Annotated in this window: 45 protein-coding genes and 2 pseudogenes; 25 read left to right on the forward strand and 22 right to left on the reverse strand. The window is 69.2% G+C overall.

The window, feature by feature from the left end; translation table 11 throughout:
• Window positions 1-14: 14 nt before the first annotated feature.
• The 4 genes from ACIGDI_RS28185 (at window position 15) to ACIGDI_RS28200 (ending at window position 2,677) form a co-directional block, all read left to right on the forward strand.
• Window positions 15-1,826, forward strand: a complete 1,812-nt coding sequence (locus ACIGDI_RS28185; RefSeq protein WP_399902102.1) for a serine/threonine-protein kinase — start codon at window positions 15-17, stop codon at window positions 1,824-1,826.
• A gap of 154 nt (window positions 1,827-1,980) precedes the next feature.
• Window positions 1,981-2,193 carry an ATP-binding protein gene (locus tag ACIGDI_RS28190; RefSeq protein WP_399902105.1) on the forward strand — a complete coding sequence of 71 codons (213 nt, stop codon included), beginning with the start codon at window positions 1,981-1,983 and terminating at the stop codon, window positions 2,191-2,193.
• Window positions 2,194-2,227: 34 nt separating this feature from the next.
• Window positions 2,228-2,377 (forward strand): hypothetical protein, encoded by a 150-nt coding sequence (locus ACIGDI_RS28195; RefSeq protein ID WP_399902108.1) that lies wholly within the window; start codon window positions 2,228-2,230, stop codon window positions 2,375-2,377.
• A 36-nt stretch (window positions 2,378-2,413) separates the two neighbouring features.
• On the forward strand, window positions 2,414-2,677 hold the full coding sequence (locus tag ACIGDI_RS28200; protein WP_399902111.1) for a hypothetical protein: 264 nt from the start codon (window positions 2,414-2,416) through the stop codon (window positions 2,675-2,677).
• Between the two features lie 437 nt (window positions 2,678-3,114).
• Here ACIGDI_RS28200 and ACIGDI_RS28205 read toward each other — a convergent pair whose 3' ends face one another.
• The 3 genes from ACIGDI_RS28205 to ACIGDI_RS28215 form a co-directional block, all read right to left on the reverse strand.
• Entirely contained in the window at window positions 3,115-4,749 is a 1,635-nt protein-coding gene (locus ACIGDI_RS28205; RefSeq protein WP_399902114.1) for a serine hydrolase domain-containing protein, read from the reverse strand.
• Window positions 4,742-6,568 carry an alpha/beta fold hydrolase gene (locus ACIGDI_RS28210; RefSeq protein WP_399902117.1) on the reverse strand — a complete coding sequence of 609 codons (1,827 nt, stop codon included), beginning with the start codon at window positions 6,566-6,568 and terminating at the stop codon, window positions 4,742-4,744. Before ACIGDI_RS28210 ends, ACIGDI_RS28205 begins: the two co-directional genes overlap by 8 nt.
• 457 nt (window positions 6,569-7,025) lie before the next feature.
• Entirely contained in the window at window positions 7,026-7,907 is an 882-nt protein-coding gene (locus tag ACIGDI_RS28215; RefSeq protein WP_399902120.1) for a helix-turn-helix transcriptional regulator, read from the reverse strand.
• Window positions 7,908-8,109: 202 nt separating this feature from the next.
• Between ACIGDI_RS28215 and ACIGDI_RS28220 the strand changes: the two genes are divergently transcribed.
• From ACIGDI_RS28220 to ACIGDI_RS28245, 6 genes and pseudogenes are all read left to right on the forward strand, one after another.
• Entirely contained in the window at window positions 8,110-9,546 is a 1,437-nt protein-coding gene (locus ACIGDI_RS28220; RefSeq protein WP_399902275.1) for an MFS transporter, read from the forward strand.
• Window positions 9,547-9,627: 81 nt separating this feature from the next.
• Window positions 9,628-9,867 carry an alpha/beta hydrolase gene (locus ACIGDI_RS28225; RefSeq protein ID WP_399902123.1) on the forward strand — a complete coding sequence of 80 codons (240 nt, stop codon included), beginning with the start codon at window positions 9,628-9,630 and terminating at the stop codon, window positions 9,865-9,867.
• A 77-nt stretch (window positions 9,868-9,944) separates the two neighbouring features.
• Window positions 9,945-9,992, forward strand: a pseudogene (locus tag ACIGDI_RS28230) (hypothetical protein); the annotation flags it as partial.
• Between the two features lie 40 nt (window positions 9,993-10,032).
• Window positions 10,033-10,422: an alpha/beta hydrolase fold domain-containing protein gene (locus ACIGDI_RS28235; RefSeq protein WP_399902126.1), complete on the forward strand. Its 390-nt coding sequence runs from the start codon at window positions 10,033-10,035 to the stop codon at window positions 10,420-10,422.
• The gene (locus tag ACIGDI_RS28240) at window positions 10,419-10,940 is read left to right on the forward strand and encodes a hypothetical protein (RefSeq protein WP_200701741.1); all 522 of its coding nucleotides are present in this window, start codon (window positions 10,419-10,421) and stop codon (window positions 10,938-10,940) included. Before ACIGDI_RS28235 ends, ACIGDI_RS28240 begins: the two co-directional genes overlap by 4 nt.
• A complete protein-coding gene (locus tag ACIGDI_RS28245; protein WP_399902129.1) occupies window positions 10,937-11,539 on the forward strand; it encodes an LLM class flavin-dependent oxidoreductase in 603 nt (200 codons plus the stop codon). Before ACIGDI_RS28240 ends, ACIGDI_RS28245 begins: the two co-directional genes overlap by 4 nt.
• Before the next feature lie 778 nt (window positions 11,540-12,317).
• Here the strand turns inward: ACIGDI_RS28245 and ACIGDI_RS28250 are convergent.
• On the reverse strand, window positions 12,318-12,755 hold the full coding sequence (locus ACIGDI_RS28250; protein ID WP_399902131.1) for a hypothetical protein: 438 nt from the start codon (window positions 12,753-12,755) through the stop codon (window positions 12,318-12,320).
• A 271-nt stretch (window positions 12,756-13,026) separates the two neighbouring features.
• On the opposite strand from ACIGDI_RS28250, the gene ACIGDI_RS28255 reads away from it, so the two are divergent.
• Entirely contained in the window at window positions 13,027-13,164 is a 138-nt protein-coding gene (locus ACIGDI_RS28255; RefSeq protein ID WP_399902134.1) for a hypothetical protein, read from the forward strand.
• Window positions 13,165-13,744: 580 nt separating this feature from the next.
• On the opposite strand, the gene ACIGDI_RS28260 is transcribed toward ACIGDI_RS28255, so the two are convergent.
• The gene (locus tag ACIGDI_RS28260; RefSeq protein WP_399902136.1) at window positions 13,745-14,365 is read right to left on the reverse strand and encodes a TetR/AcrR family transcriptional regulator; all 621 of its coding nucleotides are present in this window, start codon (window positions 14,363-14,365) and stop codon (window positions 13,745-13,747) included.
• A 148-nt stretch (window positions 14,366-14,513) separates the two neighbouring features.
• On the opposite strand from ACIGDI_RS28260, the gene ACIGDI_RS28265 reads away from it, so the two are divergent.
• Both ACIGDI_RS28265 and ACIGDI_RS28270 read left to right on the forward strand, forming a co-directional pair.
• Complete coding sequence (locus tag ACIGDI_RS28265; protein WP_399902278.1) at window positions 14,514-15,509, forward strand: NADP-dependent oxidoreductase; 996 nt, start codon at window positions 14,514-14,516, stop codon at window positions 15,507-15,509.
• Between the two features lie 66 nt (window positions 15,510-15,575).
• Window positions 15,576-16,442: an alpha/beta fold hydrolase gene (locus ACIGDI_RS28270; protein ID WP_399902139.1), complete on the forward strand. Its 867-nt coding sequence runs from the start codon at window positions 15,576-15,578 to the stop codon at window positions 16,440-16,442.
• A 562-nt stretch (window positions 16,443-17,004) separates the two neighbouring features.
• On the opposite strand, the gene ACIGDI_RS28275 is transcribed toward ACIGDI_RS28270, so the two are convergent.
• Complete coding sequence (locus tag ACIGDI_RS28275) at window positions 17,005-17,676, reverse strand: SDR family oxidoreductase (protein ID WP_399902142.1); 672 nt, start codon at window positions 17,674-17,676, stop codon at window positions 17,005-17,007.
• Window positions 17,677-17,842: 166 nt separating this feature from the next.
• On the opposite strand from ACIGDI_RS28275, the gene ACIGDI_RS28280 reads away from it, so the two are divergent.
• A complete protein-coding gene (locus tag ACIGDI_RS28280; RefSeq protein ID WP_399902145.1) occupies window positions 17,843-18,445 on the forward strand; it encodes a TetR/AcrR family transcriptional regulator in 603 nt (200 codons plus the stop codon).
• Window positions 18,446-18,596: 151 nt separating this feature from the next.
• Here the strand turns inward: ACIGDI_RS28280 and ACIGDI_RS28285 are convergent, their stop codons facing one another.
• Together ACIGDI_RS28285 and ACIGDI_RS28290 are read right to left on the reverse strand one after the other, a co-directional pair.
• The gene (locus tag ACIGDI_RS28285; RefSeq protein ID WP_399902148.1) at window positions 18,597-19,235 is read right to left on the reverse strand and encodes a dihydrofolate reductase family protein; all 639 of its coding nucleotides are present in this window, start codon (window positions 19,233-19,235) and stop codon (window positions 18,597-18,599) included.
• A 634-nt stretch (window positions 19,236-19,869) separates the two neighbouring features.
• Complete coding sequence (locus tag ACIGDI_RS28290) at window positions 19,870-20,598, reverse strand: SDR family oxidoreductase (protein WP_399902151.1); 729 nt, start codon at window positions 20,596-20,598, stop codon at window positions 19,870-19,872.
• A 76-nt stretch (window positions 20,599-20,674) separates the two neighbouring features.
• Between ACIGDI_RS28290 and ACIGDI_RS28295 the strand changes: the two genes are divergently transcribed.
• Window positions 20,675-21,052 carry a MerR family transcriptional regulator gene (locus ACIGDI_RS28295; RefSeq protein ID WP_399902154.1) on the forward strand — a complete coding sequence of 126 codons (378 nt, stop codon included), beginning with the start codon at window positions 20,675-20,677 and terminating at the stop codon, window positions 21,050-21,052.
• Window positions 21,053-21,335: 283 nt separating this feature from the next.
• Complete coding sequence (locus ACIGDI_RS28300; RefSeq protein WP_399902157.1) at window positions 21,336-21,629, forward strand: hypothetical protein; 294 nt, start codon at window positions 21,336-21,338, stop codon at window positions 21,627-21,629.
• Window positions 21,630-21,803: 174 nt separating this feature from the next.
• On the opposite strand, the gene ACIGDI_RS28305 is transcribed toward ACIGDI_RS28300, so the two are convergent.
• The gene (locus tag ACIGDI_RS28305) at window positions 21,804-22,388 is read right to left on the reverse strand and encodes a dihydrofolate reductase family protein (RefSeq protein WP_399902160.1); all 585 of its coding nucleotides are present in this window, start codon (window positions 22,386-22,388) and stop codon (window positions 21,804-21,806) included.
• A gap of 882 nt (window positions 22,389-23,270) precedes the next feature.
• On the opposite strand from ACIGDI_RS28305, the gene ACIGDI_RS28310 reads away from it, so the two are divergent.
• Complete coding sequence (locus ACIGDI_RS28310; protein WP_399902163.1) at window positions 23,271-23,732, forward strand: iron chaperone; 462 nt, start codon at window positions 23,271-23,273, stop codon at window positions 23,730-23,732.
• 171 nt (window positions 23,733-23,903) lie between these two features.
• On the opposite strand, the gene ACIGDI_RS28315 is transcribed toward ACIGDI_RS28310, so the two are convergent.
• Window positions 23,904-24,554, reverse strand: a complete 651-nt coding sequence (locus ACIGDI_RS28315) for a response regulator (protein ID WP_399902166.1) — start codon at window positions 24,552-24,554, stop codon at window positions 23,904-23,906.
• On the reverse strand, window positions 24,542-25,822 hold the full coding sequence (locus ACIGDI_RS28320) for a sensor histidine kinase (RefSeq protein ID WP_399902169.1): 1,281 nt from the start codon (window positions 25,820-25,822) through the stop codon (window positions 24,542-24,544). Before ACIGDI_RS28320 ends, ACIGDI_RS28315 begins: the two co-directional genes overlap by 13 nt.
• A 135-nt stretch (window positions 25,823-25,957) precedes the next feature.
• Between ACIGDI_RS28320 and ACIGDI_RS28325 the strand changes: the two genes are divergently transcribed.
• The 3 genes from ACIGDI_RS28325 (at window position 25,958) to ACIGDI_RS28335 (ending at window position 27,801) form a co-directional block, all read left to right on the forward strand.
• Entirely contained in the window at window positions 25,958-26,473 is a 516-nt protein-coding gene (locus tag ACIGDI_RS28325) for a hypothetical protein (RefSeq protein WP_399902172.1), read from the forward strand.
• A gap of 53 nt (window positions 26,474-26,526) precedes the next feature.
• Window positions 26,527-27,243 (forward strand): class I SAM-dependent methyltransferase, encoded by a 717-nt coding sequence (locus tag ACIGDI_RS28330; RefSeq protein ID WP_399902175.1) that lies wholly within the window; start codon window positions 26,527-26,529, stop codon window positions 27,241-27,243.
• Window positions 27,244-27,327: 84 nt separating this feature from the next.
• Window positions 27,328-27,801 (forward strand): hypothetical protein, encoded by a 474-nt coding sequence (locus tag ACIGDI_RS28335; protein WP_399902178.1) that lies wholly within the window; start codon window positions 27,328-27,330, stop codon window positions 27,799-27,801.
• Window positions 27,802-27,808: 7 nt separating this feature from the next.
• On the opposite strand, the gene ACIGDI_RS28340 is transcribed toward ACIGDI_RS28335, so the two are convergent.
• Both ACIGDI_RS28340 and ACIGDI_RS28345 read right to left on the reverse strand, forming a co-directional pair.
• Window positions 27,809-28,135 (reverse strand): hypothetical protein, encoded by a 327-nt coding sequence (locus ACIGDI_RS28340; protein ID WP_399902180.1) that lies wholly within the window; start codon window positions 28,133-28,135, stop codon window positions 27,809-27,811.
• 383 nt (window positions 28,136-28,518) lie between these two features.
• A complete protein-coding gene (locus tag ACIGDI_RS28345; RefSeq protein WP_399902183.1) occupies window positions 28,519-29,199 on the reverse strand; it encodes a class I SAM-dependent methyltransferase in 681 nt (226 codons plus the stop codon).
• Between the two features lie 124 nt (window positions 29,200-29,323).
• On the opposite strand from ACIGDI_RS28345, the gene ACIGDI_RS28350 reads away from it, so the two are divergent.
• Window positions 29,324-30,652 carry a hypothetical protein gene (locus ACIGDI_RS28350; protein WP_399902185.1) on the forward strand — a complete coding sequence of 443 codons (1,329 nt, stop codon included), beginning with the start codon at window positions 29,324-29,326 and terminating at the stop codon, window positions 30,650-30,652.
• Window positions 30,653-31,143: 491 nt separating this feature from the next.
• Window positions 31,144-32,031, forward strand: coding sequence for a neutral zinc metallopeptidase (locus ACIGDI_RS28355; RefSeq protein WP_399902188.1), 888 nt, complete (start codon window positions 31,144-31,146; stop codon window positions 32,029-32,031).
• Between the two features lie 66 nt (window positions 32,032-32,097).
• Here the strand turns inward: ACIGDI_RS28355 and ACIGDI_RS28360 are convergent.
• A pseudogene (locus ACIGDI_RS28360) lies at window positions 32,098-32,351 on the reverse strand (IS5/IS1182 family transposase); the annotation flags it as partial.
• A 1,098-nt stretch (window positions 32,352-33,449) separates the two neighbouring features.
• Window positions 33,450-34,040, reverse strand: coding sequence for a TetR/AcrR family transcriptional regulator (locus ACIGDI_RS28365; RefSeq protein WP_399902191.1), 591 nt, complete (start codon window positions 34,038-34,040; stop codon window positions 33,450-33,452).
• Window positions 34,041-34,125: 85 nt separating this feature from the next.
• On the opposite strand from ACIGDI_RS28365, the gene ACIGDI_RS28370 reads away from it, so the two are divergent.
• Window positions 34,126-35,025 carry an alpha/beta fold hydrolase gene (locus ACIGDI_RS28370; protein WP_399902194.1) on the forward strand — a complete coding sequence of 300 codons (900 nt, stop codon included), beginning with the start codon at window positions 34,126-34,128 and terminating at the stop codon, window positions 35,023-35,025.
• A 67-nt stretch (window positions 35,026-35,092) separates the two neighbouring features.
• Here the strand turns inward: ACIGDI_RS28370 and ACIGDI_RS28375 are convergent, their stop codons facing one another.
• The 3 genes from ACIGDI_RS28375 to ACIGDI_RS28385 all read right to left on the reverse strand — a co-directional run bounded on the left by ACIGDI_RS28375 (window position 35,093) and on the right by ACIGDI_RS28385 (window position 37,815).
• The gene (locus ACIGDI_RS28375; protein WP_399902197.1) at window positions 35,093-35,353 is read right to left on the reverse strand and encodes a hypothetical protein; all 261 of its coding nucleotides are present in this window, start codon (window positions 35,351-35,353) and stop codon (window positions 35,093-35,095) included.
• Window positions 35,354-36,098: 745 nt separating this feature from the next.
• The gene (locus ACIGDI_RS28380) at window positions 36,099-37,058 is read right to left on the reverse strand and encodes a radical SAM protein (protein ID WP_399902200.1); all 960 of its coding nucleotides are present in this window, start codon (window positions 37,056-37,058) and stop codon (window positions 36,099-36,101) included.
• 67 nt (window positions 37,059-37,125) lie between these two features.
• Window positions 37,126-37,815 carry a hypothetical protein gene (locus ACIGDI_RS28385; protein WP_399902202.1) on the reverse strand — a complete coding sequence of 230 codons (690 nt, stop codon included), beginning with the start codon at window positions 37,813-37,815 and terminating at the stop codon, window positions 37,126-37,128.
• Window positions 37,816-38,370: 555 nt separating this feature from the next.
• On the opposite strand from ACIGDI_RS28385, the gene ACIGDI_RS28390 reads away from it, so the two are divergent.
• The gene (locus ACIGDI_RS28390) at window positions 38,371-38,973 is read left to right on the forward strand and encodes a class I SAM-dependent methyltransferase (protein ID WP_399902205.1); all 603 of its coding nucleotides are present in this window, start codon (window positions 38,371-38,373) and stop codon (window positions 38,971-38,973) included.
• Between the two features lie 125 nt (window positions 38,974-39,098).
• On the opposite strand, the gene ACIGDI_RS28395 is transcribed toward ACIGDI_RS28390, so the two are convergent.
• Genes ACIGDI_RS28395 through ACIGDI_RS28410 form a run of 4 tightly spaced genes read right to left on the reverse strand, consistent with a single transcriptional unit; the run spans window position 39,099 to window position 42,377 of the window.
• Window positions 39,099-40,028, reverse strand: coding sequence for an ABC transporter substrate-binding protein (locus ACIGDI_RS28395; RefSeq protein ID WP_399902208.1), 930 nt, complete (start codon window positions 40,026-40,028; stop codon window positions 39,099-39,101).
• A 12-nt stretch (window positions 40,029-40,040) separates the two neighbouring features.
• Entirely contained in the window at window positions 40,041-40,703 is a 663-nt protein-coding gene (locus ACIGDI_RS28400; RefSeq protein ID WP_351584630.1) for an ABC transporter permease, read from the reverse strand.
• Window position 40,704: 1 nt separating this feature from the next.
• The gene (locus ACIGDI_RS28405; protein ID WP_399902211.1) at window positions 40,705-41,346 is read right to left on the reverse strand and encodes an ABC transporter permease; all 642 of its coding nucleotides are present in this window, start codon (window positions 41,344-41,346) and stop codon (window positions 40,705-40,707) included.
• Window positions 41,343-42,377, reverse strand: coding sequence for an ABC transporter ATP-binding protein (locus ACIGDI_RS28410; RefSeq protein ID WP_399902214.1), 1,035 nt, complete (start codon window positions 42,375-42,377; stop codon window positions 41,343-41,345). The genes ACIGDI_RS28405 and ACIGDI_RS28410 overlap by 4 nt, the downstream gene beginning before the upstream one ends.
• A 141-nt stretch (window positions 42,378-42,518) precedes the next feature.
• Here ACIGDI_RS28410 and ACIGDI_RS28415 point away from each other — a divergent pair.
• Window positions 42,519-43,333: aromatic amino acid lyase (locus ACIGDI_RS28415; protein WP_399902217.1), on the forward strand; the 815-nt coding region annotated here is incomplete at its 3' end.

Consider the following 43,333-nt stretch of genomic DNA (forward strand, 5'->3'; position numbering starts at 1 on the left):
AGGGGGAGGCGTGGGTGCAGTCGTTGGAGAGCACGGATTCGGCCACGATCGGCGGCTATCCGTTGCTGGCGCGGCTCGGTGCGGGCGGTATGGGGCAGGTCTATTTGTCGCGCACGCCGACCGGCCGTCCCCTGGCGCTGAAGACGGTCCGGCCCGACCTCACCGCCGCTCCGGACTTCGAGCGGCGCTTCGCCCGGGAGATCCGTACCAGCGACCGTGTCCGGTCCCCGTGGACCGTCTCGGTGGTGGATTTCAGCCCGCCCGGACATCGCCCGCTGTGGCTGGCCACCGAGTACGTCGCCGCGCCTGCTCTCTCCGACTGGGTCGCCGGGCACGGGCCGTTGCCGCCCGCCGCCCTGCGTGCTCTGGCCGCCGAACTCGCCGCGGCGCTGACCGCCGTGCACGCCTGCGGACTCACCCACCGAGACGTAAAACCGTCCAACGTCCTGCTCGGCCGCGACCGGCCCATGCTCATCGACTTCGGCATCGCCCGGGCCGCCGACGACTCCCGCCATACCAGCACCGGCGGTGTCATCGGCTCGCCCGGCTATCTCGCTCCCGAACAGGCCGCTGGGGGAGCCGTCACCGAGGCGGGCGACATCTTCTCCCTGGGCGCGGTCCTGGTGTTCGCCGCGACCGGCACCGGTCCCTTCGAGTATCCCGGTGAGCAGCCCTCGGCCGCGTCCCTGCTCTACCGCATCGTCCATGAGCCGCCTCGCCTGGACGGCGTACCGGCCGAACTGGCCCCGCTGATCCGCGCCTGCCTGGCGAAGCGGCCCGAGGACCGGCCGCACAGCGCCGAGTTGGCGGCCCGGCTACGCCGAGGGCGGGCCGCGGACGACCCGCGGACGGCCGCTCGTGAGGGCGGGCACGCTTCGGTGGCCGACGCGTGGAAGGGCGCGCTCCCGCCCGGACTCGGCGCCGACCTCGCGGCCCGCGAGGAGGAGGTCGCACACCTGTGTGCGGTACCGCCGCACGGTCAGGTGCAGGCGCCTTCGGACGCGGTGACGTCCGCCGGCGGGAGACCGCCCGTGCCGACGACCCCCGGGGCGGGGTCCCTGACCCCATCCCTCGGCCACCAGACGCCCGCCACGCCGTACGCGCCGCCCCCCGACACCCCGGAACCGTACGGCCAGTCGTCCCCGGGCACCCCCACGTCGTACGGCCCGTTCACCCCTGACACCGCCCAGCCCCGCTTCGCCCCCGGCACCGCCGGGCCAGGCGGGTTCGGGCCGCACGGCGCCCCCGCCCCCCACAGGGACGGGGGCGCACGCCGCCGCGTCCGCTGGACCGTCGCCGGCTCCGTCCTCGCGGTGGCCGCCCTAGTGACCGGCGTCCTGCTATGGAACCCGTTCGACAAGGAGACGGCCGGTGAAGGCTCCACGGCCTCCCCGCCCCCCTCGTCCTCCGCGCCCGCCCTCTCCGCCGCATGGGCGGGCGTCTGGACCGGCACGGGGCCGGGCAACCCTGACGCGGACGGCCAACAGCACCCGCGCACCGAGTCGTTCACCGTGACCCTCACTCTGCACACCGCCGAGGTGGGCGAACTGGCCGGCAAACAGGTCAGCAACATCAAGGAGGCCGGCACCGGCCGCGAGGTCGGCTGCACAGAAGCCCTGGAACTACGGTCGGTACGCGGCACGACGGCCACGTTCGTCGCGGCCACCAGCCACCCGACCAACCGCTCGGACACCTCGCTGCAATGCGAGAGCGGCCACCTGTACGTGGTCCAGCTGACCGCTGCCGACACCATCAGCCTTGGTGACGAGGGCAGCCAGTCCGCCGGTGCGCCCACGGCCCTGCACCACAGCCGCGGCACGTCCTGAGCAGCGCCCGCCGGGGCTGCGTCCGCAGCAGCGGCGATAACGCCGGCAGCTTCCACACCGTGACCTACGCCCGCAGCTGGGCCATTCGAGCTCGGCCGCTGACTGCTGAACCTAGGGTTGCACCAGCGAGGACGAGTCCGCGCTGCAGCGTGTCGTGGCCGAACTGGCCAGCGAGCGGCAGGGCCGGTCACTGGTCATCACCAGCAACCGGGCGCTCAGCGACTGGTATCCCCTCTTCCTCAACCCCGTCCTCGCCGAGTCCCTCCTAGACCGGCTGATCAACACCAGCCACCAGGTCATCATGAGTGGCCCCAGCTACCGCCCCAAGAGCCGCACTGACAAGAACGGCAAGGCCCCAACCAAGTAGGAAAACCGGTGGACGCCGTCGGGATACTGCCGACATGACCGTCACCCAACAACTCGCCCGCGTCCCGGCGGAGTATCTCGCCGCCTGCCGCAAGTCAGCCGGAACATCGACCGATGGAGATCCCGGCTGGGAACCGCTGGCGGGGGACGTCCTGGACCTGGACTGGGCGCCGGCCATGTTGTAACGGGTCTGCCAGCTGGCAGGTCTCGACGGCGTCCACATGAATGCTCTTCGGCAGGCCACCGAGGGGGACTCGGCGATCGATCTCGGCTTCCTCAACACGCACCCGCATGCCATTGGTCCCTTCGGACCGCCTCCCACCGCCCTTTCTGCAGCTGAAGTGGCCCGCGTCTCGGAACTGCTCGGTCAAATCGACTTTCCGGCCGTCCTGCCGACCAAAGACACCGAGGCCGCTTCCTTGATCGGTCATCCCGGACGGATGGGGGAACGCACCGGGCGCCGCTCCACCGCAATCCGTGGATAGACCTCCTGCCAGGAAGCCACCGTCGCATCCGGGAGCTGCTGCTCGGCCTCACGCAGCTGCTCGCCACCGTCACCACCGAGGGCACGGGGTCCCCGGGCTCTTCGTAGGCCCGCTCGCTCCCGGTGTTCCACACGTGCACGGCCCTCAGCGGTGCCGTGCGCAAGGCGGCCTCGGCGAACTCGACCGCCGCCGCGCCGGCCTTGGAGCCGTCCACCGCCGGCACCACCGCACCGGCTGGGTCGGGGCGGCCGCGCACCACCATCAGCGGGCAGTGTCCGTGGGCGGCCAGCTGCACCACGGAGGCACCTTGCTCACGGTGGCATGCCGGCGAGGGTCCTTGCCCAGAGGCGGGGCTGAGCCCACCTCTGGTGCGTGGTCGTCTTCGTGTCACCGTCCGCTCAAAGCCTGACGACGTCAGGCAGGCGTGTGGGTGGCCCTCAGTGTGTCTGGTGGCGGTGCAACCGCCCGTGGTTGCGCCACCAGAGCACCTTCCCGTCGGGCCCGCGCACGAAGTCGGTGCGGGTGCCGACCGGCTGGCCGTCGGGGTCGAGGTCCAGCGCGAAGTCGGCTCGATAGAAGGCGGCCCCGACCTCGTCGGTCTGGACCTGGCTCGAGTCCTCCTCTTCGGAGGCGGCTTCGGCCTCGCTGGGCGTGGCCTGGGTCGTCTGGGTCCCGCGCAGCCGTCCGTTGTGCTTGCTCAGCTTGATGACGGTGTCCTCTATGTCACCCTTTTCGTTGATCCGCTGAGCTATGTAAGGTCCTTCGTAGGGTGCCAGTTCCTGGCCACGCAAGGACATGGCCGTGGCCGGGAGGTTGGTCACGCCGGCGAACAGGTTGAGGGCCCAGTCGTCGGTGAACAGCTCGTCCCGGAGCCGCGTCCCGCCCTGCGAGTTGGTCAGTAGGGTCAGTGCGAAGCCGCGGCTCGGAACCATCAGGAAACCCGATATCTGACCCGGCCAGGTCCCGCCGTGCTGCACGATCCGTGCTCCTTGCGCGGTCGGGCGCAGCATCCAGGTGACTCCCATGCCGTCGAGTTCCACGACCAGGGTGCCGCCGGGGCCGGGTTTGGAGCGCATCTGTTCCAGGGACTGCTTGCTCAGCAGCCGCGTGCCGTCCGGTGCCGTACCGTCTCCGAGGTGGAAGCGGGCCCAGTTCAGCTGGTCGCGCGCGCTGGAGACCAGGCCGCCGGTGGGCGCGAGGCTTCGGGGCTGGGGCCAGAAGGCCGGCTCCAGCACGGCTTTGCCGTCGACCACGTCGTGTGACGCCGCGACCTTGAAGCCCACGATCTCGTCGCTGGAGAAGCGGCTGTGGTCGAGTCCGAGCGGGTCGATGACCAGTTTGCGAACCGCGGCCTCGTACGTCGTGCCCGTCACCACTTCGATGATCCGGCCGGCCACGCACAGCGCCGCGTTGTTGTAGGCGAACACCTCGCCAGGAGAGGTGAGTTGGGGAAGACGTGCCATCGACGCCACGAAGCGGGCCAGCGCGTCGTCGCCGGGACCGAAGTCCTGGTAGTCGTCGCCCAGCCACCCGGCACTGTGATTGAGCAGCTGCCGCACGGTGACTTGCGCCGAGGCGTACGGGTCGGCCACCGCGAAATCGGTGAGGTAGCGGCGCACCGGGGCGTCCAGTTCGACGTCACCCCGCTCGACCAGCCGCATCATCGTCGTTCCGGTGAAGGTCTTGGTGGTCGAACCGACGCGGAAGACGGTGTCACCGTCGACGGGGACCGGGTGGTCGACGTTGGTGATCCCATACCCCTTGACGTACTCCTGGCCCTCCCAGAACACGCCCACCGCCGCTCCGGGAATCGCGTACGCTCGCATGCTCGACTGGATCTTGGCGTCGAGTGCGTTGAACGGTGAGATCCCGGTGGGGCCGGTGCCACCGCCGTGGACGGTGGATTGCGGCGACGCGGCCGCGGCGGTGGCCGGCCCCGTCGAGAAGGTGGTGCAGCCCACTGCTGCCGCGGCGCCCAGAAAGCCGCGGCGAGACAACCGCGTGGCGCCGCTCGGTTCAGACGGAGCGCAGCGCAAAGTGTCGGATCCGGCCGACAGCACATCCTCAATCACGGGTTCCGGCTCCCTCGCTGCCGATGATGAATGTCGGCGGTTTCACGGAGCTCACGCACCGCGTGTCGGGGTTGTCGGGGTTGTCGAAGAAGGAGGTGATCACCTTTGCCCCGCACGGATTGTCGAAGGTTCCGTGGGCGACACCGGCCAGAGTGACCACCGTGGAGCGGGAGAGCGTGCGGGCCACGAAGCGCCCCCATTGAGCCCCGGTCTGGGCGTCGAAGCTTCCGGAGATGGCAAGGGTGGGGATGCTGCTCCGAGTGACCGCACGAATGGAGTCGGGTGCCTTCGGGACGTTCCATTGCTGGCATGCCTGCCGCAGGAACGGCAGCTGCGGCGCTTGGGCCAGGACCGTACGGGGGAGCTCGGGGAAAGCACGCTGCCCCTTGGCGAGCTGCTCGCCGGGGGTCTCGAACGGCACCCATTCGCTGCACCACACGCTCAGCGAAAACCCGTGAGCGAACATCCCTTGGGAGCCGGGAATCCAGGCGGACGCCCACTGCTCAGCGATGCGCCCAGGGTGGCCGTGGGCCAGCTCGTCCACGGCCAGCGGGAAGTCGTCGGGGGCATGGCTGGCACGCACCAGCCAGTTCAGCAGCGCCCCGCCGTCCAGGACCACCTTCACCTTGCCGACCTGCGGTACTGTGGCGTAGGTGGTGACCGGCTTGGCCTCCAACTGGCGCACCATGCGCAAGAAGGTGGCACCGATGTCTGGGTAGCGCTGTCGGCACGAGGGTTGGGCCGCGCAGGCGCTGACGATGTTGTCGAACGACTCCCGCATGCTGCTCCACGTCCAGCCGGGCGTCGCCTCCGACGGCGGCACGACGCCGTCGACGGTCACAGAGCGGATCCCCTGGGGAAACATGCGCATGTAGGTGAGCGCCAGCTGCGTCCCGTAGGAGTGCGACAGGACGTTCCATTCCCGGATTCCCAGGACCTTGCGCAGATCCGCCAGGTCGGCGGCGTTCTCGCTGGTGTTGTAGGCGGCTGGGTGGAGTCCCTGGGCTGTCAGGCGCTCGTGGCACCGGGCCGCCGCCTGGGCGTACCGGTCTCCGGTGGAGGGTGCGTCGTAGAGGAGGTGGACGCGGTCCGCATAGAACTGGTCGATCTCAGGGCACGTCAAGGGCCGCTGGGAGGAGTACGTCCCGCGCTGGGACAGGACGACCAGATCGCGGTCATGGTTCAGACCGGCGTCGGTGAGTTCCGATATGTTCCCGAGGGCGTCCGCGCCGGGCCCGCCGGTGAGGAACACGATGGGATCGCGGTGCGGTCGCGGTGATGCTGAGGACACGAGCGCGACGGCCAGGCGGAGGGTTCGCATGGACGGGTGGGCCCGGTTTTCCGGTACGACGAGGAAGCCGCAGCGGGTGTCCTTCAGTGGTCCGTAAGTGGTGGGGCATGGGGCGGGTTCGAACCGCGATGACGGCTGCGTCAGCGCGCGCTCGGGCTGGGGCAGGGCAAGCCGTGTTCCCGGGAAGATCCAGTGGCCCTGGTCACTGGAGGTGTAGCCGTGCCGGCGGGCTGCATCCTCGATGGTGTGCTGGTTGATGGCGTAGACGCTGTCCCACTGCATTCCGCTGCCGAGGGTGCGCTGGGCGATGTCCCACAGCGTGTTTCCGGTGGCGATGGTGTGCGTGCCACTCTGCGTGCGTGTGGGTGTCCGCTCGGCGGGCATTCGTTCTGGGAACAGACCGGGCTGTGAGCGCTTGAGGAGCGAGGGGCCGTCCTTGCCCGCTGAAGGTTTGTGACGGGGGGCGGACACGCCGGGCGTGCTGTGGGCCGGCGCCGCGCACAGCATCGTCAAGCCGGTCAGGAACATGGCGGCGGCAGCAGCTGTGCCGCGGTTGCGTATGGGCATGTCGTCCTTCCGAGCAGGTATTGGTGGCAACCCCAGAGGCGCCGGTGTACGCGTCGGCAACGGTGGGGGCGACAGACCTCATGCTGTGAGGGTCGCATGTACCCCGCACTCCAGCGGGCCCGAAAGGGGCACGTTCTGAGGGCGAAAGGGCGAAGCTGCACGCATCCGCCCGATCGTCTCTCCGCTTTCGGATGCGGGATCTTCCGCTGGGGGACGTGTGATCCTTCTCGTGTCTTGGTCACCCGGCCTGTTGTCTTGGCCGTGGGAAGACCAAAGAGGAGATCACGGCAAGTCGGGAGGGCATGGCCTCAGGGGCCGTTACCGTGCGGCGGCCCAGCCGTCCGGACTCGATCACTCCACCGTGACGTGGTACGTCGAGCTTCACGACAACGCGAAGACTCGGCACCGCGATCCGGCCTCACACCGCCGCGGAGGTGTTCTCGGCCTCAGCTGCGGTGGCGCTGCCCAGCAGGCGCAGCGCCGCCTCGGAAGGTGACCCCGGTTCGGCGGTGTAGGCGATCAGACGCTGGCCGGACGAGCCGGGGATGACGAGGTTCTCGAAGCTCAGGTCCATCGTGCCGACCAGCGGGTGACGCAGCTGCTTCACTCCCGAGGTGCAGGTGCGCACCGGGTGACGGGCCCAGCGGGAGGCGAACTCGTCGCACTGAACGGTGAGTTGGCCGACCAGTTCGGTCAGTCGGCGGTCGTCGGGGTGTCGGCCGGCGATCAGTCGCAGCGAGGCGACGGCGAGCTGCGCCTCGTCGTGCCAGTCGGTGTACAGCGCGCGATAGCGGTCGTCGAGAAACAGCATCCGCGTCACGTTGGGGCGGGTGCTCGGCATCTCGGGGCTGTCTGCGGGCAGGTGCGCGGCGAGCAGTGCGTGCCCCAGCCGGTTCCAGGCCAGTACGTCGTTGCGGCGGTCCAGGACCAGTGCCGGCACCTCCGACATGGCCGCCAGCAGCTGCCGTGCCGAGGGGCTGGCCTGCTCCGCGCGGGGTGTGGTGGGGCGGGCAGCGGTGGCGGCGGGGCGGGCCAGGTCCTTCAGATGCGCGGTCTCGTCGTCGGTCAGCCGCAGGGTGCGCGCGATCGCGTCCAGCACGGAGTTCGAGGCGCTGAGGGCGCGGCCCTGTTCGAGACGGGTGTAGTGGGTGATGCTGACCCCGGCGAGCATGGCCAGCTCCTCCCGGCGCAGCCCGCTGACCCGGCGGCGGGTCGGATGCGGGGTGATGCCCACGTCCTCCGGGCGCAGTGCGGCACGGCGGGTCCTGAGGAAGTCGCCCAGTTCGGACGGAGCGTCCATCGATGCCTCCCGTTCACTCCCTTTCATGATGCCCGCCCTCCGCGCCAGGCGTGAGCCATAAGGGTGGTCATGTGATGACCACCCTTGCGCTGACTGGGCGAGACAGGGTGCTGGCTGGAGTCCTGGTCCGAGACGAGTCTCTTTTCCGGCGGTGCGCACGACAGACGCACCGATGAAGCTCGAACGAAAGGGACTCGACCTCATGTCCGTCACTGATTCGGAGACGGCCGGTACGGCTGTAGGAACGGCCCCGGCCGTCCTCACCCCGCGCCTGCGGCTGGTGCTGGTACTGCTGCTCGCGGCCCAGTTCATGCTGGCCGTGGACTTCTCCATCCTGAACGTGGCATTGCCGGTGATCGGCGAGGGTCTGGGATTCTCTCTGGCGCACCTGCAGTGGATCGGCACCGCGTTCGCCCTGTGCGCGGCGGGCTTCACCCTGCTGTTCGGCCGGGTCGCGGACCTGTTCGGCCGCCGCCGGCTCTTCCTCGGAGGACTGGTGGTGCTGGGTGCGGCCTCGCTGGTGGGCGGTCTGGCACAGAACCCGGAGGTGCTGATCACGGCCCGCGTCTTCCAGGGGCTCGCGACCGCTGCCGTGACCCCGGCCGGCCTCTCGCTCATGACGACCTCCTTCCCCGAGGGCCCGCTGCGGGAGAAGGCCCTCGGCCTCAACGGGGCCCTGATGTCGGCCGGATTCACCACCGGCGCGATCCTCGGCGGCCTGCTGACCGACCTGCTCTCCTGGCGCTGGGCGTTCTTCATCAACGTGCCCGTCGCAATCGCCGTCCTGATCGTCGCCCCGACGGTCATCAAGGAGTCCAGGCCCGACGAGCGCCCGAAGCTGGACGTGCCCGGAGCCATCAGCGTCACCCTCGGTCTGCTCGCCGTCGTCTTCGGCCTCACCCAGGCCGGTGAGCACGGCTGGGGCTCCGCGAACGCCCTGCTGTCGCTGGCGGCCGGCGTGCTGCTGCTGATCGTGTTCTGGGCCGTCGAGCGCAAGGTGAGCGCCCCGCTGGTGCCGCTCAGCGTGCTCGGCAAGCGTTCGGTGGCCTGGGGCAACGTCGCCGGTCTGATCGCCTTCCTCACCGAGACCTCCCTGGTCTTCCTGCTGACCCTCTACCTCCAGGAGGTACGCGGCTTCTCCCCGCTGGCCGCCGGTCTGTCCTTCGGCGTGCTGGGCATCGGAACGGTCGTCGGCGGCTCGACCGCCCCGAAGGTCATCGGGAAGATCGGCAGCAAGCGGACACTGATCACCGGCGGCATCCTGCAGACTGTGTTCACGGCCGCCCTGCTCGGTCTGGGCGCCACCCACTCCTCGCTGTGGCTGCTGCTCGTCGCCACCTTCGCCGGCGGTGTGGGCAACATGCTCGTCATCGTCGGATTCATGGTGACCGCCACCTCCGGTCTCGCCGACCACGAACAGGGCCTGGCCACCGGGCTCGCCACCATGACCCAGCAGATCGGCATCACGATGGGCACGCCGATCATGAGCGCCATCGCCACCGCCGCGATGACCGGCACAGGGGCCTCCGCCATCCTCGGCAGACTGAAGACGGCCATCGCGGTCAACGCCGCCATCGTCGTCCTCGGCGCCCTCACCAGCGCCGTGTTCCTGCGTGGTGCGCGGTCGAGTGCGCAGTAACTCACGACGGTACGAACCGCGAGCCAGCCTGGCCGCTCCGGACGAGGAGAGGCCCGTGCGTCCGGACGGTGGGCCGCCGGGGTGCAGGGGCAGTCGGTCTGGCTGGACGCGGGGACCCATCGCATACCCGTACGGGTCTACCGGCCCGGACCGCGGTCGTACGGCTGGCTGGTCTGGGCCCACGGCGGCAGCTGGCAGGCCGGGGCGATCGAGCACTGGCACGGACCCGTCATGGACCTGGCGAGGACGACGGGGTGCACGGTGGTCAGCACCGGCTACCGGCTGGCTACCGGCACCCCGCCCAGCTGGAGGACGTGCTGACCACGCTCTCGTGGGCCTAAGAACAGGCGGCGGACGGTGAGCCGCTGGCGGTCGGCGGCGACAGCGCAGGCGGCACCATCGCCGCGTGCGCGGCCCTCACCCGCCGCGACCGTGACCAGCCGCTCGCCGCCCAGGTGCTGGCCTACCCGCCACTGGACCCCGACTGTGCCGCCGCCTCCTACACCAGCGAGCGGGGGCGCCTTCCCCGCCGCGGAGGACCTCCGGCTGGCCTGGGAGACGTACCGCGGCGGTTCGGAAATCGCCGTACGCGGCTGGACCCCGCTGTACAGCACCCCTTTGACGGCTAAGCAGCTGGACGGGCTGGCCCCGGCCGTCCTCGCGGTCGGCGACCTCGATCCCGTTCGCGACGACGTCACGGAGTACGCCCGGCTGCTGCGCGAGGCGGGCAACACCGTACGGCTGAAGGTCTTCCCCCAAACCCCACACGCGGCCTTCCTCGCCGTCTGCGGTCCCGGTGCGGGGAACCCGGGGCTACGACGCTGGCTCGGCACGGCGCTGTGGGAGCAACTGGAACGACGGAAGGAGACACCATGACCACCACACGGCCCGAGGCAGGGCTGCCGCACCTCGCGGCCCTGCTGCGCCACTTCGCGGACCTGCGCGACGGCACCCATGGCGAGGGCGGCGACACCGTGTCGCGCCAGGGCAAGGAACGGCACTTCGAGCACGCCGTCGAATTGCTCCACCCCTACGCCGTGCAGGTGCTGCAGGAGTTCGACACCGCCCTGCTCCTCGGTACCGGCGAGGTCGCGGCGAGCGGGACCCGGCGCACCCAGGACCGGGGGCTCGGGGCGAGCTGGACGCTGTCATGGCCCGAGCAGCGTGAGTCCCAGGTTGCGCCGATCACCCTTCTCGCGTACTACGGCGGCGGCTTCCACCACCCGCATCTGCGGGGCGCGACCGTGCACGACTGGCCGCTGAACGTGTTCACGCCCGAGCAAGCGGCGGCCGAGGTGCCCACGCTGCGCGCGATCGCCACCGGTGATCTGCACAACCTGGTCTTCCAGCGGGACTACCGGATCGTGCCGGCGCTCACGCGAGGCGCGCGATGAGCGGGGCACCGGCGTCGGCCCCGCGCCTGTCGGTGCTGGACCGGTCGCCGGTCGGCGCGGGCTTCTCACCGGCCGACTCGCTGCGAGCGTCGGTCGAACTGGCGCAGGCAGCAGAGGAGTTGGGCTACGTTCGCTACTGGACCGCCGAACACCACGGCTCTCCCGGCTTCGCGGGCTGCGCCCCGGAGATCCTCGCCGCCGTTCTGCTGGGCCGTACCCGGCGGATGCGGGTCGGCACCGGCGGGGTGCTGCTGCCGCGGTACTCGCCGGCGAAGGTGGCCGAGGTCTTCTCGGTGCTGGCGTCGGTCTTCCCCGGCCGGGTGGACCTGGGCCTGGGCCGCAGCGGCGGTCCCGCCCACGACTATCCGCAGCGGCTGCGGGCGGTGCGGGTGCTGCTCGGCCTGGACGGCGCCGACCCGCTCGCCGGGGGCGAGTCGGGGCTGGTCCCACCCGTGCGGCCCCAGATGCGGCTGCTGGGTGCCGGGGCGAGTTCGGCGCTAGGAAGTGCGCGAAGGCGTACCCCGTGCCCAACTCACCCGCCAGGAGAGGACCTGCCGTTGCCCAGTGCCGAGGACGTGATGCGGCGAGGAAGCCGATGATGAGCAGGGTCGACGCCGGTACCGAGTAGGTGGAGGAATGGAACCGTACCTGGGACATGAGCAGCGTGACGCTGCGGCTGGCCCCCGAACTGACGCAGTAACTCGTCGACAAGATGCACGCGCTCATCGACACCTATCGCGACCGGGCCACGGACGCCGACACCGCCCAGGTACGCATCCACACACGCGTTCCCCCGTATGGCGGAGTGAAAGGCCATAGCCCGATGCACCCCGACAACCATCTCGCCCTGCACCATGTCCGCGCTGCCGAAGTCCGCGCCGCAGCCGATGCGTTCCGTCTCGCCGCAGCGACTGGGCACCCGCAGGATCTCCGTACCCGTCTCGCTGGGCCCTCGATGACGTTGGCCTGCGCATGGCCGCCGCGCCCCGGTCGTACAGCCACCGTTTTGTAGTGCCGTTCCCCGGGCAGCAGCCGGAGGCCCCGCCGCACCGCCTGTACCTCGCCGGCCAAAGACGCAAGGACAACCACGCCCGGCCGGTGAACAACTGCCGGCGCTACTTCGGCGCCGACTACACTGACCACGGCACAAGGACTGCGACGAATTCCCCTTCCTGTCCACCTAGGAAGGTGCCGCCCAGGCTGACCACGGCCGCCACGCGGAGAAGAACAACTTCTCGGTCCTGCCGGTAATCAGGCGAGTTCTATTAGAAGAACCGAATCATCGACGGCATGGACGACGGCTTCCTCGTCAAGATCATCTCCTAGCGGAGGCGTGGTTAGGGCATCCCGCTTCAGGACGGCCCCTGGCCGCACTTGTCACGCTGTTGCGGGCCAGAACTGCACCAAATAGTGCTCGAAGCCCTCCGGAACATCTTCCGCCGCCAGCCGCCGAACCTCGGCGCGGCCCTCGCAGTACACCCGCACCCGCCAGCTGCCGCCGGCGTTGGACAGGTTCAGGTAGGTGTCCATCGGCCCGCCCGTCACAGCCCATACCGCGAGCTCACCCGACGGACTGTGAAACTGCGCCTCGGCGCGCTCCTCCCAGTCCCCACGGCCCTCCGCGGCTGGAGGCTCACCATCCCAGACCTCAGCCGACAACGTGGCCGTATGCGTATGGCCGGCACTCTCGATGTCGAGCCGCCCCTCACGGGCCGTCAGGAAAGCATTTCTGGCCTCGCGGCCCTCGGGATACTCAACCGGCACCTGACCGTCGTCGACGTCCTGCAGGGCGAAGCCATAGAAGTCGACCTCCACGTCCAGCTCCTGCTGCCGGATCAACTCAGGCACCACGCCCCCCAAGGCCGAATTGCACCGTGATCGTATCGGGCCCATCGGCCGGGCAGGCGTGGCACATGGAGCGTCACCGACCCTCCTCCAGGCCATCGTCCTCATCGGCAGCAGCCCGGCGCATCACCGAAGAGCAGCCCTGCCGTCTCCGGTGTCAGCGGGCGGCGCCGAGGTCCACAGGGCTCTGGGGAGCCTCTGCGCCCGGGGCCAGAAGTACGCCGCCGCGAACCCGGCCCAATTGACCGCACTGCGCAAGGCGGTGCAGCCGGTGTACGACCAGCTATCCCGCGACCGGCGGACCAAGGAGTACCTCGACACCGTCACTGCCCTGGTGCGGGATGTACCGGCCGAGCCGCCCTTGTCCTGCACGAACTGACGCTAGAACGAAACGGGCTCGGTCCCGTGGAGCTGTTCAACGTGCCACCCGGCGACATCGGAGAGTCTGCCGCCGAGGTTCTGCACCTGCGACTTGTGTCGATCGAATGACTGCCCCTTCCACCATCATGTGGGAGCGGTTGGTTCAGGCTGCGCGCAGCGTGCTTGAAGAGGAGGTGGAGTATCCCGACGAAGACCACGAGGTACGTGAACCAGCGGGCCCCGACGCCACCTACGGAACTCTCAGCAGCGAACACAGAAGACCCGGTCTGGTGCGATAGCAAGCCGCCCACAGCCCGATACACCGCACCGCAGAGTGGACTCGGTCTGCGCATCGAAAGCCGGCCTTCGTACCTCAGCTGCACCACCGTGATCGATTCCGGTGCGGCCGCGCCCGCCGATGGACAGGGTTTGCGATTGTCCGTTGTCCGCACTGCCGGACTGGATGTTCTTGCCGTGTTGCGCGACGCGGATCCGGCGACGTACCCGCTCAAGCCGGCACCGAGGACGATGACGTCGTAGTGCGCGCATAACGTGCCCCCTTTCCAGGGTGTTCGATGGTCGGCTCGTGGAGCCAGTGGTCATGCCGCGCGGTGGTGGGGTGCCAGCGTGGCGTAAATCTGGTCGCGGATGTCGGCGAGGACGGCTTCGTCGCTGCGGTGCATGTACACGGTGGCGGTGGTGCTGAAGTGGATGATCGCGGTGATCACCCGCGCCAGCGTCGCCGCGTCGCCGGCATCGATGTACTCGTCGCGGGTGAGCAGCCTGGTGATGGCGGCCTCGAGGCGGCCTGCAAGGGCCAGGCCCAGTTGCCGGTAGGGCTCGGCCGGGTCGCCGAAGACGAGTTCGTGCAGGTATGTGCTTCCGTTCTCGATGTGCTCCCTCAGGCACTCCACCACGGGACGGATGAGAGCGATGACCGGCTTCAGTACGCCCTGTTCGACGGCGGCGTTCGCGGCGGCGAGGCCGGAATCGATGGCGGCGGCGAACTTCTCGTTCTGCACCATGATCAGCAACTCGGCCTTGGTGCACGCATATAGGTAGAGAGTGCCGATCGCGACGTCGGCTCGGTGGGCGATCTGCTGCGTCGTGACCTCGCTGACGCCGTGTTCGGCGAACAGCTCGCGGGCTGCGGTCATGATGCGCTCGCGCTTGGCCTGTTTGGCCCGCTCACGGCGCCCGATCGGCATGTGGCCGCCCATAGGGCCTCCCTTGACAATAATTATGAGTGCACTCATAATTGAGTTTACTCGGGTTGGTCGGGCGAGGTGAGACTTCGGAAGTCGCGCTGAATTGGCTGATCTGGTCTCGAACCTGGATGAACAGGATGAAGGCAAGGAGAGACGTCCCGTGAGAGCGTTCGTCGTCACCAAGTACAAGGAACCGCTGCAGGAGGCGGACGTCCCCGAGCCCACCGTGGGGGAGCACGATGTGCTTGTGCGGGTGGAGGCCGCCGGGCTGAACCCGCTGGATGAGAAGATCCGCGCTGGTGAGTTCAAGCAGATCCTGCCCTACAAGCTGCCACTGATCCTGGGCAACGACGTCGCGGGCACCGTCATCGGCGTCGGGGCGGCGGTTCGCGGCTTCAAGCCCGGAGACGAGGTCTATGCCCGGCCCGACCAGGACCGTATCGGCACGTTCGCCGAGCGCATCGCTGTCGCGGAGGGCGACGTGGCGCTCAAGCCCGCCTCGATCAGCATGGATGAGGCGGGCTCACTGCCGCTGGTGGCGCTCACGGCGTGGCAGGCGCTGGTGGAGCGCGGGAAGGTGCGGCCGGGGCAGAAGGTTCTCATCCACGCCGGCGCCGGCGGGGTCGGTTCGATCGCGATCCAGCTCGCCGCGCACCTCGGTGCGAGCGTCGCCACGACCGCCAGCGGTTCCAACGCGGACTTCGTGCGCGCACTCGGTGCGGACACGGTGATCGATTACCGCACCCAGGACTTCGAGGAGCTCCTGACCGGCTACGACCTGGTGTTGGACAGCCTCGGTGGGGAGACCCTCGAGAAGTCCCTGCGGGTGCTCAAGCCCGGCGGCAAAGCCATCGGGATCGCCGGTCCCCCGGACCCCGCATTCGCCCGCGAGGCCGGTCTGAAGCCGCTGCTGCGCCTGGCGGTCGCAGCCCTGAGCGGCAAGATCCGCAGGCAGGCCAAGAAGCTCGGCGTGACGTACGAGTTCCTGCTCATGCGTGCCAGCGGCGACCAGCTCCGCCAGATCACCACCCTCGTCGACCAGGGCGTGGTGCGTCCGGTCGTGGGAAAGGTGGTCGGCTTCGACCAGACCCCGCGGGCGCTGCAGTCCCTGTCCCAGGGGGGCATTCGCGGCAAGGCCGTCATCGGCAACGGCTGACCCGCCGCAACCGCGAAGGGCGACAAGAAACGCACAGCGACACAGAACACGCAAGGAGAATCCGTCATGAGCGGCACCGAAACCCCGCACGAAGCCGTCATCACCTCCTACGCCAAGGCCCCGGCCCGCACCGTCAGTGCCGGTGGCGTCACCTACGCCTACCGCGAGCTGGGACCGAAGGGCGGCATCCCCGTCGTCTTCTTCGTCCACCTGGCCGCGTCCCTGGACAACTGGGACCCCCGCATCGTCGACCCCGTCGCGAAGGGCCGTCACGTCATCGCCTTCGACAACCGCGGTGTCGGGGCATCCACCGGCCAGGTGCCGGACAGTGTCGAGGCGATGGCCGACGACGCCTACACCTGCATCAAGGCGCTCGGGTACGACAAGATCGACGTATTCTCCTTCTCCCTCGGCGGCATGGTCGCCCAGGCCCTGGTGGTGAAGCACCCCGAACTCGTCCGCAAGCTGGTCCTCACCGGCACCGGGCCCAAGGGCGGCAAGGACATCGACAAGGTCGCCCGAACCACCTACTGGGACATCCTGCGCGCCACCTTGACCCGCTCGGACCCCAAGGAGTTCCTGTTCTTCAACCGCAACGCCACCGGCAAGGCTGCCGGGCGCGCGTTCGTCAACCGGCTCAAGGAGCGCACTGTCGACCGCGACGCGGAGATCAAGATCAAGGCGTTCCAGACGCAGCTGAAGGCGATCAAGAAGTGGGGCCGCTCCGCTCCCGACGACCTGTTGTCGATCACGCAGCCCACCCTGATCGCCAACGGCGACAACGACCGCATGGTGCCGTCGGTGCTGTCGGAGGACCTGCACCGGCGCATCAAGGACAGCAAGCTGATCATCTACCCCGACTCCGGGCACGGCGGCATCTTCCAGTACCACCAGGAGTTCGCCGCCGTAGCGGTCGAGTTCCTGGGTCGGTGACCATCGCCTGACCAGGAAGAGAAGGGCAACACCATGAGCACGTCACGGGCCGTCGCACCCCGGGCTTTTGCCGCGAGGCCCACCTGATCTCCGTCGTCTTCGGCACCGTGGTCGACCGGCGCACCAACATTGCGGGCGCGAAGTCGAACGCGTCGGCGCCCTCTCCGGGTCACGGGCCGATTGGCCGGGACTCCCCACCCAGTGGCGCGGCCTGTACCCGCCGACTCCGCTGCGAGTGATGGCGGGGGAAGTGCCCCGGCGGTCGCTGGACGAACTCTTCACCGACACCGACCGGGCCGAACTCGCGATGCCTGGCACCGCTTGAGCTCGTGGCCCGACATCCGCGGTGGTCACCACGGTGGTGCCCGCTGCTCATCGAGCTCCTGCCGGATCGACCGCCGATGTCATCCGCGGCTCGGCGGCCGCGACGGTGCGCCCCTTCTCGACGCCGGTCGGCCAACTGTTCGAACGCCATGGATCACGGGGTCCCGACGTGAAGAGAGCACGTCGGGACCGAAGAACAAGCTCAGGCGTCCGTGCTGTGCAGGTCCGGGTAAAGCGCCTAGACCGGGCCGCTCAGAGCCGCCTTGACCCCCTTGGTCAACTCGTCGGCCAGGACCTCGTATTCTCCGGCCTCGACGGCGTCGTAGACCGTCGTCATCAGCTGCGTCGGCAGCATCTTGGGTCGGTCAGCGTGCGCGGCCATATCGGTGTCGACATTGCCCATGTGCACACCCGTCACGTGGACGCCCACGGGGGCGAACTCGACGCGCAGCGAGTTGGTGGCCGACCGCAGTGCGGCCTTGGACGCGCTGTAGGCGCCGCCGAAGGCATACCAGCTGGCAAGCACGTCGATGAGGATTGACCCCTCCTTGGCGGCGAGGACCGGTGCGAAGGCGCGGGCGAGGAAGACCGGCCCGAAGAAGTTCGTCTCCATGTTCGCCCGGATGTCCGCCTCGGTGACGTCCAGCAGGCTCGCGCTCGGCGGGATGGCGCCCGCGTTGTTGACGAGCACGGTGACATCCGCCGCGGTGGCGACGGCCGCGGCGATCGACGCGCGGTCGGTGACGTCATGGGTCAGGGGGATGATGCGTTCGTCGTCCCGGGCGTGGGGGGAACGGGGGGTGGCGTAGACCTTGGCGGCGCCGCGTGCCAGGGCGTCGTGGACGAAGTGGGCGCCGACACCGCCATTGGCGCCGGTGACGAGGACGACAGATCCGTCGAGAGAGGGCATTGGTTCCTTCTTTTCAACGGGATGTGAAGTGCGTGGCGGTGCACGGATGGAGCAGTGGCTCCTCGCCCGGCCGTGGGAGAATGAGCGGAGCCACATTCGAGCCCACACGTTAGTGACTGCCATCATCAACGAGTGCAGTCAGGATTATTCCTGGAGGACACCGCCCATGTCTGTCGCCTCCCAGTCGGTCGGACGGCGCGAGCGGAACAAGCAGGAAAAGCTCGACCGCATTGTTGCTGCCGCCAGTGAGCTGTTTGCCGAGCACGGCGTCGACGAGGTCACGACCCAGCAGATCGCGGACAAGGCCGACATCGGCACCGGGACCTTGTTCCTTTATGCCAAGACCAAGGGCGAACTCCTCCTGCTTGTGCAGAACGCCAAGTACGCCGAAGCGCTCGAGCAGGGCCGGGCGGACGCCGAGACCGTTCCAGGCGTGCTGGACGCGGTGCTGGCGATCGTCCGGCCGATCGTGGAGTGCAACCGCACCCAGATCGACAACGGACGCACCTACCTGCGAGAGATGGCCTTCGGTGACCCCGAGGAGCCCCGGCACAGCGAAGCACTCGCCATCGTCGCGCAGACCGAGGAGGCCATCGCCGCCGTGCTGCGCCGAGACGAGCGGGTCGCAGAGGGCGACGCCGCGACGCTGGCACACATCGTGTCGGCCGTGATGTTCCTCAGCATGGCGGCGAGCGTGAACATCGCCTTGAGCGTCGAGGAGATCGTGCAGGACATCCGGGGGCAGGTCGACGTCCTGCTGCCTCGCTGAAGCGCGGCCCCAGCCTCAGGCCCAGGCGACCATCCGGGTGGTCCTCGGCTGCGACATGGCCGGAGGGGCGGGGCGGGCCGCCGGGGGTCGCCAACCGCTCCCGGGGACGGGCGCGGCAGCACACCACCCCGGCGAACTCTGGCCCCGCGCGTCAGCGGCGGACCAGCACCGCGTGCGTGACGGTCGGCGAGCCGACCAGCTCGGACACCCGGTAGCCGTCGATCCCGTCACCCAGATTGTCGAGCAGCCGCTCCCCGCGCCCGATGAGCAGCGGCGCGATCACGAGGTGGAACTCGTCGATCAGCCCGGCGCGCAGATACTGCTGGATGACCGCCGCGCCGCCGCCGATCCGGACGTCCTTGCCGCCCGCGGCGTCGAACGCGCGCTGGAGCACCGTCTCCAGCGGCTCGTCGGTGAAGTGGAAGGTTGTTCCGCCGGCCATCTTCAGCGTCGGGCGCAGATGGTGGGTGTGCACGAAAACCTCGTGGTGGTAGGGCGGGTTGTCGCCCCACCAGCCCTTCCAGGACTCGTCCTCCCACGGCCCGCGCTGCGGGCCGAACATGTTCCGCCCCATGATCGTGGCGCCGATGTTCTGCTCGCCGCGGGCGAAGTAGTCGGCATCGATTCCGGTCTTCCCCGCGGCGGAATCTTCCGCCGCGGAGACGAACCAGCTGTGCAGGTCGTCACCCCAGCCGACACCGTCGCCGAACGGGGCGTCCAGTCGCTGGTTCGGGCCGGCCGCGAAGCCGTCGAGGGAGATCGTCACGTTGTGTACGCGGACCTTGGGCATGGTCTTCGCCTCTCGTGCTGATGTCGTTCTCTCACCCCTGCGTCGTACAGAGCCTGCCTGGATCGACATCCCCGCGCACATTCTTTGGGCGGGCCGTGCTGGTGCCCGGCACATTGCCGCGGCGCCGATTGCGCGGCGCGGGCGGGGCGACGCCGACGAGCAGCCGGCTCGCGCATCCAAGACCGGCCTGCGCAGTCCTCCGGGTGGGGCCGTCGTCGCACGCCGGGACTGTTACCGCGGTGAGTGCCAGTCGGCGTGGCACCAACGTCATGCGACAGCACAACTAGGCGACCAGGGTGTCTTGGAACTCCTGCAGAGCACGTCCACCGACGTCCTACGCGTCATCCGGTTCCGCGGAATGCGGTACGTGGCTCTGCATCGGCATCGGCGGGCCTGCTGTCGAACTGCTGCTTGAGAAGCAAAGTCTCTCCGCACAGCACATAGGTGTTGAGTGCACAGAGATTGGCAACTCGTAGAGCAACCGAGGCATGGACGCCATTGTTCGTCAGCTCGTCGATGCCGGTGAACCGCTAGTGAAGGCCCCTGCCCAGGGCCCGCAGTTCAACCTTAAGTAGAGGGTTCGAGAGGCAGATGGAGAAGCAGCTGACCGAAGCCCGTGCGGACCGAGGCCCCCTCAGGCCGCCATCAGCGCCGCCAGGGCTCGGTCCATTGCGGCGTTGAACTCTTCCGGTGTCAGCGGCAGTCGGGACTTGACGTCCCGGCTCCACTGGTCGGCGAGGACCTCAGCGGAGCCCGCCTCGACACCGTCGAGCGCCGCGTCGGCCAGGTCCGACGGCGCGATCTTGTCCACGGGCCAGCCTGCGGCCATGTCGGTGTCGGCCAGGCCGAGGTGTACCGCTGTGACGAGCGTGCCCTTCTCGGCGAGTTCCAGGCGGACGCCGTTGGTCATGGCCCAGGCGGCGGCCTTGGACAGGTGGTAGGCATTGGCGCCGTTGCCTGTGAACCACGACATGGCGGAAAGGACGTTGACGATCGCGCCTCCGCCGTTCCTGGCGAGCGCCGGCGCGAACTCCCGGATCATTCCGAGGTGGCCGAACATGTTGGTCTCCAGCTCACGCCGAAGCGCGTCCGGCGAACCGGTCACCAGGTCGGTCCCCGTACTGATTCCCGCGTTGTTGATGAGGAGCGAGACGTCGGGGGCGGCCTCGGCGGCGGCCCTGATGGATGCGGGATCGGTGATGTCGAGGGGCAGCACCTCGACCCCGGGCAGGTCCACGCTCTCCGGTCGACGGGCCGTGGCGTAGACCGTGCGGGCGCCCCGTGCGAGCAGGCGCTGCGTAAAGGCGCGGCCCAGGCCGCGGTTGGCTCCGGTGACAAGGGCGACGGAGTTGTTGATGTCCATGTCCGTTACGCTAAAACCTGACGTTGACGTCAGAGGCAAGCGTCGGTCTCCAGGGCCACGGGTGAGAGGAATCACCATGACGGTCGCAGTGGCCGCCGCCGAGCGGTTGATCCGCATCGGCGAGGTGGCGCGAGGCGCCGGCGTCTCGGTGCGCGCCGTGCGCTACTACGAGCAGCAGGGACTGCTCATCCCGGAACGCAGTCCGTCCGGCCAGCGCCTGTACCGGCAGGACGCCATCGCCCGGGTGCGCTTCTTCCAGCAGATGTTCGCCGCAGGCCTGACCAGCCGCAGGATCACTGAACTCCTGCCGTGCTGGGACTCCGGGCACACCGACGCCGAGCAACGAGCCATGTTGCGTGCCGAGCGCGAGCGCATCCAGTCCAAGATCGACGAGCTGCAGACCGCCCGGGAACGCCTGGACGAGATCATCGCCATCACCGACGCGCACCCGTAGTGCGATCGGCCAGACGTCCCATCAACGATCTAACCTCGCTGTCTCGGTTGGGGCGATGAGGAGTCGTTGAGGGGGAACTGCTGTCGGGCGGCCGACGCGATTTTCGGTCTTCGGGCAGGGTGGAGACCAGCACGGTGGTCTGGTGCTCCAGGGTCTTTCCGGGCGTAGGCCGTCAGGGTTTGCCGGTCAGCTGGCAGGACGGTGTAGTGCGGCGGGGGCAGGGTCGTACTGATGCTAGTCCTTGGCGAAGGGGCGGGCCGAAAGGCCCGGGACGGAGGCATACGTGGAGACTGACTTGGTCGGTCGTCTGGAGGAGGCGGCGGATCGTTTCGTGATGCCCCTGCGCATGAACGAGGGGTTCGATGAGCAGGCGCTCCTGCGGCTGCATGCGGAGATCGATCGGTGCGGGACGGTGTGGAGGGGAGCAACCCATGTACCGAAGCGTGCCGCGTTGATCCTCGCCGAACTCCCGCCGGCGCTCGAGGCGTGCGCCTGGCTGTACGAAGAAGACATGCGTCAGCGGATCCAAGAGGCCGGGGTGATGGTGTCAGAGGCAGTGATCGCTGCTCTGGACTGAGTGCCTCCCACGCCGCCGCGCAGCTTCCTGTGGGCGCCAGTGCCCAGCACTCCAGCCGTAGACCGTGATGTTAGCCTTCGCCGCGATTGTTGCTGCAGTGGCTGGTCTTGGCGCGGTGTTATCGGCGACCGCGCCGGATCGACCAGGCCAGTCGGTAGGGGGAGTCTGGGGGCCTCAGCGTCGCACCCGGTATCGCAAGTGTGTCGCGCCCTTGCCTTGGGTCACGACCGGGTCGTCGAAGCGGTGCGGTGCGCTCGCCAGGTTGGCGAAGTATGGGATTCCCTTGCCGAGCAGCACCGGTACGAGACTGACGCAGACCTCATCCACCAGTCCCAGGTCAAGCGCCTGTCTGGCGATGTCAGCACTGGCGATGGTGACGTGTTTGCCACCGGCGACTTCCTTGGCACGCGCGATACCTTCCGCGACGCCGTCGACGAAGGCTGTACGCGGCCACTTCGCGGCTTCCTCTGGCGCGTTGTGGGTCACGACGACGACCGGCGCGCCGATCGGGTGGCTGTCATTCCAACCGTTGGTCAAGTCAAACAGTCGACGGCCGCAGACAAGTGCACCAGCCCCGGCGAGAACCCCGCGCAACATCTCCGCGCTGTTCGCGTCGACCTGGAAGGACCAGCGCTCGTCGGCACTCGGCACGGTGACATCGCCGGCGTCGTACCAGCCGAACAGCTCACCGGTTCCGCCCTTGGGGTCGGCGACGTAGCCGTCGAGCGACATCGACATGTGCGTATAGACCTCGGACATGCGGACCTCCTGTGGACTCTCGTCCTGCATAGACCTCTCGGAAGGCTCCAATTCATCGGCCCGTCACTGATCATGCGGTGGACTGCCTGCGCCACGCCGTCCTGCCGAGGGCCAGGCTCGGGAAAAGGGGACGGCCACCGCTGATCATCGGTGGGTGAAGACTGAAGATCTCGAGGTGGGCGCAGGGCACAGCGTAGAGCCTGCCCGCTGGCAGGAGGCCCTGACGGGCCGGACAGCGGTCCGGTTCGCGCGAGTGGAGCCCCGGCGCCGGGCGAGGGATTTGATGCCGGGGCTGCTGTCGGACCTGCCGCACTGGTGTGACCGGACGCGTGTCGGTGGCGGCGGGGATGATTTGTCGGTGACTTCACTGCTGGATGATGTGCGTGCAAGTCCGGAGTGGATCGCTTCCGCTCTCGAAAGCTCGGGCTGTCAGGCTGATTTCTCACCGTCCAGCCTGCGGGAGGTCGAGCTTGCCCCGCAGGATCGATGATGAACACAGGCAGTCGGATCAGGCCCGCTGACAACGCCACTTGGCGACCGGCCGCGGCCCAGCGGTATGAAACTGGGGGTAGTTGCCCCTCCCCAGGCTGCGAGACGGGCGCCGGTGAGGAATCGGGGATCGAAGAGCTCCGGCCGAGGCAGCGGATCGGCCGCCAGCGCGGCAGAGCCACGGCGTCTGCTCGGGCACGTCGAAACAGCGCCCGCCCGCTTGCTGTGGTGAGTGTCGTGACGTGCCGTCAGGGTGGGGCGCGGGTGGGTTCGAGTGGTCCTTGAGCAGGCCTTGAGGGTTTGGGTGTGAGGGGATGTTGTACTGGCGGCAGGGACCGGGCCCGGCCGCGCGCACGGGTCGGTCTTGGTGACTTATGGGCTACGGGAGTGAGCATGAGCAGCACCAAGAGCGGCAAGGGCGGCACGTATGAGGGGTTCTCGGCCGAGGAACGGGCCGCGATGAAGGAGCACGCCCAGGAGCAGAAGGCGGCGGCGCGGCGCGGCTCGCGGGCGGACAAGGCGGCGCTGGCTGAGCAGGACGTGTTGGCCAAGATCGCCGAGATGCAGGATGCGGACCGGGTGATGGCCGAGCGGGTCCACGCCGTCGTCACCGCCAGCGCTCCCCAGCTCGCGCCGAAGCTGTGGTACGGCATGCCCGCCTACGCGCTGGACGGCAAGGTCGTGTGCTTCTTCCAGAGCGCGGCGAAGTTCAAGGCGCGTTACGCCACGCTCGGGTTCAACGACCCGGCCCAGCTGGACGAGGGTTCGATGTGGGCGACCGGTTTCGCCCTGACCGGCGTGACGGCCGAGGTGGAGGAACAGATCGCGGGGCTGGTCAAGCGGGCCGTCGGCTAGGCGGTTTCGTCTGGGTCACCTGGCTGGCCAGAGGAAGGTGCTCGCAGCGTGGAGTCCGGCCAGGCAGATGGCTGCTGTCTTGTCGTTGCGGGTGGCGATGCCTGGCCACTGTTCCAAGCGGTTGATGCAGCGTTCGGCCGTGTTGTGGGCCCGGGGGCGCGTGAGCGCGCACTATGCGGTCGCCACGCCCAAAAAGCGCAGCACCGCCAGGACGCGGCGGTGGTCGGCGTCGGCCTTGGGCAGGTCGAGCTTGGTGAAGATGCTGTTGATGTGCTTGGCGACCGCGCTCTCGCTCACGATCAGCTCGGCGGCGATGCCGGAGTTTGAGCGGCCGCCCGCCATCAGCTCCAGCACCTCCCGCTCGCGCGGTGTCAGCCGGTCGAGCGGACCGGTGTGCCGGCGCACCAGCAGCTGCGCGACGACCTGCGGGTCGAGCGCGGTGCCGCCGGCCGCCACCCGGCGTACCGCGTCGGTGAACTCCTCGACGTCGGCGACCCGTTGCTTGAGCAGATAGCCGACGCCGGAGGTGTTGGCGGCGAGCAGATCGGCGGCGTACCGCTCCTCCACGTACTGCGACAGCAGGAGCACGGCGGTAGGCGGGTACTGGCGGCGGATTACCAGCGCGGCGCGCACTCCCTCGTCGGTGAAGCCGGGCGGCATGCGCACGTCGACCACGGCGATGTCGGGGCGGTGCTCCTCGACGGCTGCCAGCAGTCCTTCTGCGTCGGCGACTTGCGCGCACATCTCGAAGCCGGCCGCCTCCAGCACCTTGACCACGCCGATGCGCAGCAAGAGGGAATCCTCGGCGATCACGGCGCGCACGGCAGCTCCACGGTGATGACGGTCGGGCCCCCGGCGGGGCTGTGGCAGGAGAACGTGCCGTCGACGGACGCGACGCGCTTGGCGAGCCCGGCGAGCCCGGTGCCGGCCGCCGCGAGATCTGCGCCGCCCGCGCCGTCGTCCGCGACGACCACCAGCAGTGTCTCCCCGATCCGCTCCACGCTCACGTCCGCCCGTCTCGCCTGGGCGTGTTTGACCACGTTCGTCAGGGCTTCGGAGATAACGAAGTACGCAACAGCCTCGAGGGTGGGTGAGGGGCGCTGCGGCAGGTCCACCGTTATGCGCACCGGGATCGGGAGGCGGGCGGCGATCCCGGACAGCGCGGCGTCGAGGCCGCGGTCCTCAAGGACGGCCGGATGCAGGCCGCGCACCAGGTCGTTCAGCTCGGCGATCGCCTCCTTCGCCTCGCGGTGCGCCTCGTCGATCACCTTGCGGGCGTCCTCCGGCAGGTCGCCGAGGGTGGTCCTGGCCAGGCCCAGGTTGACGGCGAGTGAGACGAGGCGCTGCTGTGCGCCGTCGTGCAGGTCGCGCTCGATCCGCCGCCGCTCGGCGTCGGCGGCGTCGAGCACACCGGCCCGGCTCTCGGCGAGGTCGGCGACCCGGCGGGCCAGCTTCTCCGTGCGGCTGGGGCCGAGCAGGACCTCGGCCGCCCGAATCTCCAGCCGCACCACAGCGCCGGTCAGCCGGGGCCCGAGGAACAGCAGGGCGAGACCGCCGGCGGTGACGTACACGGCCTGCGTGGTGTATCCGACGTCGGTGACCGGCCAATGCGGCGGCAGCGCCCAGATCCACACGTAGAGGGAGGCGGCCACGACAGCGACGGCGAGGACGGCGAGGACGGCGAGGTCCAGGACGGCGAGCAGCGGACCCGCCACGGCGTGGTAGCAGACCTGCCGCCACAAGGCCCGCGTGGTCAGTCGGCGCGCCGCCGACGTCCAGTTGCGTCCCGGCCCGGGTACGGCGGGGCGCGGGAGGTCCTTGCCGGCGAGCGCCCGGTAGCGCCGCCGCTGCCCGGCGGTCAGCAGGGGTGTCACCAGGAGCGTGAGCAGCACGGGCAGCGCCGCGAGCGGGAGCAGCACGGGCAGCGGAGTCGCGGCCGGCGCCAAGGCCGCCATCGTGCCGAGCAGCCAGAGCCACAGGGGCGCCACGGCGAGGTGGAGCGGCAGGCCAGCGGCGATGAGCGCGGTTTGGTGTCCCGCCCTGCGCAACGGCCGGCCCGGCACCAGCTTCAGCCACGTCGTGAGTTGCATGCGTCAAACGGTAAAGCCGCAGGCCATCCCCGTGCCATGACGTTCCCGCCCGGTTCGGGGGTGCACTTGTCTCCACCCCGGGTCGGAACCCTGCGTGACTGACGGCGCCCTGGTGTGCGGCGCAGGGTGGAGCACGTGAAAGGGAGAGCCGGCGGGGAGCGGGGGAAGACGATGCGTCAACTGGCCTGGTGCGATGAGGAAGTGGCAGGCGCCGAGGACGTCGGTTGCGCCGAGGTCATCCCGCTCCACGAAGTGGCGCAGGAACCGCGCCTGGGGCGGGGCATGCGGCGGGCCGGGTGGCTGCTGGTCGCCTGCGGGCTCGCCCTGCTGCCGTGGCTGTACGTGCTGGCCACCGGCCTGCCGGCCACCGCGACCGCGGCGCACTGGCCGGTCGCCTGGGCCGGGCTCGACGCGCTGGAGGCGCTCGGCCTGATCGCCACCGGCCTCCTCGCCGCCCGCGGGGACCGGCGGCATGCCCTTGCGGCCGCCGCGACCGCGACGCTGCTTGCGGTGGACGCCTGGTTCGACACCACGACCGCGGCCCCGGGCGGCGACTTCGCCACTGCGGTCGCCATGGCGCTCGGCGCCGAGTTGCCGCTCGCCGCGCTGTGCGGCCGGCTGGCGCTGCGGGCGCTGAGCCGGCCCGTGTGACGCCGACCGCCCCACTGCGTGCCACGGACCGAATCGATGAACCGGAGAACACCATGCACCGCATCACCACCGCCCCCGTCGCCCCGAACCCGGCCCGGACCCGCTGGGCGGTCGCCGCCGGCGCGGGCGCCGCGTTGGCCGCCGCCTGGTGGCTGGGCGACACGGCGCCCTATCCGTACGCCCAACGCGGCCTGCTCTACGTGCCGTTGCCGTTCCTGACCGCCGACCGGATGGACGCCGTACTGCGGCCGCGGCCCAGGGAGCGGATCCTGGAGATCGGCCCCGGGACCGGACTGCAGTCGCTGCACGTCGCCCCGCAGCTCGGGCCGCAGGGACGGCTCGATGTGCTCGACATCCAGCAGGAGATGCTCGACCACGTGATGTGCCGCGCACAGCGCGACGGCCTGGCGACGATCACGCCCACCCGCTCGGACGCACGTGAACTGCCCTACGCCGATGGGACATTCGACGCCGTATACGCCGTGACCGCGCTCGGCGAGATCCCCGAGCCGGATCGGGTACTGCGCGAGGCGGCACGGGTACTGGCACCAGGCGGGCGACTGGTGATCGGCGAGTTCTTCGACCGGCACTGGATCCCCTTCGGCCGGCTGCACCGGCTCGCCGACGCCGCCGGCCTCCATCTGACCGAGCGCCGCGGCCCGAGCCCGGCATACCTCGCCCGCTTCCGACCCTGCGGAGCCCACGCGCCCGTTCGCCAGGGCGATCACCTCGCCGACGGCGACCGGGAAAGCGACGGCGGGAAAGCGTGAACACCACACGTGCAGTGCCGACCGGCCCATTCCGCGCGGCTTTCGACGGGCACCCAGCCACAGGTGAGCGGGGCTGGTGCAGCCGTGGGAATCACCGCGGTTGCAGAAATCTGGTCTTCGGTGCCGCACCAACCGAGCTGGGGCATCGCCCCGTGGGCCATCCGCCTGGCCGCCAGGAGACGGGATACCAGCCACTGGGAGGCCCACCTGGCGGGCGCGCCCGAAGACGGGATGCCCCGGACCCGGCAACAGCAAAGTAGAGACGCTGCCGGATTCATCATCGCCGCCACCCGCCTGCGCACCCACGACCTGTTCTGCCGCCTGTGGCGGCCGGTGGACTGGATACTCACATCACAACGCCGGCGCGAAATCGCTGACGCCACGCCACCTGCTCTGGTGACGATCTACATCGCGGAGCGCGATGGACTTCACACGCTGCCGACGGAAAGCGGGGGCTGGATCACAGGCTGCGGGGTCGCCACGTTCGCGGCGAGCCGCTGGCTACAGCGCCTGCGGGGAAGGAATCGAAACCGCCGACTCGCCGGCACCGAACAGTGAGTAACGATCACTCTGGGTGCGCCAAGGCCTCCTTCTGCAGTTGCACCGCCGCCACCAGGCTCAGTGTCGGCTCCGCCCGGCGCAGTGCCTTCACCGCTGCGACGGAGGCGACATCCCCGGTGAAGCCGACGGCGGCCAGCCGGGAGTGGACCCAGCGCGCGCGTACCTCGGCCGCAGTGGCGGCGGCGGTGGACTCGGCGATCGTAACGGCGCGTTCCAGACCCGCGCGTTCCTCGGGCGCGGCATCGGCCAGCGCCTGGCGCAGGACGGCCGCGATCACATCCGCATCGCGCAGTACGAGGGTGGCGTCTTTTGACGGTCCTAGGATTCCCATGCGGATCAGGTTGTTGGCCAGATGCTCTGGCTGCCAAGCAACTTGAGCGTTTCCAGAGGCTCGGGCAGGGCGCGCCAGGTCGTTCCGCGGCGGCGCAGTGACGATTCCAGCTGTGTGGGCGGAGTGTCGTGCTTTCCGCTGCAGCCGTCCCGTACCCACCCATCACCGCATCGCCGGGGTGCTGCCCCTCCCGGACTTCACCGACGATGCCTCTGACCAGGCCAGATAGCGCAACGCTGCTGGAGTACCAGAAGGGCCCATTGTAGTGCTGCCAGCTGCTCTCGATCTTCGTGCGTACCCCGGACGACCCCTTGCCCTCGCCGGTGTTGTTCCAGACGGTGCCCGCGCTGTCCGGGAAGACCAGGTCTGCCTTGTCGTCGGGCTCAGCGCAGCCGTCGCGCACGCAGCACCAGGTCGTCGGTATGGTGCGCGCCGGCGCCGCCGTCGGGTGCCACGCGTGGTCGCTGTTCGTTCACCTCCATCTTCCAGTCGTCGGTGAGCAGGGCGGCGACCATCGAGGGCCAGACGTAGTCAGCCGGGTCGAAGCCGCTGTCGTGTGCCCGCTGGGCGTCCATCCCCGCGTGGTGTACGAGCAGCAGCACGCCGCCGGGCGCGACGGCCGCGAGCAGCGCTCGCTCGGCTGCGGCATCGGGGGTGCGCAGCAGGGCCGGATACTGCGCGGAGACCAGGTCGAAGGAGGCCCGCGGGAGCGCCGCTTCGGTCAGCGCGGCGTGTACCCAATGAACGGCGACGCCTGCGTCCCGCGCGTGCCCGGCCGCCCGCTCCAGCGCCACGCCCGAGACCTCGAGCGCGGTCACGTCCCAGCCGCCGCGCGCGAGCCAGACGGCGTCCGCGCCCTCGCCGCAGCCGACGTCGAGCACCCGCCCGGGCGTGAGCCCGGCGACCTCGGCCACAAGCGCACCGTTGGGCTGGCCGCTCCACAGCTGTTGTCGGTCGGCGTATCGGTTGTCCCACTCCGCCCGCACCGCGGGGTCTCCGACGTATCCGTCGCCAGGCAAGGAAGGGTCAGACGCGGGCGATCTTGTTGTGAAGTTGTCGGTCATGGGCCCAACGTCGCCCTTCGTGGCCCGGTCACGCCACTCCTGTTGCCGCTCCGGCAAAACGGCGTCCACGGGGCGAGGAACGCCTGAGGGATTGGTGGCAGTGGTCCCTGCGAGCATACGGATCATGAAACGATCCGACGATCTCCTGGCAGGGCTGGACGACATCGACTGGGCAGCCCTGGGGCACGCCTACGGCAGCGCTGAGGACGTGCCCGGCCAGCTCCGGACCCTGTGTGGGCTGGACGAGCAGGCCCGGGAGAGCGCCTTCCGCAGCCTGTTCGGCAACATCTTTCACCAAGGCACCCGGTACTCGGCCTCTCCGTACGCCGTGCCGTTCCTCACCCGAATCGCCGTCGCGGGCCCGGTCGGCGCCCGGCCCGACGCGCTGCTGCTGCTGACCCGTCTGGCCATTGATTGGCACGACGAGTACGACCTCCCGCTCGGCATCGACACCGCCGCGTGGCGCGCCGCAGCCGTCAGCCCCGAAGAAAATCTGCGCTGGTACGACGAGCAGATCGCCGCCGAGACCGACGAGAAGCGGCTGAAGAACCTGTGCGAGGGACGGGCGTACTGTGCGGCGGGGCACCCCGTCGACGCCCGCGAGGGCGCACTGCGCTCCTATGACGCGGTTCGCGCCCAGCTTCCCGTCCTGCTCGATCTACTCGACGACCAGGAACCGGAGATCCGCACCAAGACCGCGTACCTCCTCGGCTGGTTCCCCGAGGAGGCCGACGCCACCCTGCTCCCCTTGGTGGCCTGCCTCGACGGTGAGCGGGACCCAGTCTGCGTCGCCACGGTCCTCGTCTCGGTCGGACTGATCGCCGACCACGACCCGGACGGCCGACTCCGGCACCACCTCGACCACGAGCACCCCTTGCCGCGCTGGGCCGCCGCCACCGCCCTGACCCGCTTGCTGGTTGCACACCCGGCCACTGCCCCCGGCCTGCCGCAGGCAGAGCGCATCGCCGCCGAGCTGGCGGCCTTCGGCGCCGGGCCGGCTCCCGAGACCGCCACCGTCCATCACGCGGGCGACCTGCACAGCTACACCGTCCGCAGCCTGCTGCACCTGATGGGCGCCGCTGAGGCCCCGGACGGGGTCCTCCTGGAGATCGTCCGCGCCTTGCCTCGTATCGAGGAGACCGGCGTCGTGCCCCGCCCGCCGGCGGTCCGCGCCGAGAACCTGCTGGAAGCCTTGTTCGAGCCCGCGGACACCGTGCCGGTGTTCGCCGAGCTCTCCCCTGGGCGCCGGGAGTTGCTGAGGGTCCTGGCCGAGCTGCTGACCGCCGCGGACTTCCAGCCCGTACCGTTCGGCTCGGACCTCCACGAGCGGTTCACCCAGTACGGCCTCCCCGGTACCCGCCCCGCCCTACGCGCCTACGTCGGGCTGTCCACCGAGGGAGGGGACCCGAGCGCTCCCCTCCCCGACCCTTGGGCACCGTTCCGCAACCACTGATGCCACCGCCCCTCACCGATCGGAGTCAACCTCCTGCTGGGCCTGCTGGACGCCCCCGCCCCACGGCTGACTGCCACGGAGGCCGCAGTACTGGCCGAAATCCCCAACCGGCACCCCCACCACGCCACCTCCATCCTGCAGGAGACCGGCATCCTGCACTACGAACCGGCGTGCGCGATGACCGCCTGGGCCACCTCGTGCATCGCCGAGCTGCCGGCGCCGATGGCCGCCCAGATGGAGGTGTGGCGGACCGTCATGCGCGACCGCAGCACCCTCCCGCCGCGCCGCCGCTGCGCGGTCGACGGCGTGGAGGGGCCGTCGCCGCGTACGGCGGTCCGCCGTTCACCCACAGATCGGCGTCGCGACGTCGCCCGCCGGCTCCTTCGAGAGGCGGAGCAGGAAGAGGTCGGGATGGGGATGTCCTCGTACGGGGTAGGCGAGCGGGACGACGCGGGGCGGTCCGGCGCGCTATTTGAGAGAGGGTCAACGGGATGCAATTCGACGACGATGCTGCTCTGGACACGTCCGAGGTCGAGGACGGTCGGGGAGGTGCGCTGGGCGGGATCCCGGGCGGCGGGAAGACCGTCGGCGGGGGACTGGTCGGGCTCGTGGTGCTGGTCGTGTCCGTGCTCTTGGGTGTCGACCCCGGTATGTTCGGCTCCGGCAGCAGCGAGACGTCCTCGTCCGGCGAGTCAGCCGCTGACCTCGCGGCGGAGTGCCGGACCGGTGCCGACGCCAACCGCAAGGAGGAGTGCCGGATCGTTGCCGTGGTCGACAGCGTGCAGGCATTCTGGAAGCAGACGGAGACAGCCGCCGGCAAGCCCTACCAGCAGGCCCCGACGTTCCTCTTCACCGGCAGTGTGAACACCGGTTGCGGGAACGCTACTTCCGACGTCGGCCCCTTCTACTGCTCAGCCGATGACAAGGTCTATCTCGACCTCGGCTTCTTCAACGACCTGAGCAGCAAGTTCGGCGCCAAGGGCGGCCCGTTCGCCGAGGCCTACGTCATCGCGCACGAATACGGCCACCACTTCCAGGACCTCAGCGGAACGATCTCCCGCGGCAGCGGAAAAGGCCAGAACAGCGGCTCGGTGAAACTCGAGTTGCAGGCGGACTGCTACGCCGGAGTGTGGGCCCACCACGCCACCACCACCCCCGACCCCAAGAGCGGTGAGCCACTGATCACCGACTTGACGAAGGACGACATCAACCGCGGGCTGGACGCGGCCGCCGCCGTCGGAGACGACCGTATCCAGCAGCGCTACCAGGGCAAGGTCACACCCGATACCTGGACCCACGGCTCCGCGAGCCAGCGCCAGCAGTGGTTTGCCACCGGCTACCGCTCCGGCCGCGTCGCCGCCTGCAACACGTTCAGCTGACCACGCTGACAACAACGGTACGACACCCGGTTGGTGGGCCCCGCTGTGGGCAGATTGCGTATATGTGGCGAGGTGGATCATGGCTTCGGAGCGGCGGGCGGGCTCTGGTAGTCGCACGTGAGGCGGCGGTGGAACACCAGCCAGCCGTAGGTGCGCTCGACGGTCCAGCGTTTGAGCAACGGGGTGAATCCCCTGGTTCCGGGGGCGCGTTGGACGATTTCCACGTCGATGCCGAGGGTGACGGCGTGTTCGCCGAGGTGCTGGTGGTAGCCGCCGTCCACCCAGGCTTTGCGGATAGGGGGGTGGGCGGCGGCGACCTGGAGCCGGACGCGGAGAGCGTGACGTTCGCTTCGAGGGCTTGAGCAGGCGCAGGGCCGGGGAGTGGCGCGCTGTTCGCGTACACCCTGCCCCCGATCACGAGGTCACACTCACGCAAACCGGGGCGGAAGCTATGCTTCCACCCGGCATGTCCTCGGCCATGAAACAGTTATCTCCTGTCCCGCAGCGCGCGCACCACGTCCGCGAGCGCGCGGAAGACCGTGGACAGCGCGTGCAGTAGCCGCTCTCGTGCGGCGGCACGTTGCCCCTGAGTGCCAGATGGGCGACGGTGACGACCGTGATCGCGAGCACCGCCAGGCCGGCCACCAGCACCCATGCCATGCCCATCACTTGCTGACTTCCCTCTCCCTTGCCTCTGGTCCCGGCCCGTGCGACCGGGGCCCTGCTCATGGACCCGGGCCCGTATGGCCGTGTCGTGGTGCCCGGAAGCAAACGGTGGGCGGCATTGTGTGCGCAAGTCAGCCGGGTGCTGATGGAGCCGGGAAGCGAAATTTCCGCAGCCCGGAGAGGTGCGGCCGTCGTGGGGCGTGCGGCAGGAGCCTCATGACGCAGAAGCCGTCTGAGGAGACGTCCGCGGGCTCCGGACGGGGGCGCTCGGAGCCGGGTTGTGGCGGCTGTGGGCGGACTCGGGGCTCGACAAGGGCGTCGTGGTCGCCCGGGCCAATCACCTGCTCGATGATCGGGGTGCGGCGTGTGAGCGTGTCCCGCTTCACCGAGCGGCTGTCGGGTCAGCCTGGGTCCAACTTTGCGCCACTGTGGGCACTGGTCGCGGTGATGCTGGTGGCACGGGGTGATTTGACGCAAGAGGATGCCGCGCTCCCGCTCCGGAGCAGGACCGCAGCGGGCGACGGCCCACCGGTGCCAAGAGCCCTGGCAGGGCAAGCAAGCGGTCAGTCTTCCGCACCCCCGGCTCGTGCCGGGCGCACTTCGGGGGCAGGACCCAGTCGTGCCCGGGCGCGTTGCGAGTACTGGTATGAACTATGGGAGAGCGTGAATGCCGAACTCGGCCCGAACACTGGCCGACGGCTCGGCGTCTACCTTGAGGCGGCCGCCCGCGCACACTGCGGTCGATATGCCAGCTATCCGACCGGTCTCAGCGCCCGCGCGAGCGCGTCGACGGTCACCCCGACGATCGCCCGGAGTTGCTCCGGGCTCGACCCGGCCCTACCCATCACCGCGAGAGACTGGTTCACGGCCGCTACGTGTACGGCGAAGTCCTCGGCGTTCTCGTCGGACATTCCGCCGGCCTTCAGCGCGGTGCGCAGGCGCGGGCGCTGGAGGCCGAACAGCTCTTTGACATGCTCTGCGACGCTCGGGCGCAGCGCCGGACTCGCCATGACCGACTGGGCCATCAGGCATCCGTCGGGCACGGCGGGGTCGGCGATGCGCCTCAGGGTGACGTCGAAGAACGCACGGACGGCGGCGACGGGGTCCACGGCTGCGCACGAGAGGGCGGCGTCGAACTTGTCGCCGTAGCGCGTGGCGTAGCGATCCAGGCAGCGAAGGAAGAGCGCGTCCTTGTCGCCGAGCGAGGAGTAGATCGAGCTGCGGTTCAGGCCGGTCGCCCGGGACAGGTCGTCGAGCGAGGTGTCGGCGTAGCCGGAGCGCCAGAACTGGATCATCGCGGCGTCGAGCACCGTGTCCATGTCGAACTGTTTCTTGCCTGCCATGCGGCCCATCCTCCCATCTTGGACTGATCAGTTCAAGAAGTGCTAGCGTCGAATCACGGTCCACCCGCCTCGATGGAGGATTCCCATGACCAACCCCGTCCCCGCCCTGCCCCTGCATGACCTGGCCGGATTCACGCACCGCTGGGTCGACGCCGACGGCGTCCGCCTGCACGCCGTCGAAGGCGGTCGGCCGGACGGACCGGCCGTCGTCCTGCTCACCGGGTTCCCGCAGACCTGGTGGGCCTGGCGAAAGGTCATGCCTGCTCTCGCCGATCGGTTCCGTGTCATAGCGATCGACCGGCCGGGCCAAGGCAATTCCGAGCATCCGGAGCTCAGCTACGACACGCACACGGTCGCCGCGCACATCCAGGCCGCCGTGAACGCTCTCGGCGTGCGGGACTACTGGCTCGCCGGGCACGACATCGGCGCCTGGGTCGCCTTCTCCCTCGCCCTGAACTACGAGAGCCGACTGCACGGGGTCGCGCTGCTCGACGCCGGAATTCCCGGTATCACCATGCCGGAAACGATCCCCCTCGACCCGACGCTGGCGTTCAAGACCTGGCACTTCGCGTTCCACGTGGTGCCCGATCTTCCCGAGACGCTGATAGCCGGCCGCGAGCGGGAGTACATCAGCTGGTTCCTGAAGACCAAGTCCCTCGCGCCCGACGCGTTCGAGGAAGCAGAGCTCGACCACTACGGCGCGGCCCTCGCCGTCGATGGCGGCCTGCGCGCCGGCCTCGCCTACTACCGGGACGCCGCCGAGTCCGCGCGCAAGAACCACGCATCACTCGAGCAACGCCGACTGACCGCACCCGTCCTCGGAATCTCCAGCAGCCACGGCTCGATCCCGGATATGGCGGCCTCCATCAGCCCGTGGGCCGAGAACGTGACCGGCGTCATCGTGCCAGACGCCGGTCACTACATCCCCGAAGAGCAGCCCGAGGCCGTCGCCGCCGCCCTCACCGACTTCTTCAGCGGCCGTTAGTGCTCTGGCAGGAGGGCGATCCCCATTGCCGCCGAGGGCCCGTCAGTTACGAGCCCGCCCCGCGCGCCTACGGACGTGCCGAGAACCGCCCGTCGCCGCGCTTGTGCAGCCAGCCCCGGGCGGCAAGCTTGGTCATCTTCGCCCGCAAAGGTTCCAGCTTGCCGTGTCCGAGGCGTCCAGCCCCAGCCGCTTCGTGGACCGCCCTGACCCGCACCGGGCCGTCCGCCTCCCGCACGATCGCCAGGATCTTGCGGTAGTCGCCGGGCAGCCCGCCCTCGTCGGCCGCGTCGCCGCGATGCGGGATGAGCAGGACTGCCCGCCCGGCCACCTTCGCCGATGCAGGAGCGACAGCCCGGCGTCGGCCCGGGCCTGCTCGGCCAGGCGGTTCAACACTCCGCTCCGCGATCGCCGGTTCGTGCCGCTCAGCCTGCCTCCTGGAACTGCTTGCCCAACTCCTCGGCGAGAGCGTCCAGTTCGCTCCGGCGGGCGGTGATCCGCTGCCGCGCCCGCATCCCCCGCGCCCTCCCGCATTCTCACGGCGTGCCGACCTGCTGACGGATCGTAGGCGGGGACGGTCGTGGGCGCAGCCAAACCCGGCATCCCGCCAGAGCCGAACCTGCCCGATGATCTACACCATGGTCATCGGCCGCCGACCGCGAGTACCCAACTCGCCCTTCACGCCAGACCCGTGACCCGCGACTTCACGATGCACACTGCTCAATGGCGAACCGGGCAAACCGTCCGCAGCGACGCGTATACATGCGATCAGTTCATCTCGCTGGCTGAGAACGCATCAGCCCTGGGCCGGGGCAAGCGTTCGGGACGTTGGCGGGCTCAGTCGGCGAAGTGCGAGGACTTCCCGCACTTGGTGCAGGCCCTGGATGCCGTGCTGCGCAAGCTGGGCTGGACGGCCCGGCGGTGGCGGTTCGACCGCATGTCGACGGTCTGCTATCCCTCCAGCGGGCAGATCACCGCGGCATTCGCAACGAGGAACAGATTCTGCGCGGTGCTCACGGTGCCCGCCCGACGCTCAGTGCCTCAGCCACGGACCTCGGGACATGGACTTCGTCCAGCTAAGCGGAACGGAGTACTTCGGCAACGACTTCTTCCCAGTGCTCGATGATGACTTTCCGGACTTCCGGATCGTGGTAAAGACGGTGGCAGAACTGGCAGTGGTGGGCGTAACGCCCCTCCCAATCGATCCGGGGATTGTGGCGAGCTGCCCAGGCGACGATGCGTTCCGGCCCCTCGTAGTGGATCCACAACTTCAGCAGATCCTCTTCGGCCTCCGTGATCGCCCGGGCCAGGGAATCGGGCTGACGTACATGGCCCACGTTGAGTTCGGGGATGGTCCGCATGCCGAGGCCGCAGCAGGCGCCGATTCTGCCGTCGGCCTGGACGGTATAGGTCTGGAGCAGGTTGTCGCACCCGGAGCGTCTGCCGATGTTGTGCCGGTCCACCACGGCGCCTTCCGGATATGTGTGCGTGGACGCGTGGGTCATCGGCATCCAGGGGCTGAACTCGACTGAAAGGTGCGCGAGCTGTTCGGGGCTTAGCGCGGAGACCAGGGGGTGATGCAGCAGTGATTCCCTGGTGACGCTGTTCTCGCTCTTCAACTCGACCATGACATGGACTTTGTACGCGCGCTCGCACGCAGCCACGACCGCGTGCGCGACACGGTCGATGGGGACAAATTTGATGTGCTCGTCCCCAGTGCTGTAGTTGATCTCTGAGAGGCCCGCTTCGATCAGGAGGCCTAGTTTCTTCCGGGCCGTATCGAGGGTCCGCGCCCAATGGGCGTTGGTCACAAGCCGCGTGGGGAAGCCGAGACGCCGTGCGTAGCTGATTCCGTGGAGGAGGTCCTTCCAGCGGAGCGTGGCGTCGCCGCCGGTGAAGACCACATTGTAGAAACCCAGCCTCTTGGCTTCGTCGATGGTGGCGGTGATGTGCTCGGAATCGAGCTGCGTACGCTCCCGCGGGCTCGACAAAGTGCCGCATTCATTGCATGCCGCGGGACAGGTGAACGTGGGCATGATGGAGAGCGTGAGAGGCCCACGGTCCATATGCCGCCGCAGTCCCGGTAGTTCCCTGTGGGCGATCTCAGCCAACGCGCTCTCCCTCAATGCGCTCTTCGGCGACCGGCTCTCCATGCAGCTCGGTGGCGTAACGGACCAGCGCATCGATGGCGACGCGAACACAGCCGGATCCGTAGACTCCGCCCTCCCGGTCCGCGTAGTGCTTCGACGCCTGTTCGACCTCCACGCTCGTGCCCCCGGTGTGATCGAATTCTGACGAGTGCTGAAAGGACTGGATTGCATGGAAGGTCGCGTTGTTGCTGCTGTGCGCCGAAAAGGCGAAGCCGTCCACGAAGATCGTGCCACTGGTGATGAAGTGATCTCCGGTGATTTCCCGGGGGCTGTGCGGTGTTGCGCTGTTCCTGATGAATTCGAGGATGGCGTGGTCACCACCGTGTTCGAGTACGGCCTGGGTGAAGTCGTCCATGAAGGCGGAGCGAGAAGGAGGTGCGCCCTGCCGTTGCTCCGCGTAGCTTTGCAGCCACTCCCGCAGCGGCTGGTTGGAGAGCACGGCATACACAAGCTGATTGGTCGCTGATGCCTCCTGCTCCGGCAGGCTCACACCGTCGACATGTTCGGAAAGGACCTGCGCGGGGTTCTTGACGAACCGTTCACGCAGCGCCGCATCCCTGGAAATGGCCTCGAAGAGCCCGTCGATTCGGTCCGTGATTCCCCGGCGACGCAGGATCAGGGGTTCAGAAATGTCGGTGCTCACTGAATGACTCCAGCTGAGAAGGGACGGGCCAGTGCCCCACGCTACGGAAGTTGCGAAGCCATTGACCAGTGTGTTCCGCCGAATGGAGGAACGGAATTCATCGGCCAGGCCGACAAGTGCAGATTGGTACGCCGGCATGTCCGACACCGAGGGATGGATCGTCGCGCGCGAGTACGCCGACAGACGAGATCGACGGTTTCCTGCGTAAGCCGATCAACGGCACGAGTGTCCGGCGGGGTCATGCCACGGCCTGCGCGGCGGGCCAGGCCCTGTGAAGCGCGACTGCGCCGCGTACCACGCCGGCGTGTGGATGGAGGTGCCCGCTCCTGGACCCGCGGCTCCTGGCCATTTGCCTGCCCCGGACTGATCGGTGACGGGAGGCAGAGACGCGGAGCTTTGTCTTCCGGGCGCTCCCAGCGCGCCGTCTATGCCTCTTTCACGCCCTTCGTGCGCTCCAACTCACCCTGCCGGAAGGTGCCTTGAGCTTCGTACGTTGGCCTGTTCGCCTCACGCGGGGCGGCTCCGGCGCGAGGTGGGGCCGGGTTTGGCAGCGGGTTGGTAAGGGGTGACACGTGGAAGCCATCGCGCGGACTTGATGAGCGGCTGCGCGCCGGCATCGACATGCTCGACGTGGGCACCGGGGAGGGACACGCCCCTCTGGTGCTGGCCAGGGCCTTCCCGGCCAGCCGCTTCCACGGTCTGGACCAGTCGGAGACCGGCATCGAGACCGCGCGAGCCCAGGCGGCTCGTGCCGGGCTGGACAACCTCCGTTACATACAGGCCGATTCGACGCAGATCACCGGCGAGTACGACTTCATCACCGCCCTTGACGTGATCCACGACCTGGCCCGGCCGGCCGAGACACTGGCAGCGATCGCGCGGGCCCTGCGCGCGGGCGGCACCTTCCTGATGGGCGACGTCGCCGCGTCCAGCAAGCTGGAGGAGAACATCGCACACCCCTTTGCGCCTGCGCTGTACGGATTCTCCGTCTTCTACTGCATGACGACCTCGCTCAGCACGGGCGGAGTCGGCCTGGGCACCGCGTGGGGACAGCAGACGGCAGTGTGGATGCTGAAGGAGGCCGGCTTCGGGAACGTCGACGTCGAGGCCGTCGAGGGCGACCCGATCAACGTCTACTACGTTGCGACGAAGAATTGACGGTTGGCTGACGCCCTGCCGACGCAGGCGCAAGGAGTGCTGCCCTGGCCGCGCCGCGGCAGTGCCGTCGTCCTGGTGGCGACGGTGGTCAACTGACTGCTTGTGCTTGTCGGGCGGACCGGCGATCAGACCAGCCCGTGCTGCTTCGCGTACGTGTTCGCCACGTCCTCCGGGTCCTTCTTGTCGTTGTCGACCCGGCTGTTGAGCTGGGTGAGCTGCTCGGTGGTGAGGACGTTGCCGAGCTTGGCCAGCGCCCTGCGGACCGTGTCGTCGCACTTGCGGTCGGCGATGAGCGGGACGATGTGCTGGCTGGGGATCAGGTTCTTCGGGTCGGTCAGCACCACCCAGCCGTTGGCGGCGATGTCGGTGTCGGTGGTGAAGAGGTTCGCCACGTCGACGTCCCCCTTCTTGAGGGCGCCCTTGACCAGGGGGCCATCGGAGTCCAGGGACTTGAACTCCTTGAACTCCACGCCGTAGAAGTCCTTCAGGCCCACGGCTCCCACCCGGCGCTTCTTCACCTCGGGCGCGGCACCGATGACCAGCTTGCCGTTGTGGTCGGCCAGGTCGGCGAGGGTGGTCAGGCCGTACTTGCGGGCGGTCGCCCGGGTGACGACGAAGCAGTCCGAGTCGGCCGCCTCCCCGTACGGCAGCACCTGGAGGCCGGCGGGCAGCGCGAGGGTGAGCGCGTTCTGCATGGTGCCGGGCTCCGAGGAGTTGTCCTTCGGCGCGAGGTAGTTCAGGAGGGCGCCCTGGTACTCGGGCAGCAGGTCGATGTCGCCGGCCTTCAGCGCGGGGATCACGATCTCCCGGGTGCCGAGGTTGGGGCGGACCTTGACCTTGACGCCCGCGGCCTTCAGGACGGCCGCGTAGAGGTAGCCGAGGACCTGGTTCTCGGTGAAGTTGGCGGTGCCGATGGTGATGCCGCTCTTGCTGGAGCCACCGCCGCCGGACGTGGAGCCTTGACTGTCGAGCGAGGTGATGCCGCTCGCGCAGGCGGACAGGGCCGGAACGGACGCGGCCGCGAACAGGCCGCCGAGGAGGGTGCGTCGGTTCATGATCGGTGTTCCCTAGGCGGTGCGGTGGCGGAAGAGGAAGCGCTGCAGGCCCGACAGGGCCAGGTCCAGGGCGACGGCGACTACGGCGACCAGCACCGCGCCGCCCAGCACCTGCACGAGGTCGCGCTGGGCAAGGCCGTCGAAGACGTAGCGGCCGAGGCCGCCGAAGGAGACGTACGCGGCGATGGTGGCCGTGGCGACGACCTGGATCAGCGCGAGACGCAGGCCGGTCATGATCAGGGGGAGCGCGAGGGGCAACTCGACCTGGAACAGGACCTGGTGGCCCCGCATGCCCTGGCCGCGGGCCGCGTCCTTCACGTCCGGGTCCACAGCGGTCATCCCGGCGTAGGTGTTGGTGACGATCGCCGGGACCGCGAGGGCGACCAGGGCGACGTACACCGGCAGCATCGACAGCCCGCCCGCCAGGAAGACCAGCACGACCAGGCCGACGGTCGGCAGCGCGCGGCCGAAGGACGCGAGGTTGATCGCGATGAAGGCGCCCTTGCCGGTGTGGCCGATGAGCAGGCCGAGGGGGAGGCCGATGGCGGCGGCGATGAGGGTCGCGAGCAGCGAGTACTGGAGGTGTTCGGCGAGGCGGTGGGCGATGCCGTCGGTCCCGGACCAGCTCGCGCCGCTGGTGAGCCACTTGCCGAGGTTCTTGAAGAGCTCGTACATCTCAGGCTCGCCTTCTGCGCCACGGGGTCAGCACGTACTGGAGCGCCACCAGCAGCGCATCGGCGACCACGGCGAGCAGGATGGTGAGGACCACGCCCACGATCACCGGGGTCGGGAAGTCGCGCTGGAAGCCGTCGGTGAAGAGCTGGCCGAGGCCGCCGTCGCCGATATAAGTGGCGACCGAGACCAGCGAGATCGACATGACGGTCGCGATCCGCACGCCCGCCATGATCACGGGCAGCGCGAGCGGGAACTCCACGGTGAGCAGCGTGCGCAGGGGGCGCGTGCCCATCGCCTTCGCCGCTTCCTTTGTCTTCGCGGGGACCGAGTCCAGGCCCTCGACGGTGTTCCGCAGCAGCACGACCAGGGTGTAGACGGTCAGGCCGATGACCGTGGTGGTGCGGGTCAGGCCGCTGATCGGCAGCAGCAGCACGAAGATCGCGATCGACGGGATCGTGAAGAGGACGTTCGAGACGCCGAGCAGGAAGCCGCGCAGCGGGCGGATCCGGTGGGCGATCACCGCGAGCGGCAGCGAGATGAGCACGCCGAAGAAGACGGCGGTCATGGCGGCCTGGAGGTGGGAGAGCGTGAGAGAGGTCAGGTCGTCGGTGTGGTCGCCTATCCACGACCAGTCGATGGTCATGCGGCCACCCGTGCTTCCGTGTGTGCCCGGCCCGCGTGCTCGTGGATGTCGTCGCGGGAGGACACCCCGGTGAGGACGCCGTCTGCGTCGACGCGGGCGACCAGGCCGGTGGGGGAGGCGAGGGACTCGTCGAGCGCGGACAGCAGCGAGTCGGTGTCGCGCAGCGGCCGTACGGGGAGTTCGGTCTCCTTCGACACCCAGTGCAGGGGCTTGCGCTGCTCGTCGAGGACGAGGGTCCAGGTGCCGCCCTCCGGCGCCGGGCCCTGCGGGACGCCGGAGAGAGTCTTCAGCGACAGCAGCTTCAGACCGCGCTCGGCGCCGAGGAAGCCGGCCACGAAGTCGTCGGCGGGGCGGGCGAGAAGCTCGGCAGGGGTGGCGCACTGGACCAGGTGGCCGCCAGTGCGGAAGATCGCGATCTGGTCGCCGAGGCGTACGGCTTCGTCCACGTCGTGGGTGACGAAGACGATGGTCTTGCTCAACTCCTGCTGCAGCCGCAGCAGTTCGTCCTGGAGCTGGGTGCGCACCACCGGGTCGACGGCGCCGAAGGGCTCGTCCATGAGCAGGACCGGCGGGTCGGCGGCCAGGGCGCGGGCGACGCCGACGCGCTGTTGCTGGCCGCCGGAGAGCTGGTGCGGGTAGCGCTTGCCGGCGTCGGCGGCCAGACCGACGGTCTCCAGCAGCTCCGCGGCGCGGGCGCGCGCCTTCTTCCGGTTCCAACCGAGCAGGAGCGGCACGGTGGCGACGTTGTCCAGCACCGTGCGGTGCGGGAAGAGGCCCGCCTGCTGGATGACGTACCCGATGGAGCGGCGCAGCTCGGCGGCGTCCTGCCGGGTCACGTCCTTGCCGCCGACCCGGATGGTGCCCGAGGTGGGCTCTATCATCCGGTTGATCATCCGCAGGGTGGTCGTCTTGCCGCAACCGGAAGATCCGACGAGGACCGTGACACCGCCTTCCGGCATGCGGAGGGAAAGGTCGTGGACTGCTGTCGTGCCGTTGGGGAAGCGCTTGTGGACCGCATCGAACTGGATCATGAGATGTCCCTTGCCCGGCTGTATAACGTCATGCAGAGTTCTCTGTAGCTGAATAGCTTGTCAACGGTTTGGTGTTAATCCGAAGTAACGGATGACCGCACGGCAAGACCGGATGTCCGGTTAGGGGAGGGTTTCGGCGTGATGTCGTCTCAGATCGTGGACGTGCCGGATGCTGTGCACACCGAACTGGTGATCCTCGACGGGATCGGGCTGGGCGTTGAGGACGTCGTCCGCCTCGCCGACGGCTCCGCGCGTCCGGTGCCCGGGACCGACGCGATGAAGCGGGTGACCGCATCCTGGGACGCGGCCCGGCAGATCGCCGCGACCGGTCGCGTCTACGGCCGCTCGACCGGCGTCGGCGCCAACCGGAACGAGGACGTGCCCACCGAGGCGGCCGCCGAACATGGGCTGCGGCTGCTGCGCAGCCACGCGGGCGCCATCGGGGACGAGCTGCCGGCCCGGCAGGTGCGCGCCATGCTCGCCGTACGGGCCAACCAGCTGCTCGCGGGCGGGGCGGGCCTACGGCCGACGGTGGTGACGGCGTTGTGCGAGGCGCTGGCGAACGGGGCGTATCCGGTCGTGAACGAGTTCGGGTCGGTCGGCACCGGGGACATCGCGGCCCTGGCGCAGGTCGGGCTGGCGCTCGCGGGGGAGCATCCGTGGCTGGCGAGCGGAACCTGCGCGGATGCGGGCGGGCCGTCGGGTGGCCTCGGCGAAAAGGCCTTCGGCAGGTCGACCGCCGCCCACGGATCCGCTGCGGTCGGCGCCGCTGGGTCCGTTGCGGTCGGTGCCACCGGGTTCACCGCTGTCGACGCCCCTGGATCCGCCGCTGTCGGCGCCCCGGATCCGCAAATCCTTGATAACAACGATGCGTTGGCCTTCATCAGCAGCAACGCCCTCACCCTCGGCCAGTCCGCGCTGGCCCTGCACGAACTGCGCGCCCTGGTGGAGGCCAC

Origin of the sequence: Streptomyces sp. NPDC085900 (assembly GCF_044540925.1) — a bacterium.
GTDB lineage: Bacteria > Actinomycetota > Actinomycetes > Streptomycetales > Streptomycetaceae > Streptomyces > Streptomyces gilvifuscus.

Coding starts and splice junctions, on each gene's coding strand:
- ACIGDI_RS28240 (WP_200701741.1), top strand. CDS start 10,419: ATGACCACCACACGGCCCGAGGCAGGGCTGCCGCACCTCGCGGCCCTG.
- ACIGDI_RS28340 (WP_399902180.1), bottom strand. CDS start 28,135: ATGGGAATCCTAGGACCGTCAAAAGACGCCACCCTCGTACTGCGCGAT.
- ACIGDI_RS28355 (WP_399902188.1), top strand. CDS start 31,144: ATGCAATTCGACGACGATGCTGCTCTGGACACGTCCGAGGTCGAGGAC.
- ACIGDI_RS28210 (WP_399902117.1), bottom strand. CDS start 6,568: ATGTTCCTGACCGGCTTGACGATGCTGTGCGCGGCGCCGGCCCACAGC.
- ACIGDI_RS28285 (WP_399902148.1), bottom strand. CDS start 19,235: ATGCCCAAGGTCCGCGTACACAACGTGACGATCTCCCTCGACGGCTTC.
- ACIGDI_RS28350 (WP_399902185.1), top strand. CDS start 29,324: ATGAAACGATCCGACGATCTCCTGGCAGGGCTGGACGACATCGACTGG.
- ACIGDI_RS28410 (WP_399902214.1), bottom strand. CDS start 42,377: ATGATCCAGTTCGATGCGGTCCACAAGCGCTTCCCCAACGGCACGACA.
- ACIGDI_RS28220 (WP_399902275.1), top strand. CDS start 8,110: ATGTCCGTCACTGATTCGGAGACGGCCGGTACGGCTGTAGGAACGGCC.
- ACIGDI_RS28260 (WP_399902136.1), bottom strand. CDS start 14,365: ATGGGCGGCCACATGCCGATCGGGCGCCGTGAGCGGGCCAAACAGGCC.
- ACIGDI_RS28195 (WP_399902108.1), top strand. CDS start 2,228: ATGACCGTCACCCAACAACTCGCCCGCGTCCCGGCGGAGTATCTCGCC.
- ACIGDI_RS28200 (WP_399902111.1), top strand. CDS start 2,414: ATGAATGCTCTTCGGCAGGCCACCGAGGGGGACTCGGCGATCGATCTC.
- ACIGDI_RS28275 (WP_399902142.1), bottom strand. CDS start 17,676: ATGCCCTCTCTCGACGGATCTGTCGTCCTCGTCACCGGCGCCAATGGC.
- ACIGDI_RS28290 (WP_399902151.1), bottom strand. CDS start 20,598: ATGGACATCAACAACTCCGTCGCCCTTGTCACCGGAGCCAACCGCGGC.
- ACIGDI_RS28370 (WP_399902194.1), top strand. CDS start 34,126: ATGACCAACCCCGTCCCCGCCCTGCCCCTGCATGACCTGGCCGGATTC.
- ACIGDI_RS28270 (WP_399902139.1), top strand. CDS start 15,576: ATGAGCGGCACCGAAACCCCGCACGAAGCCGTCATCACCTCCTACGCC.
- ACIGDI_RS28310 (WP_399902163.1), top strand. CDS start 23,271: ATGAGCAGCACCAAGAGCGGCAAGGGCGGCACGTATGAGGGGTTCTCG.
- ACIGDI_RS28345 (WP_399902183.1), bottom strand. CDS start 29,199: ATGACCGACAACTTCACAACAAGATCGCCCGCGTCTGACCCTTCCTTG.
- ACIGDI_RS28320 (WP_399902169.1), bottom strand. CDS start 25,822: ATGCAACTCACGACGTGGCTGAAGCTGGTGCCGGGCCGGCCGTTGCGC.
- ACIGDI_RS28405 (WP_399902211.1), bottom strand. CDS start 41,346: ATGACCATCGACTGGTCGTGGATAGGCGACCACACCGACGACCTGACC.
- ACIGDI_RS28305 (WP_399902160.1), bottom strand. CDS start 22,388: ATGTCCGAGGTCTATACGCACATGTCGATGTCGCTCGACGGCTACGTC.
- ACIGDI_RS28380 (WP_399902200.1), bottom strand. CDS start 37,058: ATGCCCACGTTCACCTGTCCCGCGGCATGCAATGAATGCGGCACTTTG.
- ACIGDI_RS28215 (WP_399902120.1), bottom strand. CDS start 7,907: ATGGACGCTCCGTCCGAACTGGGCGACTTCCTCAGGACCCGCCGTGCC.
- ACIGDI_RS28295 (WP_399902154.1), top strand. CDS start 20,675: ATGACGGTCGCAGTGGCCGCCGCCGAGCGGTTGATCCGCATCGGCGAG.
- ACIGDI_RS28280 (WP_399902145.1), top strand. CDS start 17,843: ATGTCTGTCGCCTCCCAGTCGGTCGGACGGCGCGAGCGGAACAAGCAG.
- ACIGDI_RS28395 (WP_399902208.1), bottom strand. CDS start 40,028: ATGAACCGACGCACCCTCCTCGGCGGCCTGTTCGCGGCCGCGTCCGTT.
- ACIGDI_RS28400 (WP_351584630.1), bottom strand. CDS start 40,703: ATGTACGAGCTCTTCAAGAACCTCGGCAAGTGGCTCACCAGCGGCGCG.
- ACIGDI_RS28245 (WP_399902129.1), top strand. CDS start 10,937: ATGAGCGGGGCACCGGCGTCGGCCCCGCGCCTGTCGGTGCTGGACCGG.
- ACIGDI_RS28330 (WP_399902175.1), top strand. CDS start 26,527: ATGCACCGCATCACCACCGCCCCCGTCGCCCCGAACCCGGCCCGGACC.
- ACIGDI_RS28365 (WP_399902191.1), bottom strand. CDS start 34,040: ATGGCAGGCAAGAAACAGTTCGACATGGACACGGTGCTCGACGCCGCG.